The organism is Paraburkholderia solisilvae, from assembly GCF_902859875.1.
GTDB classification, from domain to species: Bacteria; Pseudomonadota; Gammaproteobacteria; order Burkholderiales; family Burkholderiaceae; genus Paraburkholderia; species Paraburkholderia solisilvae.
Genome location: NZ_CADIKF010000013.1, coordinates 1 through 57,671, shown reverse-complemented (window position 1 = coordinate 57,671; position 57,671 = coordinate 1). Strand labels below are relative to the sequence as shown.

The window sequence follows — 57,671 nt, the reverse complement described above, 5'->3', positions numbered from 1 at the left end:
CGGGTTGCACGGCAACCGGCTGAATGTCGCGCTGAGTCTGGCCGACAAGGTGATCGTGCCGCTCCAGCCGTCCATCTTCGATATTCTCGCGACGCAGGAATTTCTCGAGCGCCTCGCGAAGGAGAAGGCCGTCAGGAAGGGTTCGATCGAAGTCGGCGTGGTGGGGATGCGCGTCGACGCACGGACCAAATCCGCGGACCAGCTGCACCGTTTTGTCGAAGGTTTGAATTTGCCGGTGCTCGGCTATCTGCGCGATACGCAGAACTATGTGCAGCTTGCCGCCCATGGGCTGACGCTATGGGATGTCGCGAAAAGCCGGGTCGAGAAAGATCTCGACCAGTGGGCGCCGATTCTCAAATGGACTAACGGCAACGCGTGAATGGGGCGGGCGGCCGCGGCGCGGAGCGACATGAGGCCAGATGAGGCCACATAAGCGCCGCCGTGCGGGTCGTGGGTCTGGGCGCGCGGTGCGAGGCCGCGTCTGGGCCGCTTATGCGGCCGTATATGCGGCCGCTTGTGCGGCCGTATAAGCGGCGGGCTCCCGGTGACGCTTCAAGTCCAGCTTTGCGTCGGCACGTGATGCCGGCTGCCCTTAATTCTGTTCTGCTCGTCGACGAACACCAGATCGGGCGTCCAGCCCGCCTGCAATTCGGCCTCGTCGACCATCGCGAATGCCGCGATGATCACGAGGTCGCCGAGCTGCGCGCGACGCGCGGCCGATCCGTTCAGCGAAATCATTCCGCTGCCGCGCTCGCCCTTGATCGCATAGGTCGAAAAGCGCTCGCCATTGTTGATGTTCCAGATGTCGATCCGCTCGTTCTCGACGATATTCGCCGCTTCGAGCAAATTCTCGTCGATCGCGCACGATCCTTCGTAGTGCAATTCGCAGTGCGTGACCACCGCACGGTGAATTTTCGATTTCAGCATATGGCGTTGCATGGCACTTCCCTTGCGCGCGCCGCGGCAAACGGCGCGCGTCAGATTTCCAGGTTGTCGATCAGGCGCGTGGCGCCGAGCTTCGCGGCCGCGAGCGCGACGAGCGGCACATCGGTTTCGTGCGCGGCGGGCGGCAGCAGGTTCGCGCGCTTGCGGATCGCGACGTAGTCCGGTTGCCAGCCGCGCGCGGCGAGCGCCGCCATGGCGTCGCGCTCGAGTGCCGCGAAATCGTGCCGGCCCGCGCGCACCGCGTCGCGGATGCCGTTCAGCGCCGCGGCGAGCTGGGGCGCCTCGGCGCGCTCGGCCGGCTGCAGGTAACGGTTGCGCGAACTGAGCGCGAGCCCGTCGCTGTCGCGCACGGTTTCCGCGGCGATGATATCGGTCGGCAGCGCGAACTGTTCGCACATGGCGCGCACGATCATCAACTGCTGGTAGTCCTTCTTGCCGAACACCGCGACGCGCGGCTGCACGCATGACATCAGCTTCATCACGACCGTGCATACGCCGGTGAAAAAGCCGGGCCGGAACTCGCCTTCGAGGATGTCGCCGAGGTCGTGCGGCGGATGCACGCGATATTCCTGCGGCTGCGGATACATGTCCCGCTCGGTCGGCGCGAACAGCACGTAGACGTTTTCCTTCTGCAGCTTCTCGACGTCGGCTTCGAGCGTGCGCGGGTATTTGTCGAAGTCTTCGTTCGGACCGAACTGCAGGCGGTTCACAAAGATGCTCGCGACCACCGGATCGCCGTGCTGGCGCGCAAGCCGCATCAGCGAGAGATGGCCTTCGTGCAGGTTGCCCATGGTCGGCACGAACGCGGTGCGGTTCTGGCCGCGCAACTGGTCGCGCAATTCCTGGATCGAGCTGATGACTTTCATGATCGGATGGTTGTCCTCACGCTGGGCGGTGCCGCGGGGCGGCCGATGATGGCGCTCATGGGCTGCGGGTACGGCGCATCTGATGCGCGGTGCGAGTGCGTGGCTGATGCCGTGGTGGATGCCTGTGCCCCGCCGCGCATGGTGCGGCCGCTACGCGTGATGGGTGCGGGACAGCGGCCAAAACAGCGTGCAAAGCGGGGTCCAAAGCGCCGGATTGTAGAGGATTTGCGGGCGCTGCGCACCATCGGGAGGCGCAGTGCGGCCGCCCGATTACGCGGGCAGGTACGCAAGCCGTACGTAAATCGGCGCGAACGGTTCGGGTTGCGTGATTTCGATCAGCGACTCGCGCGACAGTTCGAGCATCGCGATGAAATTCACCACGACCACCGGCACGCCGCGCGACACGTCGAACAGTTCCGAGAACTCCATGAAGCGCGCGTTCTGCAGCTTGCGCAGGATCACGCTCATATGTTCGCGCACCGACAGTTCCTCGCGCGAAATCCTGTGATGCTGCACCAGCTTCGCGCGCTTGATCACGTCGGCCCATGCGGCGCGCAGGTCGTCGGTGTTGACGTCCGGAAAGCGCGGCGTAATGCTCTGCTCGATGTACACCTCGGCGCGCAGGAAGTCGCGGCCCAGTTGCGGCAGATGATCGAGCCGCTGCGCGGCGAGCTTCATCTGCTCGTACTCGAGCAGGCGGCGTACCAGTTCCGCGCGCGGGTCTTCCGCTTCTTCGCCGGTGTCGGCCTTCTTCACCGGCAGCAGCATGCGCGATTTGATCTCGATCAGCATCGCCGCCATCAGCAGATATTCCGACGCGAGCTCGAGGTTCGTCTGGCGTAACTGCTCGACGTAGCCGAGATACTGCGCGGTCACGTCGGCCATCGGAATGTCGAGCACATTGAAGTTCTGCTTGCGGATCAGATACAGCAGCAGATCCAGCGGACCTTCGAAGGTCTCGAGAAAGACTTCGAGCGCGTCCGGCGGGATGTACAGATCCTGCGGCAGCTTGAAGAGCGGTTCGCCGTACAGGCGCGCGAAAGCGATGCCGTCGACGGTGTCGGGCGTCGAATCGGTTGCGGGCGCGGTGAGCGCGGCGCTCGCGGGTGGCACATCGGGGGCATGCGCAGGTCCGTGCGCAGATGCATGCGCGGCCTGAGCCTGCGCGGCGCGGGCCTCGTCGGCGGAAGACACGTTCAGAAGTTCTGGTAGTAGACGTACGGCGTCTGCTCGACGCGCGACGATTGCTGGTCCGCGCGTTCTTCGAGATTGATAGGCTGCTTGTCCCACAGCAGTGAGCGGCCGCGGCGCTGTTCTTCTTCGAGTTGGGGCTTCTGGGCTTTCAGCTGATTCAGGAACTGCGTGATATCCGACTGATACATGGCTCGAGGTCCGTGATGGGAGGGGGCGCCGCCTGGGCGGCCATTCGAATCGCACGTAATTTTAGCGCAAGCGGGCGGGCCGCAAGCGATTCTGCGAAGAAAGGCGCGTACAGCGCCCGTGGCGGTGCGCAGTGCGGGCGTCAAGCGGGTTTGAGCGGGGTTTCAAGGGAGTGTTCAAAGCGGGGGCGATCTGCGGCAAGCGGGGGCAGGTGGGCGGCAATCAAGCGGCAAGCGGGCGGCAATCGGGCGGCAAGCGGGGCCGCAGGCGAGCGGCAAGTGAGCAGCAAGCGGACGGCAAGCGTAGCCGCACGTGAGCCGCACCTGAGTGGCAGGTAAGCGACAGGTGAGCGACAGGTCAACGGAACATCGGTGCACTGGCGCCGTCCAAGGCGGGCGCCGGCTCCGCTCGCGCGCGCGGGTTCCGCATCTCGCGCCGCGCACCGCAATTCGGGATGCGCGGCTGCGCCGATGTGGTCAAATAACGAGCTTCAGTCCCGCCGTGGACTGGCCAACCGTAAGAAACTGTCAACAAATGCCGGAGGTCGTGTTTGGCGGGGTGGTCAATCGAACCGTCGCAAGCGCGGCGCGGGCGGCGCAACGCCGTCTCGAAGCCGCTTCGCGTCGCGTGGCCGCCGTCCGCCGCGCGGCGTGCGCGCGCATGGCTCGCCTGGGCGATCTTCGCCGCGCTGTTGTTCGCGGTGGCCGGCGCACCGCCTGCGCACGCGGCGAAGAAGCGCGCCGCGTATGAGGTCAACATCGACGCGACGCCGCGTTCGCTGCGCAAGCTGCTCGAGGAGCATCTCGATCTCGCCCGCTTCGCGAAGCGCGACGACATCAGCAGCGAGCAATTCGATTTTCTCGTCACCGCGACGCCGCAACAGGTGCGCGACCTTGTCGCGACGCAAGGCTACTTCTCGCCGGTCGTGCGCACCGATGTGCGCACCGTGGACGGCAAGCGTCAGGTCGCGGTGCACGTCGACCCCGGTGCGCTGACGAAAATCACATCCATCAGGCTGTCGTTTCAAGGTCCGGTCGAAACCGAGGACCCCGCGCAGGAAAACGCGACGCGCTTTGCCTTCTCGCTGCATGAGGGCGATCCGTTCACGCAGTCGGGCTGGGACGGCGCCAAGAACGCGTCGCTCAAGGCGCTGCAGGCGCGCCGCTACGTGGGCGCGAAAATCGCTCAGTCCGAGGCGCGCATCGATCCTCAGACGCACGAAGCAAAGCTGTCGGTGACTTTCGACAGCGGCCCGACCTTCACGCTCGGCAAGCTCGACGTATCGGGCACGCGGCGTTACCCGGAAAGCATCATCGACCACGTGAACCCGATCAAGCCGGGCGAAATCTACAGCGTGCAGCGCGTGACCGAACTGCAGCGTCAGTTGCAGAACACGCCGTACTACGCGAGCGTTGCGATCGACGTCGACAACGATCCCGCCAAACCGCTCGATACGCCAATGCATGTGAAGGTCAGCGAGTATCCGTACAACAGCGTGCGCGGCGGCGTCGGCTATGCGACCGATACCGGCGCGCACGTGCAGGGCTCGTACACGTATCTCGATACGTTCGGCGCCGCATGGCCGTTCACGGTGTCCGGCCGGCTCGACCAGATCCAGCAATACGGGCAGATCCAGCTGTCGATGCAACCCGGCGAGCGCGGCTGGACCAACAGCGCGCTGGCGTCGTACACCACCACCGACGTGTCCGACACGCGCATCTACAGCTTGCGCGCGGGCGTGCAGCGCACCCGCACGTCGCAGTACATCGATTACTCGTACTCGCTGCTGTACTACTACGACCGGCTGGACCAGAACACCGCGCCGCCATCCAGCGCCCGCGCGCTCGTGCCCGGCTGGTCGTGGACCCGCCGCAATACCGACGACCCCCTGTTCCCGCGCTCCGGCAACGTGATTCACGCGGAGGCGGGCTTCGCGGTGAAAGGCGCGGCCGACCAGACGTTTATCCGCGGCTACGCGCGCGGCCAGCAATACTTCCCGGTCGGCCAGCGCGATCTCGTGCTGTTTCGCGCGGAGTTCGGCGGCGTGTTTACGAGCGGGCCGTCGAGCGGCGTGCCGGCTTCGCTGCTGTTCCGCGCGGGCGGCTCGAACTCGGTGCGCGGCTATGCGTTCCAGAGCATCGGCAACAACGTCGGCGGCTCGGTGCTGCCGACCAAATACCTGGTGACAGGCAGCTCCGAATACCAGCACTGGTTCACGCACGACTGGGGCGCCGCGGCATTCTTCGATATCGGCACCGCGACCGACAACTGGCACGAGAAGGTGTTTTTCCCCGGCGTCGGTTTCGGCGCGCGCTGGCGCAGCCCCGTCGGGCCGGTGAATATCGACCTCGCGTATGGCATTCGCGAGCGCAGCGTGCGTCCGTATCTGACGCTCGGCATTGCGTTCTGATCAACCTTGACATCGACTGCACCCGACGCATGACCCACGACCGTCTCGCCAACCTGTCATCGGATCGCCCGGGCGATGGATTGCCGCCCGGCGATTCCGGTGATGCCGCTGGCTTCGGCGGCGCGGGTCGCGGTGCGGGCGGTGCGGGCGGTGCAGGTGGTGCCGGCGGCGGGGCGGGTGGCGGCGATACGCCGCCGTCACCGCGCAGGCGCGGGCGGCTATGGCACGCGCTCGTGTGGGCGACCGTCGTGCCGGCGCTGCTCGTTGCTCTGCTTGCGGGCGCGCTGTACGGCGTTGTCGTCACCGAGCGGGGCACTGCGTACGCGTGGCAGGCGGCGGTCAGGCTGCTCGGCGGGCGGTTGTCGGGCACGCTCGAAGGCGGCACGCTCGCGAGCGGGGTGCGTCTTGCGAATGTGCAGTGGCGCAGCCTCGACGGCAGCGGCACCGAGATTCGCGTCGATCGCGCGTCGGGCAAATGGAGGCTGTCCGGCCGGCCGTGGAAGTTCGTGCTCGATTATCTGCATGTCGGCACGATCGACGCGCGGATCGCGCCGTCCACCGAGCCGTCGAGTCCGCTGACCTTGCCGCAGGACTTGCAGTTGCCGATGCAGGTGGACTTGCGCGACGTGCGTGTCGACAAGCTACTGCTGCATGAGGGGGCCTCGACCAGCGAATACGCGCGGCTGCTGTTTCATGGCCGCAGCGACGGGCGGCATCACGAAGCGTCGGTCGAGCGGCTCGATACGCCGTTCGGTGCGCTCACCGCGTCCGCGCGGCTCGACGGCGTGCGGCCGTTTGCGCTGACCGGCGAGGCCGGCTACTCGGGCAAGGTCAACGACGAGGCGGTGCAGGTGAGCGGGCATGTGTCCGGCACGCTCGAGACGCTCGTCGCGGAGCTCGACGCGAGCGGGATGAAGCTCGACGGTCACGCGCGCGTCGAGGCGACGCCGTTCGCCGATGTGCCGCTGCAGCGCGCGACGCTGACGTTCGATCATGTGAATCCACAGGCGTTTGCGCCTGGCGCGCCGGCGGCGGATCTCGCGGTGCGCGCGGATTTGCGGCCGGCGGGAGAGGCCGCGCAGGACGCTCGCGCGGCGGAGGCGGGACAGGTTGCGCAAGGCGCGAGCGGGGCGGCGGCGAGCGGTGTCGGTACTTCGCGTGCGACCGGCGGATCGAAGGCTGTGCGTGCGGGCGGTGCGGTGCGGGCGGCGAGTGCCGCAAGCGCCTCAAGTGCCTCAAGTGTCGCAAGCGCCGCAGGCACAACAGGCACCGCAAGCACCACAGGCTCTACAAGAGCCGCAAGCACCGCAGGCGCAGCAGGCACCGCCAAGCCAGCGAGCGCGAAGCGTATGGCAGGCGCATCGACCGCCGGTGGCGCGGTCACCGCAGCAAGCGCGGTCAGCGCCGCGAGCACACAAGGTGCGGCCAGCGCTGCCCCCTCTCCCGCCAACCCCGCCGCGCGCCCGCGCGGCTTCGCAGTGACCGGCTCGGTCTCGATCGTCAACGCGAAGCCCGGCGCGATCGACCAGCACCTGCTGCCGCTCATCGACGCGCGCGCCGATGTGCGTCTCGATGCGCAAGCGCAACGCATCTCGAATCTGAATGTGCGCCTCGTGAAGAATGCGACGCTGACCGGCGACGGTGAACTTGCCGGCAAGCGCGGCCGCTTCGACCTGAAAGTGGCGAAGCTGGATCTGAACGCGCTCCAGGCGACCGTGCGGCCGACGCAGTTCGCGGGTCCGATCGCGATCCGCCTGAACGACGACATCCGCACCGTGACGCTCGATCTCGCCGATCCGCAAGCGGCGTTGCGTGTGCAGGGCAAGGTCACGCTCGACCCGGCGCGCACCAGCTTCAACGACGTGCGGCTTACGTCGGGCAAGGGCCGCATCGATCTGTCCGGCGCGATCAAGAACGACGCGAGCTCGACGTACAATCTGAAGGCGACGTTGACCGACTTCGATCCGCTGTCGCTGACGTCGATGGTGGTCGCGCCGCCCGCGAAATCCACCGCGGCTGCCGGCGGCGGCAGTAACAACCGCAGCAGCAAACGCAAACCCGGCAACACCGGCAACACCGGCAACACCAGCAACACCAGCAACACCAGCAACACCAGCAACACCAGCAACACCAGCAACACCAGCAACACCAGCAACACCAGCAACACCAGCAACACCAGCAACACCAGCACATCCGCCGCGCCTAACAAGACCGCCGCGCCTACCAGGCCCACCACGGCCACCGCGCCTGCGAAATCCGCGCAACCCGCGCGCAAGATCGAGGCGCGCGTCAACGGCACCCTCACCGCATCCGGCCTGCTCGCGCCGACCTTCACGACCAAGGCGGAATTCAAGCTCGGCGACAGCGTCTACGACAACCTGCCGATGACCGGCAGCGGCACCATCCAGCTCGCCGGCTCGCGTCTCCTGCCGAGCCACGCGACGCTATCGGTGGCGGGCAACCAGATCGATCTGCAAGGCAGTTTCGGCGGGCGCGGCGATCGCCTGCGCTTTCAGGTCGACGCGCCGCAGCTCGATCGGCTCGGCTTCGGCGTCGCGGGCCTCGTCGACGCGAGCGGCGACGTCACCGGCACGTTCGTGCATCCGAACGTCACGCTCGACTACAAGGCCGACAGCGTCGTGTTCGGCGAGAACCGGCTGGGCCATGCGCAAGGCCATGCGGAATTGCGCGACGGCGCGAACGGCGCGATGGTGTTCACCACCGATGCACGCAATCTGAGCGCCGCGGGCGTCGAACTGAAGACGCTCACCGCGCATCTCTCCGGCACGCGCGCGAACCATACGCTCGAAGCGTCCGCGTCCGGCTCGGTGCGCGACCGGCCGCTCGATCTCGCGCTGGCGGCCAACGGCCGTCTCACCGACGCCCGCGACGGCACGCACTGGGACGGCACCGTCACGCGTCTGCAAAACCGCGGCACGCCCGCACTGAACATGGAATCGCCGCTGACGGTGAGCGCCGGCCCGCAGCGTCTCACGCTCGGCGCGACGCGCATCACGCTCGAAGGCGCACTGCTCGACCTGAAGTCGCTGTCGTACGACCACGGGCGCGTGCATTCGGCCGGCATGCTGACCAATATTTCGGTGACGCGCCTGCAGCAGTTGCGGCAGGAATTCACCGGCACGGCGCCGCTCACGAAGACCGATCTGGTGTTCGACGGCGATTGGGACTTCACGCTCGGCGACACATCGAGCGGCCATATCCAGCTGAAACGCCGCAGCGGCGATGTGACCGTCGAAGTCGGCCGCGGCTTCGCGTCGCTTGGTGTCACCGATATCTCGGCGCGCGTCGACTTCGCGGCCGGCAACCACGTGAACGCGACCGTGCATGCGCAGGCGAGCCGCGTCGGCGTGATCGACGCCGACGCGCACACCGCGCTCGCGGTGCGCGACGGCACGCTGACGCTCGATGAAGAGGCGCCGCTCACCGGCAGGATCGACGCGAATGTGCCGTCGCTGAAAACCACCGGCGGTCTGCTGGGCCCGAGCTACGTGCTCGACGGCCACCTCGCGCTGCGCCTCGCGCTCGGCGGCACGGTCGCGAAGCCGAACCTGTCGGGCTCGCTGGTCGGTGACGGCTTGTCGGCGACCGCCGTCGACCTCGGCGTGCAACTGAAGGACGGCGTCGTGCGCATCGCGCTGTCGGAGAACCTCGTCGACTTCCAGCAGGTCGAGTTCCATGGCGGCGCCGGCACGCTGCGCGCGACCGGCCGCGTGCGCCTCGACAATGCCGAGCCGGATCTGACCGCGAGCATCGTCGCCGATCAGCTCGAGCTGTTCGCATCGCCAGAGCGGCAGTTGACGGTATCGGGCAGTGCGAGCGTCGCGAACGCGGGCCAGCAGGGCGGCTTGGCGATCAACGGCAAGTTCGATATCGAACACGCGCTGTTCGATATGCCGGAGCAGGCGGCGCCGAGCCTCGGCGACGACGTCGTGATCGTGCGGCCGGACGGGACGCTGTCCGGCGGCAAGCCGCCTCAAGTCGGCAACTCGAACAAACCGGTGAGCGCGTTTGCGCCGCGCGCGAATATCGCCATCAACCTGGGCAACGATTTCCGCTTCCGCGGCCAGGGCGCCGACGTCGGGCTGCGCGGCACGATCACCGCGCTGTCCGCGCCGAACCAGCCGCTGCGCGCGGTCGGCGACGTGCGCGTGAGCGAAGGTTCGAGCTACACCGCGTTCGGCCGCAAGCTGGCGATCGAGAACGGCTACTTCACGTTCAACGGGCCGGTCGCGAACCCAGGCATCAATATTCTGGCGATGCGCCGCAATCAGGAAGTGGAGGCGGGCGTGCAGGTGACCGGCACGATCCAGTCGCCGGTCGCGAAGCTCGTGTCGGAGCCCAGTGTGCCGGACAACGAAAAGCTGTCGTGGCTGCTGTTCGGCCACGGCACCGACCAGGGCAACAACCTCGGCCAGCAGAGCACGATGACGACCGCGCTCGCGTTGCTCGGCAGCGCGAGCGGCAAGCGGATTGCGCAGACCTTCGGGCTCGACGAGTTTTCGATCGGACGCAGCGAAGTCGGGCTGACCGACCCGCAGGTCGTGATGGTGTCGAAGGCGATCAACGAGCGTTTCGTGGTCGGCTATGAGCAGGGCTTGCAGTCGGCGAGCAACGCGATCAAGGCGACGCTGAACCTCACGCGTTACTGGTCGGTCGCCGCGTACGGCGGCACGTTCCAGGGGATGGATCTGCTTTATACGCGGCGGTTTGATCGCTGGCCGTGGTGATCGCGCGAACCGCGGTCGCGCGGTTCGGCGATTACGGTTCTCGATCCGGCAAAGAAAAAGCACGCTCGCAAGCGTGCTTTTTCGATTTTGCGCTGCTTCGTATGCGCTGCTTCGTATGCGCTGCTTCGCGAGCGCTGCGTAGACCTGGGCGGGGCGGCGGCTCTACGCCCCGAGTCGCATCACTTCACCCGCATGCCCGGCTTCGCACCGCTATCCGGTTCGAGCACGTAAATGCCCGGTTCGGCCTTTTCATCGGCCGCCGATGCCGCGAGCACCATGCCTTCGGACAGCCCGAACTTCATCTTGCGCGGCGCGAGGTTCGCGACCATCACGGTCAGCTTGCCGACCAGCTGTTCCGGCCGGTACGCGGACTTGATGCCCGAAAACACATTGCGCGTCTTTTCCTCGCCGACGTCGAGCGTCAATTGCAGCAGCTTGTCCGAGCCCTCGACGGCCTTGCAGTCGACGATCTTCGCGATGCGCAGGTCGATTTTCGCGAAGTCGTCGATCGAGATGATCGGCGCTTCCTCGTCCTTGCCGTCCTTGCCGTTCGCAACGGCTTTGGCGGCCTCGCCCGCTTTGCCTGCGGCGCCCTGCGCGGTCGCCGTTGCGCCGTCAGCCGAGGCCGACGGCTGCAGCGACGCGCGGTTCGCTTCGAGCAGCGCATCGATCTGCTTCGGGTCGACACGCGTCATCAGATGTTTATACGCATTGATCGGACGATCCGACGCGAGCGGCCGCTGCGCATCCGCCCACACGAGCGGCTCGATGCCGAGGAACGCTTCCGCCGCCTCGACGACCTTCGGCAGCACCGGCTTCAACGCAAGCGACAGCAGCCGGAACGCCTCGAGGCTGACGCTGCACGTCTCGTGCAGCGCGACACTGTTGGCCGGGTCTTTCGCCTGATCCCACGGCTTCGCGGTATCGACGTAGCCGTTCACCGCATCGGCGAGTTCCATGGTCTGGCGCAACGCGCGGCCGTAGTCGCGTGACTCGTAGTGCGCGGCGATCTGCGGCAGCGCCGTGCGCAATGCGCCGAGCAGCGGATGATGCATTGCGCTGTCCTGCACGCGGCCGTCGAAGCGCTTGAGCAGGAAGCCCGCCGCGCGGCTCGCGATATTCACGTACTTGCCGACCAGATCGCTGTTCACGCGCGCCTGGAAGTCGTCGAGATTCAGGTCGATGTCTTCCATCGTGCCGTTCAGCTTCGCCGCGAAGTAGTAGCGCAGCCACTCGGGGTTCATGCCCGCTTCGATGTAGCTGTTCGCGGTGATGAACGTGCCGCGCGACTTCGACATCTTCGCGCCGTCGACCGTCAGGAAGCCGTGCGCAAACACATTGGTCGGCGTGCGGTGGCCCGAGAACTCGAGCATCGCGGGCCAGAAGAGCGTATGAAAGTACAGGATGTCCTTGCCGATAAAGTGGTACTGCTCGGCGCTCGAGCCCTTGCGAATCCACGCATCGAAGTCGATGCCGCGCTTCTCGCACAGGTTCTTGAAGCTCGCGTAGTAACCGACCGGCGCATCGAGCCACACGTAGAAGTACTTGCCCGGCGCGTCCGGAATTTCGAAGCCGAAGTACGGCGCGTCGCGCGAGATATCCCAGTCGGCGAGTTTCGCTTCGCCGCTCGCGCCGAGCCACTCGCGCATCTTGTTGGTCGCTTCCGGCTGCGCGAGCCCGCCGACCCAGCCGCGCAGGAAGGTCTCGCAGCGCGGATCGGACAGGCGGAAGAAGTAGTGCGTCGATTTTCTGCGCACCGGCGTCGCACCCGACACGACCGAGTACGGGTTGATCAGGTCGGTCGGCGAGTAGGTCGAGCCGCACACTTCGCAACTGTCGCCGTACTGGTCTTTCGCGCCGCACTTCGGGCATTCGCCCTTGATGAAGCGGTCCGGCAGAAACATTTCCTTGACCGGGTCGTACGCCTGTTCGATCTCGCGCGCGTCGATCAGCCCGGCGTCGCGCAGCGCGACATAGATCTTCTCCGACAGCACGCGGTTCTCTTCGGAATCGGTCGTGTAGTAGTGGTCGAACGAAATGCCGAAGTGGTTGAAGTCGCGCGTGTGCTCCTGCCAGACGCGCGCGATCAGCTGCTGCGGCGTGATGCCTTCCTGTTCCGCCTTCAGCATGATCGGCGTGCCGTGCGTGTCGTCGGCGCCGACGTAGTAGATCTCATGCCCATGCATGCGCAGCGTGCGGACCCAGATGTCCGTCTGAATGTATTCGACCAGGTGGCCGATATGGATCTGGCCGTTCGCGTACGGCAGCGCGGACGTAACGAAAATCTGGCGGCGGCCCGGCGGCGTGCCGGCTGCGTGGAGGTCGGGGGCGGATGCTGACATACGGATTTTTTTGGCCTGCGGAGAGGTGGGGGTGCGGTCGAGGACAGCACCAGCTTGATTCGACCGATTTTACCAGCCTGTCCCTGAACGGAGGATCGCGCGTCTGTCGCAATCGGACAGGCGCTGGCTGCAACGTGCGCAAGGCCGCTTTATTCCGCCCGCCATGCGGCTCTTCCCGCCACTTGGTTGGCAAGCGCACAGAGTGGCCTCGATACGCCACCTTACTGTTCTTACGCAGCCCGCATCAGTCCGTCGTCGTCCACCGCAGCATAACGCAACGTATCGCAACCCACGGCAACCCACGGCGAGCCACGGCAAGCCAGTGGCTAGCGGCGGCCATGTGCCGTTGCTGGCCGCCGCGCGCCACGGTCAGCCGGTCACCGCGTGTGACAGCCGCTGCGCGAGCGTCGCGTTGTCCGAGAATGAAGGAGTGAAGAATGATGGCCAATCAGCCGCTCGACCACGAGTTGCTGGCATCCGTCGATATGACGGACGTCGAGAATCTGTACGTGTCGATCAACCAGAAGGGGTTCGGCGTCCTGCATAACGTGGTGCCGGATTCGGTGCTCATGCCGACGCGCGAGTACATCACGCATGAACTCGACAAGCGCGGCGGCCAGTATTTTGGCCTCGGCGGCCAGGACTGGATCGGGCACAGCCCGCTGAACGCGATTTTCAGCGCGCGCGGCTTTCATATGGTGCTCGACGGCCTTTATCAGCGCGCGATGCACGGCGAGCCGCCGAGCCAGCGCATTCTGCCGGTGCTGCGCGTGCTGGCCGGCACGCACGGACTGCGCCACGCGAACCGCTTCCATTACGACTCGTATATCGTCACCGCGCTCGTTCCGATCCTGATTCCGAACCGGCCGGACGAGCCGCGCGGGCATCTGGTGATGTACCCGAATATGCGCAACGTGCGCGGGCCGGCGGCGGTCAATATTCTCGAGAAAGCCGTGGTCGAGAGCGGGGCCGCGTGCCGGCTGTGGCGCTCGCCGACCGTGCAGCGCTGGCTCGGTGCGAAACCGGTGCCGCTCGAGCCCGGCAACATCTATTTCTTCTGGGGGATGCGCTCGCTGCACGCGAACGAGGCGTGCCTGCCGACCAGCATCCGCAGCACGGCGCTCTTTCACTACGGCGATCCGCACGAGAACAGCGTGTTCAAGCAGTTGAGCCAGGCGCGGGCGCGCGCGAGCCTCAGACGGTTGGCGAAGTAGGGCGCGAAGCGGGATGTGAAGTGGAATGTGAAGCGGGATGTGAGATTGGACGCAAAGCGGGACGTGCGCTGGCGGTCGTGGCGCGCGCCGGCTGAACACAGGACGTCCGCCGTGACGCGCTGTGACGTAATGTCGCCGGCTTGCGGAGCAGACAGCGTGACTGTGTCGGGGTCCGGCACGACCGGGGGAGGCGTGCGGAAATGGGCCAGGCTGCGGATCCGGCTGCGGCGGAGGCACCAAAAAAAACCGGGGCTAATGGGCCCCGGAGCAACAACGACAAGAGGAGAATGGTGACGCGGCGGACGAACCGCACACGTACCGTAAATAGAGACAACGCATCGCCGGAAGAGTTCGAAATTTTTTCGTTCGCCTTAGACGAACCCTTCAGTCGGGCTTGCCAGGCGGGGTGGACGGCCGGCGGCGGCCGGCCTCCCGGGCTGCTTTCGCGGCGCCGGTGGGCCGCGCAAATGAGCGTAGCGCGTGTCGCCACCCGATGCACAGTTCGGCCAGCCCCTCACATCGAGCCCCATTGAACCGCTCGACGCGTCGAACTGCCTGGTAACCCGCCTTAACGCGCTCGCCTTAGCGCGCCCGCCCTGATCCTCCTTAACCCGCGCCTCTACCCCCGCCGGCGCCCCGCTTACTGCGTGCGCTGCTGGCCCGGCTGCGCGGTCGCCCGCAGATAGATCTCGACGCGGCGATTCTCCGCGCGGCCCGCTTCCGTGTTGTTATCCGCGATCGGCTGGCTCGCGCCCATGCCGGTCGCCGACAGGCGCTGCGGCGCCACGCCTTGCGTGGCGAGGTAGCTGGTCACGCTCTGCGCGCGGTTCACCGACAGCGTCTGGTTGTAAGCCGCCTGACCGGTGCTATCCGTATGGCCGACCACCTGCGCGATGACTTCCGGGTTCTGGTTCAGCGTTTGCGCAACCTGGGCGAGCACCGGCTGGAACGACGGCTTGATCGCGTAGCTGTTCGTATCGAACGTGACCGAGCTCGGGATGTTCAGCTTGAGCGAGCCGTCCGGCTGCTCGGTGATCTGCGTGCCCGTGCCCTTCGTCGCGCCGGACAGCTTGTTGTGAATCTTTTCCCAGTTGTAGCCGGTGATGCCGCCGACCGCCGCGCCGACGCCCGCGCCGATCGCCGCGCCCTTGCCGCCGCCGAAGATCGCGCCGAGCGCGGCGCCCGTGCCCGCACCGACGCCGGTGCCGACTGCCGTGTTAGTGCCTTGCTGCGTGGCGCAGCCGGTGACGAGCGCGCCCGCGATGGCGATTACCGAGAGGCGAGTCATGATTTTTGCGTTCATTTTCAGATCCTATGGATGAGTCAAACAAGCCGGCAACGACGGATGGCTGGCGGGCGGCAGCGGGATGCGCATTCCGCCACGGACCCACCGGACTGACACCCGAAAAGGGTCTTCCGGCATGCCCGGGTACCAGCCACTACAATGACGATTGAAGCACCAGCGATTCGGCCCTATTGCTGGTTGCGCGGCAAGCGTGCCTGCGGGGCCGGTTTTACGCAATCCTGGATAACAATTTCTTTCAATTCCGGCCGCGGGCGAAATTTCGATTTCGCCGCGCGCCCAGCGTTCCCACGGAGTTTCAATGAGTATCGATCGGGCCCAGGTGGATGCCGCCCTCGCGGCCATCGCCGACCCCAATACCGGCCGCCCATTCGCCGCCGCGAAGAACTTCAGGAACATCAAGGTCGATGGTGCCACGGTCAGCGTCGATGTGGTGCTTGGCTATCCGGCCACGCGTCAGTTCGACGCGCTCCGCGCGCTCGTCGCCGGCGCGCTTGCCGCGGTGCCGGGCGTGGCCGCCGCGAACGTGCAGGTGTCGCAGGACATCGCCGCGCACACTGTGCAGCGCGGCGTGAAATTGCTGCCGAACGTGAAGAACATCGTCGCGGTCGCGTCGGGCAAGGGCGGCGTCGGCAAGAGCACGACCGCGGTGAATCTCGCGCTCGCGCTGGCGAGCGAAGGCGCGTCGGTCGGCATCCTCGACGCGGATATCTACGGCCCGTCGTTGCCGATGATGCTCGGCATCACCGGCCGCCCCGAATCGCCCGACGGCCAGTCGATGCATCCGATGACCGGCTACGGCATGCAGGCGAACTCGATCGGCTTTCTGATCGAGCAGGACAATCCGATGGTCTGGCGCGGCCCGATGGCCACCTCCGCGCTCGAACAGCTGCTGCGCCAGACCACCTGGCACGAACTCGACTACCTGATCGTCGATATGCCGCCGGGCACCGGCGATATTCAGCTGACGCTGTCGCAGCGCGTGCCGGTGACGGGCGCGGTAATCGTCACGACGCCGCAGGACATTGCGCTGCTCGACGCGAAGAAGGGCCTCAAGATGTTCGAGAAGGTGGGTATTCCGATTCTCGGCATCGTCGAAAATATGGCCACCCACATCTGCTCGCAGTGCGGCCATGAAGAACATATTTTCGGTTCCGGCGGCGGCGAGCGGATGGCGAAGGAGTATGGCGTCGACGTGCTCGGCAGCCTGCCGCTCGACATCGCGATCCGCGAGCAGACCGATTCCGGCAAGCCGACGGTGGTCGCCGAACCGGACGGACGCGTCGCGGAGATCTACCGCACCATCGCGCGCAAGGTCGCGATTCATATCGCCGACCGCGCGCGCGATATGTCGTCGAAGTTTCCGACCATCGTCGTGCAAAACACCTGAGCGGTGCGCGTTGCGCCCGGCACGCGCTGCGCCGCCTGGGATAGAGCCGCGGCACGGCGTGGTACGGGTCGGCTCGCGGTATCATGTCGGCTTCGCCAGGTCCGGCACGACGGCTGCAGGGGTGGCCGGCGCCCGACAAGAGGATCGCATGAGAAAACGAAACGACGGCCGTGCGATGCAAGCCTTCATCACGCTTATCGTCATGGCTGCCAGCGGCGTGCTGCTTGCGGGCTGCACGTCTTTCCTGAGACCGCAGGAAAAGCGCGCGGTCGCGCAGTTGCAGCCGACGCTCGGCAACCAGGCGCGCGGCACCGTCACGTTCATCGAGCGCTCGGACGGAGTCCAGGTCACATACAACCTGACCGGCCTGCCGCCGAGCAGCGACCACGCATTGCAGGTGCACGAGCGCGGCGACTGCAACGCGGCGGACGGTTCGAGCGCCGGCGCGGTGTTTTCGCCGGGCGCGGACCGGCTCAGGAGCGGTGCGCGCGTCGAGGGCGACCTCGGCAACATCCACGCGGACAGCACCGGGGTGGCGGCCGGCTTTGTCGTCGCGCCGGACGTGTCGCTCGACGGCGTGCGCTCGGTGCTGCAGCGCTCGGTGCTGCTGCATCACGACGCGACCGACCCTTACGCGTACCCGCAGCACGGCGCCGGCCCGGCCATCGCGTGCGGGCTGATCCGGACGCAATAACTGCGCGGCCGACCGCGCAACGGTCCGCGCGGTCGATTTCCGTGGTTGACCTCACCGCGGTTGGTTCACCGCCGTCGCTTTACCGCCGTTGGTTCACACGCAGGCACGGTTTCGAAGCCCGCTGTGTCTGTCCCTCACACTCCGCCGGACCCCGCGAAACGCCGCTCGCCCACTCCCCGCCGAGCGCGCTTGACGCGCTGCTGGAGCACCCCGACGCCCTTCGCGTAAAATAAGCGCCTTTCGCCCGCGACCGGCCGTCCGCGACCGGTCGTCTTCAGCGCCGCCGGGGTCTGAAGCGCGGCGTTCATCCGATTCCACCGTCACGTCAGCGTCCACCTATGAGCATCAAATCCGACAAATGGATCCGGCGCATGGCCGCCGCGCACAAGATGATCGAGCCGTTCGAGCCGTCGCAAGTCCGCGCGTCCGAGGACGGCCGCAAGATCGTCAGCTACGGCACGTCGAGCTACGGCTACGATATTCGCTGCGCGGACGAATTCAAGATTTTCACCAACATCAACTCGACGATCGTCGATCCGAAGAACTTCGACGAGAAGTCGTTTGTCGATTTCAAGGGCGACGTCTGCATCATCCCGCCGAATTCGTTTGCGCTCGCGCGCACCGTCGAGTACTTCCGGATTCCGCGCAGCGTGCTGACGGTGTGTCTGGGCAAGTCCACGTATGCGCGCTGCGGGATCATCGTCAACGTGACGCCGTTCGAGCCGGAGTGGGAAGGGCATGTGACGCTGGAATTCTCAAATACGACACCTTTGCCTGCCAAAATCTACGCGAACGAAGGCGTCGCCCAGGTGCTGTTCTTCGAAAGCGACGAAATTTGTGACGTGTCGTACGCGGATCGCGGCGGCAAATACCAGGGTCAGCACGGCGTGACGTTGCCGAAAACGTGACGCCGAAAGCCTGCCAAGGCGCGTTGACTCAACCGCATACGGGGACCGCTGCTAACACATTGACCGGCAGCGGTCGTTCTTTTTGGAGAATCGCCCCATGAAGTTTCGTTTTCCCGTCGTCATCATCGACGAAGATTTCCGCTCCGAGAATATCTCGGGTTCCGGCATCCGGGCGCTTGCCGAAGCGATCGAGAAAGAAGGCGCGGAAGTGCTCGGGTTGACGAGCTATGGCGATCTGACTTCGTTCGCACAGCAGTCGAGCCGCGCGTCGTGCTTCATCCTGTCGATCGACGACGACGAGCTGCTGCCGTACGTCGAGAAAAAAGCGGCCGACAGCGACGCGCCGGAACTCGCCCCCGCGATCATCGATCTGCGCGCATTCGTCGCCGCGGTGAGAAAGCGCAATGCGGATATCCCGATCTTCCTGTACGGCGAGACGCGCACGTCGCGTCACCTGCCCAACGATATCCTGCGTGAGCTGCACGGCTTCATTCACATGTTCGAGGACACGCCGGAGTTCGTCGCGCGGCATATCATCCGCGAAGCGAAGGTGTATCTCGATTCGCTCGCGCCGCCGTTCTTCAAGGAGCTCGTGCAGTACGCCGAAGAAGGTTCGTATTCGTGGCACTGCCCGGGCCACTCGGGCGGCGTCGCGTTCCTGAAGAACCCGCTCGGCCAGATGTTCCACCAGTTCTTCGGCGAGAACATGCTGCGTGCGGACGTCTGCAACGCGGTCGACGAACTCGGCCAGCTGCTCGATCACACCGGCCCGGTCGCCGCATCGGAGCGCAACGCGGCGCGCATCTTCAGCGCCGACCATCTGTTTTTCGTGACCAACGGCACGTCGACGTCGAACAAGATTGTCTGGCACGCGACGGTCGCGCCGGGCGATATCGTGCTGGTCGATCGCAACTGCCATAAATCGATTCTGCACGCCATCACGATGACCGGCGCGATACCGGTGTTTCTCACGCCGACGCGCAATCACTTCGGCATCATCGGCCCGATTCCGCGCGACGAATTCAAGCCGGAGAATATCCGCAAGAAGATCGAAGCGAATCCGTTCGCACGCGAGGCGCTCGCGAAAAATCCGAAGCTGAAGCCGCGCATTTTAACCATCACGCAAAGCACGTACGACGGCGTGATCTACAACGTTGAAATGATCAAGGACCTGCTCGGCGATCTGCTCGACACGCTGCATTTCGACGAAGCGTGGCTGCCGCACGCGGAGTTCCATTCGTTCTACCAGGACATGCACGCGATCGGCGCGGGCCGGCCGCGCACCGGCGCGCTGGTGTTCGCGACGCACTCCACGCACAAGCTGCTCGCCGGCATCTCGCAGGCCTCGCAGATTCTCGTGCAGGACTCGGAGAACAGCACGTTCGACCGCCATCGCTTCAACGAGGCGTATCTGATGCACACGTCGACGAGCCCGCAGTACGCGATCATCGCGTCGTGCGACGTCGCGGCCGCGATGATGGAGCCGCCGGGCGGCACCGCGCTCGTCGAGGAATCGATTGCCGAAGCGCTCGACTTCCGCCGCGCGATGCGCAAGGTCGACGATGAATTCGGCGCCGACTGGTTCTTCAAGGTGTGGGGCCCCGAGGAACTCGCCGAAGAGGGCATCGGCTCGCGCGACGACTGGATGCTGCGGCCGAACGATCACTGGCATGGCTTCGGCGCGCTCGCCGAAGGCTTCAACATGCTCGATCCGATCAAGGCGACCATCATCACGCCGGGGCTCGACGTCGACGGCGAGTTCGGCGAAACCGGCATTCCGGCTGCGATCGTCACGAAGTATCTGGCCGAGCACGGCATCATCGTCGAAAAGACCGGGCTGTACTCGTTCTTCATCATGTTCACGATCGGCATCACGAAGGGCCGCTGGAACTCGATGGTCACCGAACTGCAGCAGTTCAAGGACGACTACGACAACAACCAGCCGCTGTGGCGCGTGCTGCCGGAGTTCGTCGCGCAGCATCCGGCGTACGAGCGGATCGGCCTGCGCGATCTGTGCGAGCAGATTCATAGCGTGTATCGCGCGAACGATATCGCGCGTCTGACCACCGAGATGTACCTGTCGAGCATGGAGCCGGCGATGAAGCCGTCCGACGCGTTCGCGAAGCTCGCGCACCGCGAGATCGACCGCGTGCCGATCGACGAGCTCGAAGGCCGCGTCACGTCGATCCTGCTGACGCCGTATCCGCCGGGCATCCCGCTGCTGATTCCGGGCGAGCGGTTCAACCGGACCATCGTCCGCTATCTGCAGTTCGCGCGTGAGTTCAACGAGCGCTTCCCGGGCTTCCATACCGATATCCATGGGCTTGTCGGCGAAGTGATCAACGGCCGCATCGAATATTTCGTCGATTGCGTGCGCGACTGAGGGTGGTGAACGGATGGTGAAAGGTTTGACAGCGGCGGCCGTCCTGCGCGTGCTGACGGGAGTGACGGCGGCAGCGGCGGTGCTGATGCTGGCGGGGGCGCCGGCGACGGTGCGCGCGGAAGTGGCCGCGGCCGATCCGATCGATGCGGCGATGCGCACGTGCCTTGCGCGTGCGGATATGTCGTCGACGGCAGGGCAATTGCAATGCATGGACACCGCGCGGCTTGCGTGGCAGGTGTCGAGCGATCAATCGTTCCAGAAGCTGCTCGCGAAGGCGCCGCCCGCGCAGCGCAAGCGCTGGCAGGCGAGCGAGCAGGCGTGGAAAGCCTGGCGTGACGCGGAAACGCAGGCGCTGGCGGCGGTCACCGCGACCACGCACGGCACGCGTTATCAGCTGTCCGAAGGCGATTTGCGCTTGCAGCCGGTGCGCGATCGCGCACTGGCGCTGCGCAGCGCCGTCGCGAAGACGGGTGGCCCTGATGCGCCGCCGCCGCTGCGCGCGTGTTCAGCCGATCCGCAATGCGTGCACGCGAGTGCGGACGTCACCCAGTACTATCGGCGGCTCGTGAACAAGATGCCGCAGCGCGCGTGGCCCGTGCTGTGGCGCGCGCAACAGACGTGGCTCGCGTATCGCGATGCGACCGCGCCGCTCGGCGACGCGCGGGCACGCATCGATCTGATCGGCGCGCGCGTGGCGACGCTGAAGAAGTTGGCGGAGACGGCGGGGAACGATTAACCGTCTGTCGTGTGCGGCGGTTCGCATGCTAGAGAAACCGAGACCCGTGGTTGCACGTGCGCGGCGATGCGAGATTGCGTCTGGTTCGAATCCGCGTGTAATGGCTGCCGTGCGTCGGAAACCGCCGCGCTGCCTGCGCGGCCCAATGTTTCGCAATGGAACCGGTATCCGCGGGACGGCACGTAGGTCAACCGTCGATCGAGGCCCAGCGGCTGCAGCGAGCGGCGCAGGCGTGACACGAGTTTGATCAGCCGGCTCGCATCGACAGGCGAGCCTTTGCCCCAGATTCGCGCGATGAGCGCTTCCCGATCGAGCGTGGCGCCGGGAAATTCGATGAGCGCGGCAAGCAACACCTGTTCGAGAGCGGTCAGGCAGACCGTCACGCCGTCACAGCTCACGCGATCGGATTCGACTTCGACAACGGGCAGCCGCTCCGATTCCGCGTTGGCGTCTTCGCGCGTTCGTCTGAGTGCGCGCCACGCAACACGGATTCGCGCGACCCACCCGAGCGCGACGCGGCGAGGCAACTGAGGCTGCGGCTGCGAATCGGTCGCGCATTCAACGTATTCGCATTGCAGGCCATCCGCGACGAAGCGGTAGCCGGCGCGCGGCACCGTCACGATGGCGCCGGCCAGACCGAGCGGTCGCAAGCTCTTGCGCAGCCTGTATATCAACTGCGTCAGATAAAGTTCGTCCACGTAAGCTACGCGGCCGGCCCAGATCGTATTCATGAGCTGTTCCCGCGCACATAGCGCGCCGGCGCGCTCCACGATCACGCGCAGCAGCGCCTTTTCCTGTCCCGATATGCGCGCAGCGAGCTTGCCGCGCATCACGCGATCGCGATTCCAGTCGAAGCGAACGATGTGGGTGTCGTCGGTCATGAACGGCTCCGGTCGCGCCTGGCAAGCGCATGAATGCAGCGATGAAGGGAGGGCGCATCGATTCGACATCCGAATTATCTCGAATATGTCGACGACATAGACGATCAGACCTGGCTTTTCCTATCGTTGTTCCATTTCCCGCGAACTCGCGTCACTCGACGATGACGTGTCGCATCGGCCATGCAGCGCCGGCCGCCGCGACATCCCATTCACGAATGGAGTCATATGATGAGGCACGCAATCCATCGCGGCAGTCGAGCCGCGTCAAACAACGTAAAGCGTCAAGATAGCGAACTGGTATATGACGGCGATCCGGGCGACAAATACGGAGCAAGGGGCGCCACGGAAAAGAAGTATCAGATGAACGGCTTCAGGCCGGACAGCGAAGTCGAAGCATTCAGCTATACGTCAGGCCGTGTTGCGAAACGTGTCTATAACGGCTACGAGTCGAACGCTTATCAGGTGCTCGGCTATTACACCGACTGGTCGCAGTACGACGGCCGTTATGACGGCAGCTACGGCGATAGCGATTGCGGACGGGGGATCGACCTGATGCGGCTCGATGCGAGCGCATACGACAAGCTCGTGCTCGGTTTTGCCGGCATCGTCGGCGACAAAGGTGAAAAAAAGCAAACCATCGATCAGGCCGCGCGGGATTTCGGCCGCAAAACCGATGAGGCGAGTTTTATCGACGCATGGGGCGACGTCTCGTCACATCGCAATTGCGGCTTCGATACGGCCGCCACCGCGGACTACAAGGCGCTGTTCAACCAGCAGACGGCGCAAGGCGTGCTCGGCGGCTTGCGTCAGCTGCAGCAGAAGAACCCTGACCTGATCCTGTCGTTCAGCATCGGCGGATGGACGATGAGCGAGGCGTTTCACTGGGTTGTCGCGTCGGCGGCCCGTCGCAAGACGCTGATTGCGAGCATCGTTGACATTTTCAGGCGTTTCCCGATGTTCCGCTCCGTCGATCTGGACTGGGAGTATCCGGGCGCACCGGGCAATACCGGCAACACGTATTCCGACAGCGACGCGCCGAATTTTCAGGCGCTCGTGCGGGAACTGAAGCAGGCGTTGGCCGCCGCGGGGCGCGCGGACGTGACGATCGATATTGCCGCATCGGCGGCCGTGGAGAAAATGAAAAAGGCGGATCTGAAGGGGATGCTCGATGCCGGCGTATCGATGCTGCACCTGATGACTTACGACTTTTTCGGCACGCCGTGGGCGCCGGCGCTCGCTCATCACACCAACCTGCACCCGAGCCATCCGGACAATCCCGACGAGTTCAGCGTCGACGCGGCGATCGATTATCTGGTCGAAATCGGCGTGCCGCTCGGGCGCGTGATGCTCGGCTATGCGGCCTACAGCCGCAGCGCGCGCAACGCCGCGATTTCGAACGCGTCGCCGCTGACCGGCACCTACGATCCTGGGTCGGGCACGACCACCGGCAGCTTCGAATCCGGCGCGACCGAGTGGTACGACCTGATCTACAACTACGTCGATCTCGAACACCAGTGCGGTCTGAACGGCTTTGACGTCTATACCGACGAGGTGGCCGACGCCGACTACCTGTACAACACTGGCTCGCGGCTGTTCGTTTCGATCGACACGCCGCGCACCGTCAGGGCGAAAGGCGAGTATGTCAGGCAGCGCGGCCTCGCGGGGCTGTTCACCTGGACCATCGACATGGACAACGGCGTGCTCGCGAACGCCGCGCGCGAAGGCCTCGGCAATGCGATCGCGCATCAGGTCGTCGATATGGCGCCGTTCTATTTCAAAGGCATCAACGTGGCGGGCGCGAACCGGCCGCCGATTGCCGCGATCGACGGCCCGGTGGAAGCATTCGAGGGCGACGCGCTGCAGTACGACGGCTCGCGCTCGAGCGATCCGGATGGCGATTCGCTCAGCTATGTGTGGTCGGCGCCGGGTTTGCCGTTCGACGGTGCGACGACGGTCAGCGTGACGGGCGTCGCGCCGTCGAACGGCGCGGTCACGCAGTACGCGGTGCAACTGACCGTCGAAGACGACCGCGGCGCAAGCGATAGCGAATCGGCCACGCTGACAGTCAAACCAAAAAGCAGCGACGGACCGGTCGCGCGAGTGACCGTGCAACTCGCATCCGGTACGCCATTCGAGCTATCCGGCACGGCGTCGTACGATCCGGACGGCGACCCGCTGACGTACGCGTGGTCCGCGCCGCAATTGCCGTTCGATGGATCGACGCAGCCGGTTGTGTCAGCGGTCGTTCCGACTGTCGACGTGACTACCGATTACTGGGTCCAGCTCTGTGTGAGCGATGGCGAAGCGAACTCGAGTACCGCGTTCTACCTCGAAGCGACGCCCGCACCGGAAGGGCCGGTCAAGGCGGTGATCACGGGCGACACCCTCGTTGAAAGCGGCGCGCCGCTTACGCTGTCGGGCGCCGCGTCGACTGGTCCCGCACCGCTGATGTACAAGTGGTCCGCACCCGGACTGTCGTTTGACGGCGCGACGCAGCCGGTCGTTAGCGTGACCGCGCCGACCGTCGGGCAGGCCACGAACTACGCGGTGCAACTGACCGTCACCGGACATGGCGGAGACGGCGCGCAATCGGTGGCAGCGGTCACGGTCAGCGTGCAGCCGAGCGGCGATAGCGGAACATGGAAGCCGCAGGCGTACCCTGGCGGTTCGGAGGTGACGCATAACTACCAGGGGCAGGGTCTGCACCGCTATCGCGCGAAGTGGTGGGCCAACGCGACGGACGAACCGGGCGATCCGGCCTGCACGTCGACGCAGTCCGACGGCGATAGCAAGGTATGGCTCGATCTCGGCGCCGTCTCTTTCGTGAGCTGAAGCAGGTGACGCGCCGTTAGCCGGATGGACGCGCCGGCCGCAACCCGTAACGGTTCGGCCGGCGCGCCTGGTCTACGGTCGGGGAGGGCGACTTACTCGAGTGCCGCGCGTGCCGCCTGCGCGGCCGCGCGCACCTGTTCCGGCGCGGTGCCGCCCGGATGATTGCGGCTCGCAACCGAGCCTTCGAGCGTCAGATAGCCGAACACGTCGTCGCCGATCAGATGCGCGACGTTGGGCAGCTCGCCGCGCATTTCGTCGAGCGTGAGGTCCGCGAGATCGCAGTGGCGATCGACGCACACGCGCACCGCGTGCGCGACCGCTTCGTGCGCATCGCGGAACGGCAGCCCGCGCTTCACCAGGTAGTCGGCGAGGTCGGTCGCGGTCGAAAAGCCCTGCAGCGCCGCCGCGCGCATCGCCTGCGGCTTCACTGCGATGCCCGCGACCATCTCCGCGAAAATCCGCAGCGTGTCGGCGACCGTGTCGACGGTATCGAACAGCGGCTCCTTGTCTTCCTGATTGTCCTTGTTGTACGCGAGCGGCTGGCCTTTCATCAGCGTGAGCAGCGCCATCAGATGGCCGTTGACGCGGCCGGTCTTGCCGCGCGCGAGCTCGGGCACATCGGGGTTCTTCTTCTGCGGCATGATCGACGAGCCGGTGCAGAAGCGGTCCGCCAGATCGATAAAGCCGACGCGCGGGCTCATCCAGAGCACGAGCTCTTCGGAGAAGCGCGACACGTGCGTCATCACGAGCGCCGCGGCCGCGGTGAATTCGATTGCGAAGTCGCGATCGGACACCGCATCGAGCGAGTTCGCGCAGATGCCGTCGAAGCCGAGCGTCTGCGCGACCGCGTGGCGATCGATCGGATAGCTGGTGCCCGCGAGCGCGGCCGCGCCGAGCGGCAGGCGGTTCACCCGCGTGCGGCAGTCGCGCATGCGCTCGGCGTCGCGCGAGAACATCTCCACGTACGCGAGCAGGTGATGCCCGAACGTGACCGGCTGCGCGACCTGCAAATGCGTGAAGCCGGGCATGATGGTTTCGGCGTTCTGTTCGGCGAGGTCGATCAGCGCGCCGCGCAAGTCCTTCAGCAGGCCGCCGATGCGGTCGATTTCACCGCGCAGCCACAGGCGGATATCAGTCGCGACCTGGTCGTTGCGCGAGCGGCCCGTATGCAGACGCTTGCCCGCATCGCCGATCAGCGCGGTGAGGCGCGCTTCGATATTCAGGTGCACGTCTTCGAGGTCGAGCTGCCATTCGAATTCGCCGCGCTCGATTTCGCCCTTGATCTGCGCCATGCCGCGCTGGATCGCGGCGAGGTCGTCGGCGCCGATGATGTTCTGCGCGGCGAGCATCGACGCGTGGGCGAGCGACCCTTCGATGTCGACGAACGCAAGACGCTTGTCGAAGAATACCGACGACGTATAGCGTTTGACGAGCTCCGACATCGGCTCCGAGAAGCGAGCCGACCAGGCTTCGCCTTTTTTGTGCAGTTGGGACGTCATGATCTAAGGGCGCGAATGGTGAACGAGGCGGGTGAAGGAACGCGGACGGCATGTGCGCCGGGCGCTCGCGAGCGCCGACTTTTTCTGCGTGACAGGCAGAAATTCTGCTTTCCGGGCAGAAAGGAAGCAGATTTTAGCATCCGGCGCGCAGAAATTTTGCGCGGCAATCACAGCGCGGGCGGCGTAGCGCATCGCGGCGCCTTGGGGGGCGTTGCAGCGCGGGGTGGCGGCCCGATCACCGTCAACCCTCGCGCACCAGCACGACGAGCTTCAGGTCTTCTCGATGCGCGGGCTTGAACGTGATCTGATCGTACGCAACGCGTCCGTCGCGCGGATGCTCGAACTCGCGCCGGCCGCCTTCGCGTTCGCCGACGTCCTGCGAGGCCCAGAACTGCGCGAACGCATCGCTTTGCGCAGTCAGCGCGTCGATTAGCGCGCGCGTCGGCGCATCGTTCAGATGCCGGATCGAATCGGCGCGGAATTCGGCGGCAAGGCGCCGCGCGCGCGATTCCCAGTCGACGATCAGCGCGTGCCCGACCGGCGACAGGAACGTATAGCGCAGCAGATTGCGGTCGTTGTCGCCATCGAGCCAGCCGACGAACAGGTCGGCGGCCGGCGCGTTCCATGCGATCGCGTTCCATTGCCGGTCGAGCAGATACGCGGGCGATTGCACGACCTGCACCGTTTTCAGCAGCATCGCGGGCGTGTCGGCGCCGCCGGTGTCCGGCTCGGCGGGATCGCGCTGCGCGGCGAGCTCGAACAGATACGCACGCTCGGCGCGCGACAGTTGCAACGCGACCGCAATTCGCGCGAGCGCGTCAGCCGATGCGGACACCGGGCGGCCCTGCTCGATCCACGTGTACCAGGTCGGACTCACGCCGCACAGTTGCGCGACTTCCTCGCGGCGCAGCCCGGGCGTTCGGCGGCGCGGGCCGGGCGGCAAGCCGACCGCGAGCGGCGACAGCCGTTCGCGATGCGCGCGGATAAATTCGCCGAGCGCGTGCGCGGGCGTGGCATCGAGCGGCGGGGGAGCGTCGGGCGTGGCGGGATGGGACGGCGCGGTCATGGGTAGACGGGTGTTGGCGATACCAGAATAGTTGCTTGCCTTGTACTGGTACAGGCGGCGCTCTATTGTAGCGATTCAGGCCGCGCATGCGAACGACGACGCGGGCGTCCACGTACGGCGCCGCATCGATAACCCCTCAGACCACCTTACCAGGACCTCGCGCGGACAAGGAGCGAACAATGAAACATCGGGACCAGGTCAGCGACGCATTCGGCTCGACCGCCGCGAACTATCTGACGAGCCGCGTGCATGCAACCGGCAAGGACCTGCAGACGCTCGCGACGCGGGTCGCGAAGACGCCGGGGGCGACGGTGCTCGATATGGGCTGCGGCGCGGGCCACGCGAGCTTCGCGGTCGCGCCGCATGCGGCGAAAGTGGTCGCGTACGATCTCGCGCGCCCGATGCTGGCGACGGTCGCGACCGCGGCGATCGATCGCGGTCTCGGCAATATCGTGACGAAGCAGGGCGCCGCGGAAAGTTTGCCGTTCGACGACGGTTCGTTCGACTGGGTGATCAGCCGCTTCAGCGCGCATCACTGGCACGACGTGCCGCGCGCGCTGGTCGAAGCGCGTCGAGTGCTGAAGCCGGGCGGCCGGGCGCTGTTCATCGATATCGCGGGTGTCGACCATCCATTGCTCGATACGCATGTGCAGGCGGCGGAGCTGCTGCGCGACGGCTCGCATATTCGCGATTACCGGGCTGACGAATGGCTCGCGTTTTTCGGGCGCGCGGGTTTCGACGCGAAGGTGAGCGAGCGCTGGCGGCTGCCGCTTGAATTCGACGCGTGGGTCACGCGGATGCGCACGCCGCCGCTGCGCGTGAGCGCGATCCGCTCGCTGTGGGAGAGCGCGCCGGATGAAGTCAGGCAGTATTTCGCGGTGCGGGAAGATGGGTCGTTCGAACTCGATGTGCTGATGATCGAAGCGCATTGACCTGTACGCACGGGGACTGCGCACGGACCGTGCGTGGACCGCGCACACGCACGCACACACGGACCACACGGGGGACCATCCACACGCGCTGACCGGGCGCACGGACTGCGCACTGACACGTGCGACCCATCCCACGCCATCAAACCAGAAAGGGCACGCGGCGCACCCCCCCGCACCGCGTGCCCCTGCAAGCCATCATCGGTTCAACGAAGCGGCCGTCAACCGCGTGCCGCTCAACCGGTATTGCGCAATCCCGCCGCGATCCCGTTGATCGTCAAATGAATCCCGCGCCGCAAGCGCGTATTCTTGTCGCCCGCGCGGTGCCGCTTCAGCAATTCGACCTGCAGATGGTTCAGCGGGTCGAGATACGGAAAGCGGTTCTTGATCGAACGCGCGAGCAGCGGGTTATCGGCAAGCCGCTCCTTCCTGCCGGTGATCTCCGACAGCGCCTTCGAGGTGCGCTCCCATTCCGCGACGATCCGCTCGAACACGTGCTTGCGCAGCTTCTTGTCTTCGACGAGCTGAGCGTAGCGCGACGCGACCGCGAGGTCGGTCTTCGCGAGCACCATGTCCATGTTCGACAGCAGGTTCGAGAAGAACGGCCAGGTCTTGTACATCTGGCGCAGCTGCTGCAGGCGGCGCGTGCGTTCGGCGTCGTTGGCCGACGCGTCGAGCCAGCCGCCGATCGCGCTGCCGAACCCATACCAGCCGGTCAGCAGCAAGCGGCATTGACCCCACGAAAAGCCCCATGGAATCGCGCGCAGGTCTTCGATCTTGCGGTTTTTCGGGTCCTGCAGCTTGCGCGACGCGGGGCGGCTGCCGATGTTGAGCTCGGCGATTTCGGTAATCGGCGTCGACGCGAAGAAGTAGCTGACGAAGCCGGGCGTCTCGTAGACGAGCGCACGATACGCTTGCATCGCCGCGTCCGACAGGTTTTGCATGGTCTCCTCGAACACCGGCAGTTGCGCGGGCAACGGGCCTGGCAACTGCGCGGGCGTATGGCCGTGCGGCGCGAGCGACGCTTCGAGCGTCGCCGCGACCACCGTCTCGAGGTTGCGCCGGCCGATTTCCGGATTGCCGAACTTGCTCGCGATCACTTCGCCCTGCTCGGTGAGCCGGATCTGCCCGTCGACGGTGCCAGGCGGCTGCGACAGGATCGCCTGATAGGTCGGGCCGCCGCCGCGGCCGACCGTGCCGCCGCGGCCGTGAAAGAGCCGCAGCGTGACGCCGCGTTCGTTGAAGAGCGACACCAGCGCGAGCTCCGCGCGGTACAGCTCCCAGTTCGATGTGAGGAAGCCGCCGTCCTTGTTGCTGTCCGAGTAGCCGAGCATCACTTCCTGCTCGTTGCCCTGATGCTCGATGATCGCCTCGATGCCCGGCAGCGCCATCAGGTCGCGCATGATGTGCGACGCGTTGCGCAGGTCGGGGATCGTCTCGAATAGCGGAATCACCATCAGGCCCGCACGCGCCGGATAGTGCGCGGCGCCGAGCAGTCCTTGCAGCAGCCCGGTTTCCTTCTGCAGCAGCATCACCTCGACGAGGTCGCTGACCGTCTCGGTGTGCGAGATGATGTAGTTGCGCACCGCGCGCATGCCGAACTTCTCGCGCGTGACGCGCGCCGCTTCGAGTACGCCGAGCTCGCTTTTCACGAGATCCGAATACTCGACGTACGGCGAGCGCAACAGGCGCGGCTGTGCGAGTTCCGCGAGCAGCACCTGCAGCTTGTCGGCTTCGGGCAGCGCCGCGTAGTCGTCGACGACGCCCGCGCGACGCAGCAGTTCGGCGATCACCGCTTCGTGCACGTCGGAGCTCTGGCGCAGGTCGATCGACGCCAGATGGAAGCCGAACACTTCGGCCGCGCGCACGAGCGGCGACAGGCGTGGCGTCGCCAGCGATTCGCCATGGTGCTGCGCCAGCGATTCGATCAGCACGTCCAGATCGCGCACGAATTCGTCGGCATCCGCGTACGGCTGCGCGTCGCGGTTCGCGGCGGGTCGCGTTGCGATCACGCCGTCGCCGAGACGCTCGCGCGCGGTCGCGGCCATCCGCGCGTAGACGCCGATCAGCGCGCGCCGGTACGGCTCGTCGACGCGGTGCGGCGAGCGGTCCGGCGACGCGTCGGCGAGCGCCTTGAGCGCCTCGCTGCTGCCGGCAAGCAGGTACGACACCGCGAGCTCGGCGCCGAGCTGGTGGATCTCGTCGAGGTAGTGCTCGAAGATCACCGCGGCCTGCTGCGCGATCGCGAGTTCGAGCGTCTCGGCGGTCACGTTCGGATTGCCGTCGCGGTCGCCGCCGATCCAGCTGCCCATCTGGAAAAACGGCGGCAGGCGCGATGCGAGGCCATGCTCGGCGAGCGCCGCTTCGATGTCCGCATAGAGCGCGGGAATTTCGGCGAGAAACGTCGCGCGGTAATACGACAGCGCGTTTTCGATTTCGTCGGCCACCGTGAGCCGCGAGTCGCGCAGCATCCGCGTTTGCCACAGCGACGTGACGCGCGCGCGCAGCAGCGCGTCGTTTTGCGCGCGCTCGCGCGCGGTCAGCGGCTGGTCGCGCTCGGCGAGCAGCCGCGCGATATCGTGCTGCGCATCGAGAATGCTCTTGCGCTGCACTTCGGTCGGGTGCGCGGTGAGCACCGGCACGATCAGCGCGTCGTCGAAAAACTGCTGCAGCACCGGCGTCGGCGCGGCGCCCACCTTGTCGAGGCGCTCGAGCGCATGCGCGACCGTGCCCGGCTGCGGCGACGAGCCGGCCAGCTCATGGATGCGCCGCCGCCGGTTGTGGTGGCGGTCTTCCGCGATGTTCGCGAGATGCGAGAAGAAGCTGAATGCGCGCACCACGCTCACCGTCTGCGCGGGGTTCAGCGCGCGCAGCTTCTTGTCGAGCGTCTGCGCGGCTGCGCTGTCATCCTCGCGGCGAAAGCGCACCGCGGTCTGGCGGATCGTTTCGACGACGTCGAATACCGCATCGCCTTCCTGCTCGCGCACCACGTCGCCGAGCAGGCGGCCGAGATAGCGGATGTCTTCGAACAGCGGCTGGTCCTTGTCTTCGCGCGTGCGGCCGTCTTTGGCTGCAGCGCTCGCGGAGGCGGTGGCCGTGGCGAGCGCACCGGAGGCCGCGACGTCGAGCGTGCCGACGCGTGCGGCGCGCCCCGTTTTCGCGCGGCGGCTATCGGCAAGCGGTGCCGCGCCGGCGCTGCCGTTGACGGCTGCCTTGCCGTGCTTGCCTTTGTGCGTGCTGCCGGCGTGCGCGTTGCTCGACGGGGTCTTGCCCGTTTTGCGCGCTTCCTTGCCTGACTGACCCGCCTGGACCGACGTGCCGGCTTTGGCGGTCGTGGCGGTCCTGGCGTTTTTCGGGGCCTTGACGGGCCTCGCGGCCAGATCGGCCTTCTCGATGCGGGCGGCCTGGGTGGTCCGCGTGGTGCGGCCGGCGCTGGGCTCGCCGCTGCTCGCTGCAGTCTGAGCGGCCGGCGCCGCGGTGACGGCGGTGGGTGCGTTAGCGCTGACGGCGCTATCCACGCCGCGTTCGAACGATGCAGTGTTGCGGCGCGCGGTGCGCGCCGATCCGGAAGACGTCACGATGGGTTTCCTTGGAAAGCCAGGGTCTAAGAGAGAGGGATTGCAACTGCGTGTCCTGCAGGGCCTCGCGCGCGATCGGGGCCGCTCCCGCGCGGTGGCGCGCACCCGTTGCCGCGCGCCGCATCGCACCGCATCATCGCGCAGGCTGCGGATGGGCGCGCGAACGACCGTGCACGGGTATCGCGTGTGCTGCGTGGTTCATGTTGTTCGATGCGTCGCCAGTGGGGCGCCGGCGCGCCGTCTCCTCCGTGTTGTGATGCGCTTTGCCGCGCTGCGCGGCCCGGACGGCGGACCGTGAAGCGCGTGCTAACATTGTTTGTTATCGATGCCCGTCATTCATCGCATGTCACCCGCATTCTACTTTTCGACGCTTCAGCAATGAATTCCGAGACGCTCTCAGCGACACCTCCTCGCACGCTCGTGATCGCCTCGCGTGAAAGCCGCCTCGCGATGTGGCAGGCCGAGCATGTGCGGTGTGCGTTGCACAAATTATATCCATCCTGCGACGTCAAAATTCTCGGCATGACGACGCGCGGCGATCAGATTCTCGACCGCACGCTGTCGAAGGTCGGCGGCAAGGGCCTGTTCGTGAAGGAACTCGAGAACGCGCTCGCCGACGGCCGCGCGGACCTCGCCGTGCATTCGCTGAAAGACGTGCCGATGGAATTGCCGCCGGGCTTCGCGTTGAGCGCGATCCTCGAGCGCGAGGACGCGCGCGATGCGTTCGTGTCGAACCACTTCGACACCCTGTCGGCGCTGCCGCCGGGCAGCGTGGTCGGCACCTCGAGCCTGCGGCGCGAGGCCAGTTTGCGCGCGCGTTATCCGGAACTCGTCGTGAAGCCGTTGCGCGGCAATCTCGATACGCGGCTCGCGAAGCTCGACCGCGGCGACTACGCGGCGATCATTCTCGCGGCCGCGGGGTTGAAGCGGCTGGGTCTGGGCGAGCGCATCCGCGCGCTGCTCGATCCGGCCGACAGTCTGCCGGCCGCGGGGCAGGGCGCGCTCGGCATCGAGATTCGCGCGGATCGCACCGAGCTCGCGCAATGGCTTGCGCCGCTGCATCACGCGCATACGGCGGCGGCGGTCGAAGCGGAGCGGGCGGTGTCGCGCGCCCTGGGCGGCAGCTGCCAGGTGCCGCTCGCCGCATATGCGACCTGGCACGACGGCGCGCTGCATATGCGCGCGCTCGTCGCGACGCCGGATGGCCGGCGCGTGCTGCATGCGCAAGGCTCATCGCCGGCGCCGACAGTCGAGCGCGCGATCGAACTGGGCCGCGAGGTGGCGAGCCAGCTCGAAAGCCAGGGCGCACTCGAGATCGTCCAGGCGCTGATTGCCGCGGACGGTTCCGCGAGCGGCGCATAGTGGAACGCGCAATGGGACGCCCAACCGGACGCCCAACCGGACGGTCGATGGGCTGCGCAATCGAACCTGCGATGGGACGCTCAAGCAGGCGTTCATGCGGATGTGTAAGTAGGCCTGCAAGAGGACGCACAGGCGGACCTGCGAACGGACGCGCAAGGTGCGGTCCGGGCACGGAGGACGCGTAATGGCGGCGGGCGCGCACGACCATCGTCCCGACGCGTCGTTCACCGGCGGCGCAAGCGGCGGCGCAAGCGGCGCGCAACGCGCGGCGCCTGAACGCGACGACCGCCGCGCGGCTCGAGATACCAGGACCGCGCGCCATCCGACCGTGGTGCTGACGCGGCCGGCCGGCCAGTCGGCGGCCTTGGCCGCGCAACTTGAGGCAGCCGGCGTGGCCACCGTCGACTTCCCGTTGATCGACATCGCGCCCGTGGCCGACGATGGCCCGCTCACCGCCGCGTTGGCCGCGCTCGCGAACTATGCATGGGTCGTGTTCGTGTCGCCGAACGCGATCGACTACGCGTTTGCGCGCTTCAAGTCGATCTGGCCGCATGCGCTGCCGGTCGGCGTAGTCGGTCCGGGCAGTGTCGCGGCGCTGGCGCGGCACGGCGTCGCGGCGCCCGCGTACCAGGTGATCAGCCCGGCGACGCAGAGCGGCGACGCCAGCGACGGCAACGGCGACGGCAGCGCGCGCTTCGATTCCGAAGGGCTCTATGCGGCGCTCGAAGCCACGCTCGGCGTGAATGCGCTCGACGGCAAGCGCGTGCTGATCGTGCGCGGCGACGGCGGCCGCGAATGGCTCGCGGAGCGCCTGCGCGAAGCGGGCGCCGAAGTCGATGCGGTCGCCGCGTACCGGCGCATCGTGCCGGAGCCGTCGGTCGACACATGGGAACGCATTCATACGCTGCTCGCGGGCGGAGCGCACGCCAACCCGCACGTATGGCTCGTCACGAGCTCCGAGGGCGTGCGCAATCTGAGCGAACTTGCGCGCGATCATCTGACCGCCGGCGAGCTCGCGCAATTGAAGCGCACGCCGTTCGTCGCGCCGCATCCTCGTATCGCGGAAACCGCGCGGGGATTGGGTTTTGATAGCATTACGGTGTCCGGCGCGGGCGATGAGCGAATCGCCCGCGCGTTGCTGTCCGCCGTCGCGCCCACCGATCAACCGGTTCAGACCAACCCGGCTCAACAACGAATGACTGATTCGAACGCATCCACGAACTCTTCCTCGCCGCCGGCGGCCGCTCCGACGCTGCCGCCGAACCAGCCGTTCACGCCCTATGAGGCGCAGCAGCCGCGTCGCCGCGGCGGGACCGGATTGCTGTGGTTCGTTATCGTCGTGGTGCTGTGCGCCGCGGTGGCCGGCGGGCTTGCGCTGAACCGCAAGCTGATCCGCCTCGATCAGGAATTGACGAAGCGCCAGCAGATCAACGACGCGCAAACCGCCGAACTGCGCGTGAAGAGCGACCAGGCGCTCGCCACCGTGCGCGCGGTCGATACGCAGATGTCGCAGCTCGAAGGCAAGCTGGCGGACGCGCAGAACGCGCAGCAGGCGCTGCAACAGCAATACGCGGATCTCGCGCGCAATCGCGACGACTGGACGATGGCCGAAGTCGGCCAGATGCTGTCGAGCGCGAGCGAGCAGCTGCAGCTCACCGGCAACACGCAACTGGCCCTCTTCGCGCTGCAGAGCGCCGATACGCGCCTTGCCGCATCGGATAGCCCGCAGGCGCTCGCGGTGCGCAAGGCGATCGGTCAGGACATCGACAAGCTGAAGGCCGCGCCGTCCACCGATCTGAGCGGCCTGGCGATCAAGCTCGACAACGCGATCGAAATGGTCGACAGCCTGCCGCTTGCCGGCGAGGCGCCGATCGCGCATGCGACGCCGCACGCGTCCACGCCGGCCGACGCCGAAAAGGTTGCGGCCGCAACCGGCGAGCCGCGCTGGAGGGTGTGGTGGCAGGGCTTCGTATCCGGCATCGGTCAGCAGCTCGCGAGCCTCGTGCAGGTGCGCCGCGTCGACAATGCGGACGCGATGATGGTCGCGCCCGACCAGGGCTACTTCCTGCGCGAGAACCTGAAGCTGCGCCTCCTGTCTGCGCGCCTCGCGCTGCTCGCGCGCAACCAGACGACGCTGCGCTCGGATCTGCGCGCCGCCGATGCGGCGCTCGCGCATTACTTCGACGCGTCGTCGAAGAACACGCAGACCGTGCGCGACCTCGTGAAGGACGTCGACAACGCATCGGGCGCGGTCGAGGTGCCGAACCTCGACACGAGCCTGCAAGCCGTGCATCAATACCGTAGCCGGAGTTGACGATGGCGATTCGAGGACTGCTGTGGCTCGCCTTGCTGTTCGTGATCGCGGTCGTGTTCGCGCTTGCCGGGCGCTTCGACACCGGGCAGGTGCTGCTCGTCTATCCGCCGTATCGCGTCGATATCTCGCTGAATCTGTTTATCGTCGCGCTGGTGGTCGTGTTTATCGTGCTCTATGCGGCAACGCGCATCATCCGCAATATCTGGCGCATGCCGCAGCGCGTCGCCGCGTATCGCGCGCGCTCGCGCGTCGTGAAGGCGCAAGCGGCGCTGCGCGATGCGATCGGCAACCTGTACGCGGGGCGTTTTTCGCGTGCCGAGAAAGCGGCGCGCGATTCGCTCGCGCATGACGCGAACCGCGGCGCGGCCGGGCTGATCGCGGCCAACGCCGCGCATCGGATGCACGAATATGCGCGCCGCGACGAATGGCTCGCGAAGATCGATGCGCCCGACTGGCAGGACGCGCGCCTGATGGCGACCGCCGATATGCGCGCGGACGGCCGCGACGCGGACGGCGCGCTTGCGGCGCTGCTCGAGATTCAATCGCAGGGCGGCCGGCGCATTCACGCGCAGCAGATCGCGCTGCGCGCGCAGCAGCAGTTGAAGAACTGGGGCGAAGTGCTGAAGCTCGTGAAGACGCTGGAAAAGCGCGAGGCGATTCATCCGGCGGTCGCGGTGCGGCTGCGCCAGCTGGCCGCGGAGAATCTGCTGCGCGACCGGCGCCACAATGCCGACGCGCTGCTCGAGCTATGGAATTCGCTGTCGCCCGCCGAGCGGCATTCGCCGCGTCTTGCGGATCTCGCCGCGGAACTGCTAGTCACGCTGAACCGGCCGCAGGATGCGCGCAAGATCGTCGAGGAGGGGCTCGCGCAGAACTGGGACGCGCGCCTGTTGCGCCGTTATCCGGATACCGCGGGCGGCGGCGATGCACTGCCGCTGATCCAGAAGGCCGAAGGATGGCAGAAGGAGCGTCCGGACGACGCCGATCTGATGTTCACGCTCGGCCGGTTGTGTCTGCATCAGCAACTGTGGGGCAAGGCGCAGGCGTTCCTCGAAGCCGCGCTGAAGCTGGCCGACAACGAGCCGCTGAAAATCCGTTCGCATCGCGCGCTCGCGCGCCTGCACGAACAGTTGGGCGATGCGGCGAAGGCGAGCGAGCATTATCGCGAGAGCGCGCTCGCGATGAATGTGGTGTGAGCGGCGCCGTTTCAGGCACGATCCGCATTCGCACAGCCCGGTGTTCCTCGATGAGGCCGCCGGGCTTTTTTGCGCGATCGGCTCACTAGCCACGTCGGCACGCTGACGGCCAACAACCCGCCTGGGTGGGTGCAGCGGATTGGCCGGACTGGCCATGATGTCTCGTCGTTCTTGTATGGAAAACGGCGCAACGAAAAACGCGGCCGATGCCGCGCGCCGCAACGCACCGCGCCTTAAACGCAGCGTCCGCCGTCCACTTCGAGACACACGCCGGTGATGAACGCCGCCTCGTCGGACGCGAGATACAGGCACGCGTTTGCGACATCCTGCGGGGTCGAGAACCGGCCAAGCGGAATGGTCGCGAGAAATCGGGCGCGGTTTTCCGGCGTATCGTCCACGCCCATGAATTCGGGCAGCAGCGCGGTCTCGCCGATCACCGGGTTCACGCAATTCACGCGGATGCGGTCCGCGCCGAGTTCGACCGCGAGCGATTTGCTCGCGACGATCACCGCGCCCTTGCTGCCGTTGTACCAGACGAGTCCGGGCCGCGGCCGGATACCGGCGGTCGACGCGATATTGATAAACACGCCGCCGCCGCGCTCGCGGAAATACGGAACGAACTCGCGCACGCTCCAGTAGAGGCCTTTGACGTTCACCGCATACACGCGGTCGAATTCGCTCTCGCTGACTTCGAGCACCGGTTTGTTGCGATGCGTGGTGCCCGCGTTGTTGACGACGATCTGCACGCTGCCGAAGTCTTCGAGCGCCGCTTCGCGCAGCGTTCGCCAGTCGTCGCCGCGTGTGATGTCGCCGGTCACCGCAATCGCCTTGCCGCCCGCGAGCGCGATTTCGCTGGCGACACGTTCGGCGGCGGCGCCGTTCAGATCGTTGACGACGATATTCGCGCCTTCGCGCGCGTACGTTTTTGCAATGCCTTCGCCGAAGCCCGAGCCCGCGCCCGTGACGACGGCGGTTTTGCCTGTCAGCCGCATGATGTCTCCGATATTGTTTGTGGTGCTGCGGTGTTGCCTGTTCGGTGTTGCTTATGTTTGTCGCACTCAGGTTGCCCGCACTCAACCGTGCCGGATCGCGACCGTCTTCAGGACAGTGAACCCATATAGCGCTTCGAAGCCCTTCTCGCGCCCGTGCCCCGAATGCTTGACGCCGCCGAACGGCAACTCGACGCCGCCCCCCGCGCCATAGTTGTTGATAAACACCTGACCCGATCGCAGCCGCCGCGCGACGCGCAATTGCCGTGCGCCATCGCGCGTCCAGACACCCGCGACGAGCCCATATGGCGTGCCGTTCGCCAGCGTCAGCGCGTCGTCCTCGTCGGCGAACGGCAGCGCGGCGAGCACCGGGCCGAACACTTCCTCGCGCGCGAGCCGATGCCCCGGCGGCACGTCTCGCAGCAGCGTCGGCGCCTGATAGAAGCCGGATTCCGGTGCTTCGGGCATCACCTGGCCTTGCGCCGCCATCGCGATGTTGTCGTGTTGCGCGTCGGACAGAAAGTCCCACACGCGCTGCTGCTGCTTCGCGCTGATCAGCGGCCCGCAATCGGGATCCGCATGCGACGGTCCGACGCGCAGCGCACTGAACGCGCTCGCGAGCCGGTCGAGCAGCGGTTCGTACGCGGCGCGCTCGATCAGCACGCGGCTGCCGGCCGAGCATGTTTGCCCTGCGTTCTGCACGATCGCGGACACGAGCGCCGGCAGCGCGGCGTCGAAGTCCGCATCGGCGAACACGATTTGCGGCGACTTGCCGCCGAGTTCGAGCGTGACCGGCACATGGTTTTCAGCGGCCATCTGCGTGACGAGCTTGCCGGTTTCGGGCGAACCGGTAAACGAGATGTGGTCGATGCCCGGATGCCGCGCGAGTGCCGCTCCTGCCTCGTGTCCATAGCCGGTCACGATATTCAGCGCGCCCGCGGGCAGACCCGCCTCGGCCGCCAGTCCGGCGACGCGCAGCACTGACAGGCACGCGTCCTCGGCCGGCTTGACGACGCACGCGTTGCCGGCGGCGAGCGCCGCGCCCGCGCTGCGGCCGAAAATCTGCATTGGGTAGTTCCACGGCACGATGTGGCCGGTCACGCCATGCGGCTCGCGGATCGTGAACACCGTGTAGCCGGACTGGTACGGCAGCGTTTCGCCGTGCAGCTTGTCGGCGGCGCCCGCGTAGAACTCGAAGTAGCGGGCGAGGGCCGCGGCGTCTGCGCGCGCCTGGCGCAGCGGTTTGCCGGTGTCGCGCGCTTCGAGCTGCGCGAGCTCTTCGTGGCAGGCGCCGACCCGCAACGCGAGGCGATAGAGCAGACGGCCGCGTTCGGCGGCGCTCAAGGCGCCCCACGCGCCGTCGAATGCGCGGCGCGCGGCGGCGACCGCCTGGTCGATATCGGCGGCGTTGCCGCGCGCGAGACGCGCGAACGGCTGACCGTCCGACGGATCGATCACCGCGAACGTGTCGCCGCCCGCCGGCGCGGACCATTCATTGCCGATGAAGTGTTTCGCTTCTTCCATACATGCTCCTTGTGCAAAGAGATGATTGGCGGCACGACGATGGTGCCCGAAACGGGTAGAGCGGAACGGCTTTTGTGCGGGCGTTTGAAGCGGCTGGCCGGGCGTGAGCTCCGGCAACGGCGATCGCAGCGGTAAGAAGCGCAGTAACGACCGCAGTAACAACGGCGAATGGGACCCGATTGCGAACGCCGACTGCGTGATGATGCATCGCAACGCAGCCCGATGCGCAACGAGCGGCGCAAAAACGAAACCGCGGCGAAACCGCAACGAAACTGCGGCGCAATCACAACGCAATCGCCACGCAATCGCCACGCAACCCCGACGCACCGGCCAGCCGATACGGCGATTATCGCGCCGAACGCACGCAGGCGGCAGCGGCCGATTGGCTATAATGGCGCAGTCCCGCGGCGCCCGGCCTGATGCGAGCGGCTCGCGATGCGCGTCGAAGGCGGTCGATGCGTGCCGGCGCAGGTGCAGGCCGGTGCATGTCGATGTGCCGGGCGCCATGTCCCGTTTTTCATTTCACCAGAGAGCAGCCATGAGCTTCAACAATGTTCCTCCCGGCAAGGATCTGCCGCAAGACTTCAACGTCATCATCGAAATCCCCGCGCAAAGCGATCCGGTGAAGTACGAAGCCGACAAGGATCTGGGCTTGCTCGTGGTCGACCGTTTCATCGGCACCGGCATGCGTTATCCGGCGAACTACGGCTTCATTCCGCAGACGCTCTCCGGCGATGGCGACCCGGTCGACGTGCTGGTGATCACGCCGTTTCCGCTGCTCGCGGGCTCAGTCGTGCGCGCCCGCGCGCTCGGCATGCTGCAGATGACCGACGAATCCGGCGTCGATGCAAAGCTGATCGCCGTGCCGCACGACAAGATCTGCCCGATGACCGCGCATATGAAATCGATCGACGACGTGCCCGGCTATCTGAAAGATCAGATCAAGCATTTCTTTGAACAGTACAAGGCGCTCGAAAAGGGCAAGTGGGTGAAGGTCGAAGGGTGGGCGGGCGTCGATGCCGCGCACAAGGAAATTACCGACGGCGCCGCGAACTACAAGAAGTAAAGGCGACTGCGACTGCTGCCATGCTGGCGGCAGCGCGTTCAAGCTTCAAAGCATTTCGCCGTAGGGGTAGCAAAACCGCGCACGCTCGCAAGGGCCGCGCGGTTTTTTCATGCGGCGTCGGCTTCGCCGTCGGGCGCCGGAGCCGGCACGGGCAGCACCGATTCGAGCGAGCGCGCGCCGGCTGCGAGCGCGCGTTTGCCGGCGGGCGGCAGACGCTTCACCCAATACTCGGCACGCGATGCGCTCGCGCGGTCCGCGAGTTCGAACGATGCGAGCACGCGCAGCGGCTTGCGCGAGCGTGTGTAGCGCGCGCCCGTGCCGCTCAGATGCTTGTCGAAGCGTGCGGCGACATCGACGGCAATGCCGGTGTAGACACTGCCGTCATCGCATTCGATCAGATAAAGGAACCACGGCGTCGTGCGCGTCACGGTGTCGTCCCCGCCTTGGGTGTCAGTCCTTGAACGGATTGTGCTCGCGCAGTTCGTCGACATACGCGTGAATATGGTTCTTCTCGTTGTCGAGAAAGTTCGCGACCGCATCGGAGAAGGCCGGATGCGCGAGCCAGTGCGCGGAGCGCGTGACGGTCGGCATAAAGCCGCGCGCCATCTTGTGCTCGCCCTGCGCGCCGCCTTCGAATACCGCGAGCCCGGCTTCGATGCAGAACTCGAGCGGCTGATAGTACGCGGTCTCGAAGTGCAGACACGGCACATGTTCGAGCGCGCCCCAGTAGCGGCCGTATAGCGTGCCGCCGGTCAGGCGGTCGCGCTGGTACACCACGAGCGAGCTCGCGATCGGCTTGCCGTCCGCTTCGGCGATCACCATCATCAGGTTCTCCGGCATCGATTCGCCGATCATGCGGAAGAAGTCCAGGTTCAGGTAAGGGCTCGAGAAGTGTTCGCGATACGTTTGCCGATAGCACTTGCTGAAGAAGCGCCAGTCCGCGTCGGAGATATCCTCGCCCACCATGCGGCGGAACGTGACGCCCGCCTCGCGCACCTTGCGGCGCTCCGCGCGGATGTTCTTGCGCTTTTTCTGCTCGAGCGTCGAGAGAAATTCGTCGAAGTCGCGATAGCCGTCGTTGAGCCAGTGAAACTGCACGCCTTCGCGCTGCATCATGCCGAGTTCGGTCAGCGCGTTCGCTTCGGCATCGGTTGGAAACAGCACGTGCAGCGACGAGACATCCGCCTGTTCGGCGAACGCAACGAGCGTGGCCGCCAGATGACGCAGCGCGCGCTCGTCGTGCGCCATCAGCCGGGTGCCCTGCACCGGCGTGAACGGCACCGCGCACAGCAGCTTCGGGTAGTACGCGAGGCCGTTGCGCTTGTACGCATCGGCCCATGCCCAGTCGAACACATACTCGCCGTACGAGTGTCCCTTCAGATACACCGGCGCGGCCGCGGCGAGCCGTCCGCTCGCCGGGTCGGTCAGCGTGACGAATTGCGGCGCCCAACCGCTGTCGGGCACCGCGCAACGCGCCGTGTGCAGCGCGCTCAGGAACTCGTGCCGCAAGAACGGCGTCGGCTGAGCCTGGCGCGCGAGCAGCGCGTTCCATTCGGCGGCATCCACTTCGAGCGGCGACGCCAGAATGCCCGTGAGATAATCAAAACGTTCCTGATTCAATCTGCTTGACCGTTCCCGATCCGATCGGGCGCGCCGCGCGAGCGGCGTGCCGTGTGTTTAACCTGTGTCGCGCGTGTTGCCGCGACTGCGTTGCCGGGCGTGTGCGGCCCCAGCTTGTGCTGCCGCCGCCGTTGCCGGGCCGCCGTCGGGCCACGCGCAACGCCCTGTTCCAGCGTATCAGGCCGCTCGCCGTGCCGCGACCCGCAACCCCCATTCGCGGCAAGCGGCAGGCTTGTCCCGATCCTGTCACGAAGACCTCATGAAGACCCGCATTGCTCTTGCCCAACTCAATGTGACCGTCGGCGATTTCGCCGGCAACGTCGCGAAGATCGTCGCCGCGGCGCGCGCCGCGCACAGCGATGGTGCGACGCTGCTCGTCGCGCCGGAGCTTGCGCTGTCCGGTTATCCGCCGGAAGACCTGCTGCTGCGGCCCGCGTTCTATGCCGCGAGCGCCGCGGCGCTGGCCGACCTCGCCGCGCAACTGAAACCTTTCGCGGGGCTGCACGTGGTGGTCGGCCATCCGCATCGCGACGTGGCGCACGGCCATGGTAATGCAAACGCGCCGATCGAGCGCGGCCTGCCGCCGGTGGACACCTACAATGCGGCATCGCTGATCGTCGACGGCGCGGTGGCGGGCACCTATCTGAAGCAGGATCTGCCGAACACCGAGGTATTCGACGAAAAACGCTATTTCGCGTCCGATCCGCAGCCGTTCGTGTTCGAGCTCGACGGCGTGAGGTACGGCGTGGTGATCTGCGAGGACGTGTGGCACGCGTCCGCCGCGCAACTCGCGAAGGCGGCCGGCGCGCAGGTGCTGCTGGTGCCGAACGGCTCGCCGTACCACATGAACAAGGAAGCGGTGCGCATCGATATCCTGCGTGCGCGGATTCGTGAGACCGGGTTGCCGATGGTCTATGTGAACATGGTCGGCGCGCAGGACGAGCTGGTGTTCGACGGCGGCTCGTTCGTGCTCGACGCGGCAGGCGAGATCGTCGCGAAGATGCCGCAGTTCGAGGAAGGTCATGCGATCGTCGAATTCGACGGCGCGCGGCCGCTCGCAACGGCGCGCGCACCGGAGCTATCGGTCGAAGCGCAGGTCTATGCGGCGCTCGTGCTCGGCGTGCGCGATTACATCAACAAGAACGGTTTTCCGGGCGCGATCATCGGCCTGTCGGGCGGCGTGGACTCGGCGCTGGTGCTCGCCGTCGCGTGCGATGCGCTCGGGCCCGAGCGCGTGCGCGCAGTGATGATGCCGTCGCGCTACACGGCCGATATTTCGACCACCGATGCGGCCGATATGGCGCGGCGCGTCGGCGTGCGTTACGACGAGATCGCGATCGCGCCGATGTTCGATGCATTTCGCACGTCGCTCGCGGACGAGTTCGCGGGCCGCGCCGAAGACGCGACCGAGGAAAACATCCAGGCGCGCATTCGCGGCACGCTGCTGATGGCGCTGTCGAACAAGTTCGGCTCGCTCGTGCTGACCACCGGCAACAAGAGCGAGATGGCGGTCGGCTACTGCACGCTGTACGGCGATATGGCCGGCGGCTTCGCGGTGATCAAGGACATCGCGAAGACTCTGGTCTACCGGTTATGCCACTATCGCAACGCGGCCACCGCGTTTGCGAAGCAGGACGTCATCCCGGAACGCATCCTGACGCGCGCGCCTTCCGCGGAGTTGCGCGAGAACCAGACCGACCAGGACAGCCTGCCGCCGTACGACACGCTCGATGCGATCATGCGGATGTATATGGAGGAAGACCGGTCGCTCGCGGAAATCGTGGCCGCCGGATTCGCGCCGGACGACGTGAAGCGCGTGACACGCTTGATCAAGATCAACGAATACAAACGCCGTCAGGCGCCGATCGGCATTCGCGTCACGCATCGCGCGTTTGGCCGCGACTGGCGTTATCCGATCACGTCCCGCTACACGGAACCGCTCGAATAAATGCCGGAAACGGCGCGCATTGAGCGCCGCGAGTGTGCGCCACCGTGCTGGTAATGTGTCCGGCGCGGCGTAGAATCAAAACACGATCCTGGATTTTGTCATTTTCGAACCACAACGAGGCTCGCCATGAAACGCATCACCGCAGTCATCAAACCATTCAAGCTCGACGAAGTGCGCGAGGCGCTCGCGGAAGTGGGCCTGACGGGACTGACCGTCACTGAAGTAAAAGGATTCGGACGCCAGAAAGGGCATACCGAGCTGTATCGCGGCGCCGAATATGTGGTGGATTTTCTGCCGAAGGTGAAGATCGAAGTCGTGGTCGCGAACGATCAGACCGACCAGGTGATCGATGCGATCATCGGCGCCGCGCGCACCGGCAAGATCGGCGACGGCAAGATCTTTGTCGCGGATGTCGAGCGTGTGATCCGCATTCGCACCGGCGAAGAGAACGAAGCGGCGGTGTAACGGGAACAGCCGCGGGTTGCGCGTCGCATCGCGCGGTGCGGACTTGCGGCGCCCCCATGAAAAAACGGTGCGATACCCTTGCGGACATCGCACCGATACGCGCCTCTCGCAGCAGCGTGAAAACTGTTCTCTAGCTAAATCTGTTGTATTCGCAACGTTCGATTAGAACGAGTGCTGGATACCGGCGTACACGCCCGACTGGCTGTGGCCGACGAGCGGGTTGTCCGTCGCGGTCGCATCGCCGAAGTTGTTCGCGTTCAGGCCGTAGTTCGCCGTCTTGCTGTTCTGCACCGTGGCGACCTGGATGTCCAGCAGCGTGCGCTTGGACAGGTTGTACGAACCGCCAACCGTGTAGATCGTCGCATTGCCCGCGCCGTTGTTGCCGTTCACGTGGTAGACCGCCGCGATAAGCGCGGCCGCCGGCGTGGCTTGCCACGTCACACCGCCCCATTCGTGATCAAGCGTGGTCGGCTGGCCCGGCAGCTGGCCCGTCATGCCCGACGAACGGATTGCCTGGTAAGCGCCCTGGATCTTGAACTGGCCCAGGAACACGTTGACCATCGCCGAATACTCGCGCGAGTAAGCGTAGACACCGTTACCGTTGCTGTTGTCCGGGTTGGCCGTACCGCCGTTGAGCGCGTTGTACGCGCCGCCGAGCATACCGTTGCCCGGGTTGCGGATTTCGTCATAGATACCGCGCACCTGGAACAGCGACGACGTGTAGGTGATCTGCGCACCACCTTCACGGCCTTGCGGCGTCGTGCCGTTACCGTTCCAGTTCGTGGCGTTCGACAGCGCATATTGACCGTAGAAGTCAAAGCCCGCGATCTTCGGCGACTGGTACGAAATGTTGTTGCTCGATTGCGGCCAGTTGCGGCCACGCACCAGCGACGCCGACGACCAGTTCGACTGACCGAACGGATCGAAGTCCCACACGCCGTTGGCGATGTAGAGTTCGCGGCCGAGGAGCAGGGTACCGTACTGGTCGCTTGCGACACCGACGGTTGCCCAGCGATTGAAGAGACCGTTGTTGCCCGGGCCTTGACCGGTCATCGTGTTGAAGGAGCCTTCCAACTGGAACACCGCCTTGTAGCCGGCGCCGAGGTCTTCAGCACCCTTCAAGCCCCAGAGGCTGGTACCCCAGTCGCCGCTTTCCGCGCGGAAACGGTGCGAGCTGTCGGTTGCCTGGCCATTGGCGCCGGTGCCGGTCGGCACGCCCCACATGGCTTCGAGACCAGCGTCGAGACGCCCGTACAGCGTCACGCTGCTCTGTGCGTGCGCAGCAACGCCGATAGTCAGCAGCGATGCGGCGAGCAAAGCTTTCTTCATCTTCTCCTCCATACCCTGTCAAAAGTAAAACCAGTACTGCGAGTGGTATCCGGACGCGAGTGGCGCCGGACAGGAAACCTTTATGCAGTGAGATACGGGGGTGATTCGGGAATGATCGATGTCTCCTGGCGCGCGCAGCCTTGTTGCGGCCGTCCGGGCGTCTTGCCGATCCTCGCCGACCGGTATCTCCTGTGTGTTATGTCCTGTTCGCTTTGAAGTGAAACTACTTTTAATGAACTTCGTTTTGCTACTTTCGTTACTAATTTAGCAAAAATACCCGAACGTGGCGAACAAATTCGAGGCTTGCAGTAGAGATGTCTCCAAATTGCAATACGCTTGTGACAGGAGGACACCGAATTGATTGCCAAACCCCTCGTCAATCCTTGCTCAGCAAGGGATTCATGGTTTAACGCAGGGTGGGTCAAGGATTGCCACTATTGACGCTGGAAATCGTCGGGAGTAAGCGGCGGCATGCGCTTATAGCGTGCATATGTTGGGATGCCGAATCTTTTCGAGGCCCGCCTGGCGGGGCTTTCCGGCAATAAAAAAGGCGCGTAAGCGCCTTGTAATGCTACACGAACGACATGCAATTCGAATTTATTTGAGGCTGCCCGCGAGAAACTGCTTCAGCCGTTCGCTTTTGGTATTCCCGAATACGTCGGAAGGGTGGCCTTCTTCTTCGACGCGCCCTTGATGCAGGAACATCACGTGATTCGACACGTTGCGCGCAAATGCCATTTCATGCGTGACGACGATCATCGTGCGGCCTTCCTCGGCGAGCGTCTGCATCACCTTCAGCACTTCGCCGACGAGTTCCGGGTCGAGCGCGGAGGTCGGCTCGTCGAACAGCATCACGTCCGGGTTCATCGTCAGCGCGCGGGCGATCGCGACGCGCTGCTGCTGGCCGCCGGACAGGTGCGACGGATATTGTTTCTCGAGCCGCGGCGCGAGTCCGACTTTCTCCAGATACGTACGCGCGCGTTGTTCCGCTTCCTTGCGCGACAGTCCAAGCACATGCAGCGGCGCTTCGATGATGTTCTCGAGCACTGTCATGTGCGTCCACAGGTTGAAATGCTGGAACACCATCGACAGGCGCGTGCGCATCCGTTGCAACTGCTTGGGGTCGGCCACGCGCAGCGCACCGGCCTTGTCCTGTGCGGTGCGCATCTCTTCGCCGTCGACGAAAATGCGGCCCTGATTCGGCTGTTCGAGAAAATTGATGCAACGGAGCATCGTGCTCTTGCCTGAACCGGACGAGCCGATCACGCTGATCACGTCGCCGCGTTTCGCCTTCAGCGAGACGCCTTTGAGGACTTCGTTGTCGCCGTACTTCTTATGCAGGTTGTCGACGAAAAGCATCGGGGAAAGGGTGTTCATCAGAATCCTTGGCGGCCGGCATGCACGGCCCGATTGGCACGTCTTGCGTGGCCTTGTTGCTCTTATTTGCCTTGTGGGCGCAGGTAGGCGAGCCAGCGGCGCTCGGCGCGGCGAAACAGCCACACGAGCCCGAACGAAATGGTCAGATAGAGCAGCGCGGCAATACCGAACGCATCGAACGAGCGGTAGGTTGCCGAGTTCACGTCGCGCGCGATCTTCAGGATGTCGGGCACGGTCGCGGTGAATGCGACGGTGGTCGCGTGCAGCATCAGGATCACTTCGTTGCTGTAGTACGGCAGCGCGCGGCGCAGCGCCGACGGCAGTATCACGCGGCGATACAGCGTGAACGGCGACATCCCGTAGGCGCGCGCCGCTTCGATTTCGCCGTACGGCGTCGCCTTGATCGCGCCGGCGAAGATTTCGGTGGTGTACGCGCAGGTGTTCAGCGTGAACGCGAGCAGCGTGCAGTGCATGCCGTCGCGGAAAAACGCATTGGTCAACTCATGCGAGCGGACCACTTCGAGGCTGTAGAGCCCGGTATAGCAGAGCAGTAGTTGCACATACAACGGTGTGCCGCGAAACACATACGTATACAGCCACACCGAGGTGGAGAGCCATTTTTTCTTCGATACGCGCGCGACCGCGAGCGGCACCGACAGACAGAAGCCCAATCCGATCGACACGACCAGCAGCCACAGCGTGATGGCGACACCGGTAAAACGATAGCCGTCGGTATACAGATAGTTGCGCCAGTATTCCTGGATCAGCTCGATCATAGTTCTGCCTTTCGCACGCCGCTCGAGTAGCGCCTTTCGAGGTACATCAGCACGAAGTTCGACACGGTGGTGATCGCGAGATAGATCGCGCCTGCGAGCAACGTGAAGAAGAAGAAACGCAGCGTGCCTTTGCCGGCGTCCTGCGACGCTTTCACGACGTCGGCGAGACCGATGATCGAGACGAGCGCGGTCGCCTTGACCATCACCTGCCAGTTGTTGCCGATGCCGGGCAATGCGAAGCGCATCATCTGCGGAAACATGATGCGCGAGAACACCTGCCAGCCGGTCATGCCGTACGCGGCGCCCGCTTCGAGCTGGCCGCGCGGCACCGAGAGGAACGCGCCGCGGAATGTCTCGGTGAAGTACGCGCCGTAGATAAAGCCGAGCACGGCGACGCCGGCGACGAACGGATCGATGTCGATCTGATCCCAGCCGAGCAGGTCGGTCAGGTTGTTCAGCCAGATCTGGATGCTGTAGAAGAGCAGCAGCATCAGCACGAGGTCGGGCACGCCGCGCACGAGCGTCGTGTAGAGCGTGCCGATACCGTGCGACAGCCGATTCCTCGACAGTTTCGCCGCCGCGCCGAGCAGGCCGAGCAGGAATGCGAGCGCGAGCGACAGAATCGCGAGCTTGATCGTCTGGAACGTGCCCGACAGAATCAGCGGGCCGTAGCCTTGCAGAAGCATAGTGGGTCCTTGACGGCGCGCCGTGCGCGCCGCAAAAGACGCGGTGGGCTCAGGCGATGCGGCGGCCGGAGCGGACCCCGTGCGCGCCGCGCCGCGTGGGGCGCATCGCTGTGCAAATGACTGCCTGACCGTCGCCGGCCCGCAGCGCTTTTTCCGACTGTATAACGTGGCCCGATGCACAGCCCATTCGGGCCTGCCCCGAGCCAATGTGCGCTAGCCGACACGCGCTTGCTGTTTCACTTACCGTGCCGGTTGTCCGTCGATATCGAAGTCGTGTCTGCCGGAACGGGGCGATGGGTCGTCCTTGCGGGACGACGACAGCGCGTGGTCGACCATCGCTTTCAGCGCGGCGCCGTTCTCGTGCAAGCCGGTCGCGGGGTCGTCTCCAAGCGTGCTGCGCTCGTTCGCTATCGCGCTCATGCCGATGGCGGCAAGCGCTACGCACAGTGCGAGCTTCTTCATGTTTCTCCTGTCATCGATCGTCGCGGATCGGCCGTGGTTGACTGCCGTCGTTCGTTGCGGCGTGCGTCGGGCGCGAACGGCCGCCGTTGTCCTCGCGCGCGGACGAAGGCCCGGGGCACGAACGCCCGGGGCAAGCCATGCCCAAGGTCCGGCCGACGCTATTCTAGGCGGCCAAAAATGAGCGGCTTCGCGTGAATTCCCCGAACTTCGCCTGCGCCGGTCGCGCAAAAGGGCGGTATTTTACCCGAAGCGGCGTTGCGCGCTAGCCGGTCAAACGCGTAGAGACGCGGCGGTGGTTTGCCCGCTGCGATATCGGAGGCGTGTAGGGAAGGGCGAAAGAGGCCGCGAGTCGGGCAACGTGCGTGTTGACGAGGCGGCGTCGGAAAATCGCACCGGTGCGTGAAGTCAGGCGCGGCGGTGAAGATGGGAAGAGGCGAAGAGGGGAAGCGTCCGGACGTGACGCGAGAGCGGGGAAGACGGTGAGCGCGCAACGGCCATGGCAGCGCAACAGCGTTGAAAGCGATAACGGCACACGCGCCATTGGCAAAGCAAAGGCAACAGAAGCAAATAGAGCGGCGGCAAAGAAGAGCGGCGGCAAAGAAGAGCGATAGCAAACGCCACGGCACCGCAACGCCGTGGCGTGCATCGAAGCGAGGCCGGCTGCGGCCGGCGCATGAGCGCGTTGGCGACTCATCGCCCGCCGCGCGCGACGCCGCGACCGCTATCCGTCAATCGATCACGACGTGCGCCGCTCGCACAACGCGACAGCCTTACGGCTTCGCGGCCGACGCCGCGGCATCGCCGTGCTGATGCTGCCAGTGCTCACGCATCTTCTCGTGGCGCTTTTCCATTTGCGCGAAATGCTGCTTGAGCGCGGTGCTGACCGTGGTCTTCTGCTGGTCGTTCAGGCTGTTATAGAAGTTGAGCCATGCAGCCGAGGTCTGCTCGCGCAATTGCGCGTTCTGCTGCTCGATTTTCTGATGCGCATCGTGCATCGCGTTCAGGTCGAGGATCGGTTGCTGCTGCATCGACTTGAACTGCTCGTGCATCTGCTTGCGGCTCGCGCGCATCGCCTCGCGGTTCTGCTTCATCGTATCGAGCGCGGTTTGCCACAGCTTTTCCTGATCCGCGTTCAGATGCAGTTGACCGTGCAGCTTGTTGAGTTCCTCCTTGAAGTGGTGGTGCCATCCGCCCGGACCGCCGTGGCCCATGCCGTCCGGCCCCGAAGGTTGAGCGGCATAGGCGGCGCCGACGCCGATCGCAAGCGACGCGGCGGCGATGGCGAGAAAGCGAGAAGTCTTTTTAGCGACGTTGGACATTTGCAGTGCTCCCAGGTGACATCCGACGAGCGGCCGTCACGACGTGTGCGGGTCCGCATTCGGTAACGCACAGCGTAAAGGGGCGCAGTTCCGGCCGTGTTACGCGGATAATGCGTGCTGTTACGCGACATTACTCACGCCTTTCGCCGTAACACCCCGTAACCCTTTTCGGGGCCAGTTGCACAAGACAGGCTCCGGCTGCGCGTTAAACTGCAAGCCATGGCTACTCAAATTCTTGTCGTCGACGACGACGTCGAACTCCGCGATCTGCTGCGCGATTATCTGGCGCGCCAGGGCATCGAGGTTTCCGTGCTGCACGATGCCGGCTCGCTCGAGCGCCGCCTCGAACGCGAGCGTCCTGATCTGATCGTGCTCGACCTGATGATGCCGGGCGTCGACGGGTTGACCGCGCTGCGCAAGCTGCGCGCATCCGGCGACGATATCCCGGTGATCATGCTCACGGCCCGCGCGGACGATGTCGATCGCATCGTCGGTCTCGAACTCGGCGCGGATGACTATCTCGGCAAGCCGTTCAATCCGCGCGAACTGCTCGCGCGCGTGCAGGCGGTGTTGCGGCGGCGCCGCACGATGCCGTCGGCGGCCGCGCCCGAGCAGCGCGAGCCGTTTTCGTTCGGCCGCTTCACGCTCGACTTCCAGTCGCGCACGCTGAGCCTCGAAGGCAGGCCGCTCACGCTGTCGGGCAGCGAGTTCGCGCTGCTCAAGATCTTCGTCAATCATCCGATGCGCACGCTGACGCGCGAACGCCTGCTCGAACTGCTGCATGGTCCGGAGTACGACGGCACCGACCGCGGGATCGACGTGCAGGTCTGGCGTCTGCGGCGGATTCTCGAGACCGATCCGTCCGTGCCGCGTTTTATCCAGACTGTGCGCGGGCGCGGTTACGTCTTCGTACCGGATGGCGAGCAACATGCGGCGTCCCATTGATTCGCTGTTCGGCAGGCTGGCGCTGCTCGTCGTCGGCGTGTTGTTCGTGTCGCATTTCGCGTGGTACGCGTTGATCCGCCTCGAGCGCAGCAATCTGCAAACGCGCTACGCGGTCGAAGAAGCCGCGTTCCTCGTCGACGCGGTGCGTCAGCACGTGCAGCGCACGCCCGATCAGCCGTTGCCGTCGCGCGTGCGCCTCGTCGATCCGACGAGCGCGGATGTACCGCCGGTCAACGCCGATCTGCCGGTGCCGTTGGACCGCTTCGTCGACGACGTGCGCGACCGCATGCCGGACTCGACGCAGGTGCGCGTCGGTTTGCCGGGCAAGCCGCCGACGCTATGGGTGAAGTCCGTGAACGATCCCAACTGGATCGTCGTACCGGTGCAGCCGTTGCGGCCGCCGCGCTCGCTCGACCGGATGGTGCTGTGGCTCACCATCATCTTTTCCGCGGGCGTGATGGCGGCGCTCTTTGCCGCATGGCAGTTGCAGCAGCCGCTGCGTTCGCTCGCGCAGGCGGTCGCGCGTTTCGGCCGCGGCTTGCCGGTGCCGCCGGTGCGCGAGCGCGGGCCGCGCGAGTTGCGGCAGCTCACGCACGGTTTCAATCAGATGGTGCAGGAGGTCGCGCGGACCGAGAACGATCGCGCGGTGATGCTCGCGGGTGTCGCGCACGATCTGAAGACGCCGCTTGCGCGGCTGCGGCTGCGCGCCGAGATGATGGAAGAGCCGAAGATGCGCGACGGCGTCGTGCGCGACGTCGACTCGATGACGCATATCGTCGACCAGTTTCTCGTGTTCGCGCATGACGGCGCGGACCGCAGCGAGCCGGTCGAAGTGGACGCGCAATGCGAACGCGTGGTGCGCAGCTACCGCGCGGTCGCGCCGGGCTCGCACGGCGTGCAGACCGATCTGACCGCCGGTCCCGGTTTCAGGTTGCCGGCGGCGACACTCGATCGCATTCTGTCGAACCTGCTCGATAACGCGCACGCGTACGGCGCGCCGCCGGTCGTCGTGGCGACCGCGCGCAGCGGGGAAGGCTATGTGCTGTCGATCAGCGACCACGGCAGCGGCATTGCCGCGCAGGATCTGATCAATGCGGCGCGGCCTTTCGTGCGGCTCGACCCGGCGCGCGGCGGCAACGGCCACAGCGGCCTCGGCCTTGCGATTGTCGAGCGGCTCGTGCGGCGCGCCGGCGGCACATGGGAAATCGGCAATCACGACGGGCACGGTCTGCGCGTGCTGATGACGTTTCCGCTGGAAGTGGTATCGCGCGCGGCGTCCGCGTCGGAAAGCGTGTGGTGAAGCCGGCTATTCGGTAAACAGCGTATTGAGCGCGGCCGCCGCTTCGCTATCGACGGTGTTCCACGTCACAGTCTCCGCTTCGAAAATATAGTGCGTCGTGTATTTGCCGAGGCGCGCGAGTATTTCTTCCTGCACGGTCTCCGGTGAAGCGTCGAGCTTCAGATACCAGGCGGTCGACGACAGCCGCGTCTGAAATGCGCCATATTCGGCGAGCAGATGGTCGAACGCGTCAGCATCCTGATCGCGGCAGACGATCACCAGATTTCCCTTCATGCGAGCCTCCCGGCAAAACGGCGGTCAATATCTTCGGATGTAAGCCTCCGGTTCATCATACCCTGTCGTTCCGGGCTCGACAGCGGTTAGCGTACATTGACGCGTGAAAGGGGCGGACGGCGGGCGGGGTCTAGAGCGCGGTAGCCGGTGTGCGGGCGGGTGGCGCCGTATCGTCGGGCGGAACCGCCTTGCTGCGATCGCGCCCGCCCGACTTCGCCGCATAGAGCGCCTGGTCCGCGCGGCTGACGATGCGTTCCGGCTGGTCTTCCGGCGACAGTTCGGTAATGCCGATGCTCACGCTCAAACCCGCGGTGGCCGGCAGCTTCGCGCACGGCATCGCCTTCAGGCCGACGCGCAGCCGCTCGACCACTTCGAGTCCGGCGCCGAGCGACGTTGCCGGCAGCAGGATGCCGAACTCTTCGCCGCCGAGGCGCCCGATCGCATCGCTGCCGCGCAGCTCGGCGCGGCAGGTGTCGACGAAATGCTCGAGCGCGCGATCGCCCGCCGCGTGGCCGAAGCGGTCGTTGATCTGCTTGAAGTGATCGAGGTCGGCGATCGCCATGCAAAGCGGTTCGCCGGTCGCGTGCGCGCGATCGATCTCGTGTCGCAGCAGATCGAGGAAGTAGCGGCGCGACAGCGCGCCCGTCAGCGCATCATGGCGCGCTTCGGCGGACAGCAGCGTATTGGCGGCCTGCAGCTGTTCGGCGAGATCGCGCGTCGCGCGATGGTGACGGCGCTCGCGCAGATACGACACGGTGATCACCCACGCGAGCGAGACCGTGCCCGCGAGCGTCAGAAACACCAGCATATGGTCGCGCTTATGGTTGCGCAGCAGCTCGTTCCATGCGGCCAACGGATCGACGAGATGCGCGGAAAGCCCCGAGTTCAGGCCGCTTCTCGACTGATACAGCGTCGGAATCGCCTGGCCCGGCATGTCGAACAACTGCGTGGCGATGGCGTCGGGCACCCACGGCGCATCGCGCCGCACGACGCGCGCGACCGGTTCGATCTGCACGGCCGGAAACACTTCGCGGTGATAGGTGGTCATGCGTTCGGCGGCGCTCATCTGCGTGACGCGCGAATTCGGCATCGCTTCGCCTTCGAGCGTTGCGTTATGCGCCATGATGATCACGCCGTTGTCGTCGGTGACGAACGTGCCCGCGTGCGCGACCCAATGGCGCAAGCGCGCGATGCCGACCTTCGCGACGATCGCGCCGACCAGCAGCCCGTCGTCGTAGACCGGCGCGGAAATGAAGATGCCCGGCTCGCCGCTCATGCGCCCGACGCCGTACGCTTCGCCGAACGCGCCGAGCAGCGCGTTGGTCAGATAGCTGCGCCCGCGCATGTCGAGGCCGATGAACGTTTGCGGACTTTGCGCATTGCTCGCGGCCACGCACAGTCCATTGGCATTGACGAGCCAGATGATGTCGAGCCCGGAAAACCCTTGCGCGTCATGCAGGAAATTGTTGACGGCGGCAAGCTCCGGCATGCCCAGCAGTTCGCCGCGATGCGACGGCACCGTGTCCGGACCGAGCACGGCGTAATTGCCCGCGTGCGACAGCGCCTGCTGGATCACGCCCAGTTCGGCCATCGTGGCGGGAATGGCGCGCGACATCGCGAGGTCGCTCGCGATGACCTCGGCCATGTTGTAGACGATCGACGACGACATCTGACGCTGCTGGCGCAGCGCCGCGTCCAGCTCCTGCTGGACCATCCGGTCCGCGACGAGACCGGACGCGAACCAGCAAACCAGCGCGACCAGTACGAAACTGGCCGGCCCGACCGCCTGGCGCAAGGTTGTCCGTTTCATCGACCCTCTGATCCGTCCATGTGTTACATGCGGCAAGGTCATTCGTTGCAACACGCCGGCACCGGGCCGCTTTGCTCGTGATGTGCCGTGCGGCTCGCCGGATGAGGCCAGCTCCACGGGGCAATGCGCCGCCGGGCCGCTTTCAGATTTTAACCGTCGCGCGGCACACTGCCAGTCCGGAATTTGCACGCTTGGGCCTTGCCCGGTCTTGCAAATTTCTTATCGGCTTGCGGGCGGCGTTTCTGAATAGGGTGCGCCGCCAGGCGCTGTGGCTTGCGCGCGACGGTTTGGCGCCGCGCGATACGCCGTGTCCCCGATATCCGCGTGTCGACGGTTGTGCCTGTCATGCTGGTTGTAGTACTGTCGTGCCGTCCAAAATAGGGAAAGCTCGCCAACCCTCGCCAGCAGGCGATGGGCGGCGCCAGCGGCGGAGCATGCGCCGGGCATCCGATGCACCCGGCGCGACGCGCCGCGGTCCATCAGGTCTGCCATCGGTCCGCCCCGCCTCCAAACGCCAACGATTACCGCGCCCATGCGTTTTGTCATGCTTGATTTCAGCTTTCCGGACCGATTGCCGCGTTGCCGCACGCGCTTCGGCGCGACCCGGATCGTCACACACGGCGAGGGAGCCTGATGGATCTCTTCAGCTTCAATCTGAATCGCACTGCCAACGCGTCGGCGTGGCGGGTGCTGCCCAATCGCTGGGACTTTGTCGCGTTCCCGCTGATCATCTGCGCGATCGCGATGGCCGCGATCGGCTTTCACGAAACGATGGCGCCGATTTCGACGCTGCAGACCCAGGCGATCTCGCTCGACCCGGCGAACCTGCCCGAGTACGCGATGCGCACGACGCTGCGCATGCTCGCGGCGATGGTCGCGTCGCTCGCGTTCACGCTGATTTACGGCACGCTCGCCGCCAAGAGCCGGCGCGCGGGGCAGGTGCTGGTGCCGATTCTCGACATCCTGCAGTCGGTGCCGGTGCTCGGCTACATTTCGTTTACGGTCACGTTCTTCCTCGCGCTGGTGCCGTCGCGCGTGCTGGGCGCGGAGCTCGCGGCGATCTTCGCGATCTTCACGAGCCAGGCCTGGAACATGACGTTCAGCTTCTATCAGTCGCTGCGCACGGTGCCGCGCGATCTGGATGAGGTCTCGCGCGGCTTTCACCTGACGTGGTGGCAGCGCTTCTGGAAGCTCGAGGTGCCGTTCTCGATGCCGGGCCTCGTGTGGAACATGATGATGTCGATGTCCGGCGGCTGGTTTTTCGTCGTCGCGTCGGAGGCGATTACGGTCGGCAACCATACGATCACCTTGCCCGGCATCGGCGCCTATCTCGCGCAGGCGATCGCCGAGCAGAATCTGCACGCGATCGGCTGGGTGATCCTGACGATGACCATCGTGATCCTGCTTTACGATCAGTTGCTGTTCCGCCCGCTCGTCGCATGGGCCGACAAGTTCCGCATGGAAACCACCAGCTCGGGCGACGCCCCCGAGTCGTGGCTGCTCGATCTGATTCGCCGCACGCGCCTGATTCACCGGTTGCTGGTGCCGCTCGGCTGGTGCTTCGCGCGCGCGGCGCGCGTGCCGATGCGGCTGTCGCCGATGGGGCCGATGCGCTTTCCGTCCGCGCCGAGCGGCACGTCGCGGCGCATCAGCGACGCGCTCTGGGCGCTCGTCGTGCTGCTCGTCACCGTGTACGTGCTGTATCGCGTCGTCGCTTATGTTCGCACCGGCGTGTCGCTCGACGAAATCGGGCATGTGCTGGTGATGGGGCTCATCACACTGCTGCGCGTGGTCGTGCTGATCGCGATCGCATCGGTGATCTGGGTGCCGCTCGGCGTGCTGATCGGGCTGCGGCCTGCGCTCGCGGAAAAGATCCAGCCGCTCGCGCAGTTTCTTGCCGCATTCCCGGCGAATCTGCTGTTCCCGGTGTTCGTGATCGGCATCGTGCGCTTCCACCTGAACCCGGATATCTGGCTGTCGCCGCTGATCGTGCTCGGCACGCAGTGGTATATCCTGTTCAACGTGATCGCGGGTGCGAGTTCGTACCCGAACGACTATCGGGAAGCGGCGAAGAACTTCCGCATTCGCGGCTGGCAGTGGTGGCGCCAGGCGATGCTGCCGGGCGTGTTCCCGTACTACATCACGGGCGCGATCACCGCATCGGGCGGCGCGTGGAACGCGAGCATCGTCGCCGAGTTCGTGCAGTGGGGCCATACGCGGCTCGCCGCACATGGCCTGGGCGCCTATATCGCGCAGAACACGGAAGCCGGCGACTACCCGAAAATCATCCTGGGCATCGCGGTGATGTCCCTGTTCGTGACCCTGTTCAACCGGTTGCTGTGGCGTCCGCTGTACGCGTATGCCGAATCGCGACTGCGGCTCGATTGATTGCAACTGAAGGCAAAACGCGATGCAAAACCCCAAAGCCGCTACTGCGGCGCCGATCCAGACGCCGCCGATGCCGCCGCGCCTCGGCGACGAGATCCTGCGCGTCAAGGACGTCTGCCGCGGGTTCAACAAGACGCAGGGCGAACTGCTCGTGCTCGACGACGCGAACCTGTCGCTGCGCGAAGGCGAGATCGTCGGCCTGCTGGGCCGCTCGGGCTCGGGCAAGTCGACGCTGTTGCGCATCATCGCCGGGCTAATCGAGCCGACCGACGGCGAAGTCACGTATATGGGCAAGCCGCTTGCGGGCCCGGCCGAAGGCGTCGCGATGGTGTTCCAGACGTTCGCGCTGTTTCCGTGGCTCACGGTGCTGCAGAACGTCGAAGCCGGACTCGAGGCGCAGGGCGTGCCGGCCCGCGAG

The 57,671-nt window shown here is 65.7% G+C and carries 43 protein-coding genes (1 of these 43 running past the window's edge); 21 read left to right on the top strand and 22 right to left on the bottom strand.

From position 1 onward, the window contains the following. Positions 1 to 379, top strand: partial view of a ParA family protein gene (locus HV675_RS10490; RefSeq protein WP_175110836.1) — the 3' portion only. It extends 251 nt beyond the left edge of the window; 379 of the gene's 630 nt are visible here — the last part of the coding sequence; the start codon falls outside the window, past its left edge; the stop codon is at positions 377 to 379. Positions 380 to 552: 173 nt separating this feature from the next. On the opposite strand, the gene panD is transcribed toward HV675_RS10490, so the two are convergent. The 4 genes from panD to HV675_RS10470 form a co-directional block, all read right to left on the bottom strand. Continuing rightward, positions 553 to 939 (bottom strand): aspartate 1-decarboxylase, encoded by a 387-nt coding sequence (gene panD / locus HV675_RS10485; RefSeq protein ID WP_175110835.1) that lies wholly within the window; start codon positions 937 to 939, stop codon positions 553 to 555. Between the two features lie 38 nt (positions 940 to 977). Continuing rightward, positions 978 to 1,811: a pantoate--beta-alanine ligase gene (panC, locus tag HV675_RS10480; RefSeq protein WP_175110834.1), complete on the bottom strand. Its 834-nt coding sequence runs from the start codon at positions 1,809 to 1,811 to the stop codon at positions 978 to 980. Between the two features lie 270 nt (positions 1,812 to 2,081). After that, positions 2,082 to 3,005, bottom strand: coding sequence for a segregation and condensation protein A (locus HV675_RS10475; RefSeq protein WP_377700569.1), 924 nt, complete (start codon positions 3,003 to 3,005; stop codon positions 2,082 to 2,084). Between the two features lie 2 nt (positions 3,006 to 3,007). After that, on the bottom strand, positions 3,008 to 3,193 hold the full coding sequence (locus tag HV675_RS10470) for a DUF3460 family protein (protein ID WP_175110833.1): 186 nt from the start codon (positions 3,191 to 3,193) through the stop codon (positions 3,008 to 3,010). A 686-nt stretch (positions 3,194 to 3,879) separates the two neighbouring features. On the opposite strand from HV675_RS10470, the gene HV675_RS10465 reads away from it, so the two are divergent. After that, a complete protein-coding gene (locus HV675_RS10465) occupies positions 3,880 to 5,601 on the top strand; it encodes an autotransporter assembly complex protein TamA (protein ID WP_377700572.1) in 1,722 nt (573 codons plus the stop codon). A gap of 29 nt (positions 5,602 to 5,630) precedes the next feature. Then, a complete protein-coding gene (locus HV675_RS10460; RefSeq protein ID WP_175110831.1) occupies positions 5,631 to 10,349 on the top strand; it encodes a translocation/assembly module TamB domain-containing protein in 4,719 nt (1,572 codons plus the stop codon). A gap of 179 nt (positions 10,350 to 10,528) precedes the next feature. Here HV675_RS10460 and metG read toward each other — a convergent pair whose 3' ends face one another. Further along, on the bottom strand, positions 10,529 to 12,691 hold the full coding sequence (gene metG, locus HV675_RS10455) for a methionine--tRNA ligase (RefSeq protein WP_175110830.1): 2,163 nt from the start codon (positions 12,689 to 12,691) through the stop codon (positions 10,529 to 10,531). A gap of 437 nt (positions 12,692 to 13,128) precedes the next feature. Here metG and HV675_RS10450 point away from each other — a divergent pair, with 437 nt between their 5' ends. After that, positions 13,129 to 13,905 (top strand): hypothetical protein, encoded by a 777-nt coding sequence (locus HV675_RS10450; protein ID WP_175110829.1) that lies wholly within the window; start codon positions 13,129 to 13,131, stop codon positions 13,903 to 13,905. 640 nt (positions 13,906 to 14,545) lie between these two features. On the opposite strand, the gene HV675_RS10445 is transcribed toward HV675_RS10450, so the two are convergent. Continuing rightward, entirely contained in the window at positions 14,546 to 15,208 is a 663-nt protein-coding gene (locus HV675_RS10445) for a YiaD family glycine zipper/OmpA-like lipoprotein (RefSeq protein ID WP_175110828.1), read from the bottom strand. A 301-nt stretch (positions 15,209 to 15,509) separates the two neighbouring features. Here HV675_RS10445 and apbC point away from each other — a divergent pair, with 301 nt between their 5' ends. The 5 genes from apbC to HV675_RS10420 all read left to right on the top strand — a co-directional run bounded on the left by apbC (position 15,510) and on the right by HV675_RS10420 (position 21,319). Then, positions 15,510 to 16,598, top strand: a complete 1,089-nt coding sequence (gene apbC, locus HV675_RS10440) for an iron-sulfur cluster carrier protein ApbC (RefSeq protein WP_175110827.1) — start codon at positions 15,510 to 15,512, stop codon at positions 16,596 to 16,598. 148 nt (positions 16,599 to 16,746) lie between these two features. Further along, positions 16,747 to 17,292, top strand: coding sequence for a superoxide dismutase family protein (locus tag HV675_RS10435; RefSeq protein WP_175110826.1), 546 nt, complete (start codon positions 16,747 to 16,749; stop codon positions 17,290 to 17,292). A 338-nt stretch (positions 17,293 to 17,630) separates the two neighbouring features. Then, positions 17,631 to 18,200, top strand: a complete 570-nt coding sequence (dcd, locus tag HV675_RS10430; RefSeq protein ID WP_175110825.1) for a dCTP deaminase — start codon at positions 17,631 to 17,633, stop codon at positions 18,198 to 18,200. A 97-nt stretch (positions 18,201 to 18,297) separates the two neighbouring features. Then, a complete protein-coding gene (locus HV675_RS10425; RefSeq protein WP_175110824.1) occupies positions 18,298 to 20,583 on the top strand; it encodes an arginine/lysine/ornithine decarboxylase in 2,286 nt (761 codons plus the stop codon). 13 nt (positions 20,584 to 20,596) lie between these two features. After that, complete coding sequence (locus HV675_RS10420; protein ID WP_175110823.1) at positions 20,597 to 21,319, top strand: lysozyme inhibitor LprI family protein; 723 nt, start codon at positions 20,597 to 20,599, stop codon at positions 21,317 to 21,319. Here HV675_RS10420 and HV675_RS10415 read toward each other — a convergent pair. Beyond that, positions 21,316 to 22,200 (bottom strand): winged helix-turn-helix domain-containing protein, encoded by an 885-nt coding sequence (locus tag HV675_RS10415; protein ID WP_175110822.1) that lies wholly within the window; start codon positions 22,198 to 22,200, stop codon positions 21,316 to 21,318. The genes HV675_RS10420 and HV675_RS10415 overlap by 4 nt on opposite strands. Positions 22,201 to 22,560: 360 nt before the next feature. On the opposite strand from HV675_RS10415, the gene HV675_RS10410 reads away from it, so the two are divergent. Beyond that, on the top strand, positions 22,561 to 25,032 hold the full coding sequence (locus HV675_RS10410) for a glycoside hydrolase family 18 protein (protein WP_246270174.1): 2,472 nt from the start codon (positions 22,561 to 22,563) through the stop codon (positions 25,030 to 25,032). 92 nt (positions 25,033 to 25,124) lie between these two features. Here the strand turns inward: HV675_RS10410 and argH are convergent, their stop codons facing one another. Then, positions 25,125 to 26,531: an argininosuccinate lyase gene (gene argH / locus HV675_RS10405; RefSeq protein ID WP_175110820.1), complete on the bottom strand. Its 1,407-nt coding sequence runs from the start codon at positions 26,529 to 26,531 to the stop codon at positions 25,125 to 25,127. 241 nt (positions 26,532 to 26,772) lie between these two features. Next, entirely contained in the window at positions 26,773 to 27,597 is an 825-nt protein-coding gene (locus HV675_RS10400) for a helix-turn-helix transcriptional regulator (RefSeq protein ID WP_175110819.1), read from the bottom strand. Between the two features lie 179 nt (positions 27,598 to 27,776). Here HV675_RS10400 and HV675_RS10395 point away from each other — a divergent pair, with 179 nt between their 5' ends. Continuing rightward, positions 27,777 to 28,529 carry a class I SAM-dependent methyltransferase gene (locus HV675_RS10395; protein WP_175110818.1) on the top strand — a complete coding sequence of 251 codons (753 nt, stop codon included), beginning with the start codon at positions 27,777 to 27,779 and terminating at the stop codon, positions 28,527 to 28,529. Between the two features lie 233 nt (positions 28,530 to 28,762). Here the strand turns inward: HV675_RS10395 and ppc are convergent, their stop codons facing one another. Then, on the bottom strand, positions 28,763 to 32,104 hold the full coding sequence (gene ppc / locus HV675_RS10390) for a phosphoenolpyruvate carboxylase (RefSeq protein ID WP_175110817.1): 3,342 nt from the start codon (positions 32,102 to 32,104) through the stop codon (positions 28,763 to 28,765). Positions 32,105 to 32,482: 378 nt separating this feature from the next. On the opposite strand from ppc, the gene hemC reads away from it, so the two are divergent. The 3 genes from hemC to HV675_RS10375 all read left to right on the top strand — a co-directional run bounded on the left by hemC (position 32,483) and on the right by HV675_RS10375 (position 36,976). Continuing rightward, positions 32,483 to 33,466 (top strand): hydroxymethylbilane synthase, encoded by a 984-nt coding sequence (hemC, locus tag HV675_RS10385; RefSeq protein ID WP_175110816.1) that lies wholly within the window; start codon positions 32,483 to 32,485, stop codon positions 33,464 to 33,466. Positions 33,467 to 33,650: 184 nt separating this feature from the next. After that, entirely contained in the window at positions 33,651 to 35,780 is a 2,130-nt protein-coding gene (gene hemDX / locus HV675_RS10380; protein ID WP_175110815.1) for a fused uroporphyrinogen-III synthase HemD/membrane protein HemX, read from the top strand. 2 nt (positions 35,781 to 35,782) lie between these two features. Beyond that, positions 35,783 to 36,976, top strand: coding sequence for a heme biosynthesis protein HemY (locus tag HV675_RS10375; protein ID WP_175110814.1), 1,194 nt, complete (start codon positions 35,783 to 35,785; stop codon positions 36,974 to 36,976). Between the two features lie 233 nt (positions 36,977 to 37,209). Here the strand turns inward: HV675_RS10375 and HV675_RS10370 are convergent, their stop codons facing one another. Both HV675_RS10370 and HV675_RS10365 read right to left on the bottom strand, forming a co-directional pair. Then, complete coding sequence (locus HV675_RS10370; protein WP_175110813.1) at positions 37,210 to 37,968, bottom strand: SDR family oxidoreductase; 759 nt, start codon at positions 37,966 to 37,968, stop codon at positions 37,210 to 37,212. Between the two features lie 81 nt (positions 37,969 to 38,049). After that, a complete protein-coding gene (locus HV675_RS10365; RefSeq protein ID WP_175110812.1) occupies positions 38,050 to 39,489 on the bottom strand; it encodes an aldehyde dehydrogenase family protein in 1,440 nt (479 codons plus the stop codon). A 538-nt stretch (positions 39,490 to 40,027) separates the two neighbouring features. Between HV675_RS10365 and ppa the strand changes: the two genes are divergently transcribed. Further along, the gene (gene ppa, locus HV675_RS10360; RefSeq protein WP_175110811.1) at positions 40,028 to 40,555 is read left to right on the top strand and encodes an inorganic diphosphatase; all 528 of its coding nucleotides are present in this window, start codon (positions 40,028 to 40,030) and stop codon (positions 40,553 to 40,555) included. 107 nt (positions 40,556 to 40,662) lie between these two features. Here the strand turns inward: ppa and HV675_RS10355 are convergent, their stop codons facing one another. Together HV675_RS10355 and HV675_RS10350 are read right to left on the bottom strand one after the other, a co-directional pair. Further along, a complete protein-coding gene (locus HV675_RS10355; protein ID WP_246270173.1) occupies positions 40,663 to 40,983 on the bottom strand; it encodes a GIY-YIG nuclease family protein in 321 nt (106 codons plus the stop codon). Between the two features lie 22 nt (positions 40,984 to 41,005). Further along, positions 41,006 to 42,175 (bottom strand): GNAT family N-acetyltransferase, encoded by a 1,170-nt coding sequence (locus HV675_RS10350; protein WP_175110809.1) that lies wholly within the window; start codon positions 42,173 to 42,175, stop codon positions 41,006 to 41,008. 259 nt (positions 42,176 to 42,434) lie between these two features. Between HV675_RS10350 and HV675_RS10345 the strand changes: the two genes are divergently transcribed. Beyond that, positions 42,435 to 44,123 (top strand): NAD+ synthase, encoded by a 1,689-nt coding sequence (locus tag HV675_RS10345; protein ID WP_175110808.1) that lies wholly within the window; start codon positions 42,435 to 42,437, stop codon positions 44,121 to 44,123. Between the two features lie 126 nt (positions 44,124 to 44,249). Then, on the top strand, positions 44,250 to 44,588 hold the full coding sequence (glnK, locus tag HV675_RS10340) for a P-II family nitrogen regulator (protein WP_061179489.1): 339 nt from the start codon (positions 44,250 to 44,252) through the stop codon (positions 44,586 to 44,588). Positions 44,589 to 44,750: 162 nt separating this feature from the next. Here the strand turns inward: glnK and HV675_RS10335 are convergent, their stop codons facing one another. The 6 genes from HV675_RS10335 to HV675_RS10310 form a co-directional block, all read right to left on the bottom strand. Then, positions 44,751 to 45,917 carry a porin gene (locus HV675_RS10335; protein ID WP_175110807.1) on the bottom strand — a complete coding sequence of 389 codons (1,167 nt, stop codon included), beginning with the start codon at positions 45,915 to 45,917 and terminating at the stop codon, positions 44,751 to 44,753. 597 nt (positions 45,918 to 46,514) lie between these two features. Continuing rightward, entirely contained in the window at positions 46,515 to 47,294 is a 780-nt protein-coding gene (locus HV675_RS10330) for an ABC transporter ATP-binding protein (RefSeq protein WP_281364014.1), read from the bottom strand. Between the two features lie 62 nt (positions 47,295 to 47,356). After that, the gene (locus HV675_RS10325) at positions 47,357 to 48,070 is read right to left on the bottom strand and encodes an ABC transporter permease (protein WP_175110806.1); all 714 of its coding nucleotides are present in this window, start codon (positions 48,068 to 48,070) and stop codon (positions 47,357 to 47,359) included. Beyond that, a complete protein-coding gene (locus HV675_RS10320; protein ID WP_175110805.1) occupies positions 48,067 to 48,756 on the bottom strand; it encodes an ABC transporter permease in 690 nt (229 codons plus the stop codon). The genes HV675_RS10325 and HV675_RS10320 overlap by 4 nt, the downstream gene beginning before the upstream one ends. A gap of 240 nt (positions 48,757 to 48,996) precedes the next feature. Beyond that, positions 48,997 to 49,218 (bottom strand): hypothetical protein, encoded by a 222-nt coding sequence (locus HV675_RS10315; protein WP_175110804.1) that lies wholly within the window; start codon positions 49,216 to 49,218, stop codon positions 48,997 to 48,999. A gap of 770 nt (positions 49,219 to 49,988) precedes the next feature. After that, positions 49,989 to 50,537 carry a Spy/CpxP family protein refolding chaperone gene (locus HV675_RS10310; protein ID WP_175110803.1) on the bottom strand — a complete coding sequence of 183 codons (549 nt, stop codon included), beginning with the start codon at positions 50,535 to 50,537 and terminating at the stop codon, positions 49,989 to 49,991. A 219-nt stretch (positions 50,538 to 50,756) separates the two neighbouring features. Here HV675_RS10310 and HV675_RS10305 point away from each other — a divergent pair, with 219 nt between their 5' ends. Together HV675_RS10305 and HV675_RS10300 are read left to right on the top strand one after the other, a co-directional pair. Further along, the gene (locus tag HV675_RS10305; RefSeq protein WP_175110802.1) at positions 50,757 to 51,482 is read left to right on the top strand and encodes a response regulator; all 726 of its coding nucleotides are present in this window, start codon (positions 50,757 to 50,759) and stop codon (positions 51,480 to 51,482) included. Next, positions 51,466 to 52,782, top strand: a complete 1,317-nt coding sequence (locus HV675_RS10300; RefSeq protein WP_175110801.1) for an ATP-binding protein — start codon at positions 51,466 to 51,468, stop codon at positions 52,780 to 52,782. Before HV675_RS10305 ends, HV675_RS10300 begins: the two co-directional genes overlap by 17 nt. Positions 52,783 to 52,788: 6 nt before the next feature. On the opposite strand, the gene HV675_RS10295 is transcribed toward HV675_RS10300, so the two are convergent. Both HV675_RS10295 and HV675_RS10290 read right to left on the bottom strand, forming a co-directional pair. Next, positions 52,789 to 53,055, bottom strand: coding sequence for a double-stranded DNA-specific endonuclease (locus HV675_RS10295; RefSeq protein ID WP_175110800.1), 267 nt, complete (start codon positions 53,053 to 53,055; stop codon positions 52,789 to 52,791). A 130-nt stretch (positions 53,056 to 53,185) separates the two neighbouring features. Next, on the bottom strand, positions 53,186 to 54,865 hold the full coding sequence (locus tag HV675_RS10290; protein WP_175110799.1) for a sensor domain-containing diguanylate cyclase: 1,680 nt from the start codon (positions 54,863 to 54,865) through the stop codon (positions 53,186 to 53,188). A 633-nt stretch (positions 54,866 to 55,498) separates the two neighbouring features. Between HV675_RS10290 and HV675_RS10285 the strand changes: the two genes are divergently transcribed. Both HV675_RS10285 and HV675_RS10280 read left to right on the top strand, forming a co-directional pair. Beyond that, positions 55,499 to 57,253, top strand: a complete 1,755-nt coding sequence (locus HV675_RS10285; RefSeq protein WP_175110798.1) for an ABC transporter permease — start codon at positions 55,499 to 55,501, stop codon at positions 57,251 to 57,253. Positions 57,254 to 57,275: 22 nt separating this feature from the next. Then, on the top strand, positions 57,276 to 57,671 hold a 396-nt coding region (locus HV675_RS10280; RefSeq protein WP_175110797.1), incomplete at its 3' end, for an ATP-binding cassette domain-containing protein.

Coding starts and splice junctions, on each gene's coding strand:
- HV675_RS10375 (WP_175110814.1), top strand. CDS start 35,783: ATGGCGATTCGAGGACTGCTGTGGCTCGCCTTGCTGTTCGTGATCGCG.
- HV675_RS10290 (WP_175110799.1), bottom strand. CDS start 54,865: ATGAAACGGACAACCTTGCGCCAGGCGGTCGGGCCGGCCAGTTTCGTA.
- panD (WP_175110835.1), bottom strand. CDS start 939: ATGCAACGCCATATGCTGAAATCGAAAATTCACCGTGCGGTGGTCACG.
- HV675_RS10320 (WP_175110805.1), bottom strand. CDS start 48,756: ATGCTTCTGCAAGGCTACGGCCCGCTGATTCTGTCGGGCACGTTCCAG.
- HV675_RS10445 (WP_175110828.1), bottom strand. CDS start 15,208: ATGAACGCAAAAATCATGACTCGCCTCTCGGTAATCGCCATCGCGGGC.
- dcd (WP_175110825.1), top strand. CDS start 17,631: ATGAGCATCAAATCCGACAAATGGATCCGGCGCATGGCCGCCGCGCAC.
- HV675_RS10425 (WP_175110824.1), top strand. CDS start 18,298: ATGAAGTTTCGTTTTCCCGTCGTCATCATCGACGAAGATTTCCGCTCC.
- ppa (WP_175110811.1), top strand. CDS start 40,028: ATGAGCTTCAACAATGTTCCTCCCGGCAAGGATCTGCCGCAAGACTTC.
- HV675_RS10330 (WP_281364014.1), bottom strand. CDS start 47,294: ATGAACACCCTTTCCCCGATGCTTTTCGTCGACAACCTGCATAAGAAG.
- HV675_RS10345 (WP_175110808.1), top strand. CDS start 42,435: ATGAAGACCCGCATTGCTCTTGCCCAACTCAATGTGACCGTCGGCGAT.
- HV675_RS10450 (WP_175110829.1), top strand. CDS start 13,129: ATGATGGCCAATCAGCCGCTCGACCACGAGTTGCTGGCATCCGTCGAT.
- HV675_RS10420 (WP_175110823.1), top strand. CDS start 20,597: ATGGTGAAAGGTTTGACAGCGGCGGCCGTCCTGCGCGTGCTGACGGGA.
- HV675_RS10310 (WP_175110803.1), bottom strand. CDS start 50,537: ATGTCCAACGTCGCTAAAAAGACTTCTCGCTTTCTCGCCATCGCCGCC.
- metG (WP_175110830.1), bottom strand. CDS start 12,691: ATGTCAGCATCCGCCCCCGACCTCCACGCAGCCGGCACGCCGCCGGGC.
- glnK (WP_061179489.1), top strand. CDS start 44,250: ATGAAACGCATCACCGCAGTCATCAAACCATTCAAGCTCGACGAAGTG.
- HV675_RS10415 (WP_175110822.1), bottom strand. CDS start 22,200: ATGACCGACGACACCCACATCGTTCGCTTCGACTGGAATCGCGATCGC.
- HV675_RS10285 (WP_175110798.1), top strand. CDS start 55,499: ATGGATCTCTTCAGCTTCAATCTGAATCGCACTGCCAACGCGTCGGCG.
- HV675_RS10370 (WP_175110813.1), bottom strand. CDS start 37,968: ATGCGGCTGACAGGCAAAACCGCCGTCGTCACGGGCGCGGGCTCGGGC.
- panC (WP_175110834.1), bottom strand. CDS start 1,811: ATGAAAGTCATCAGCTCGATCCAGGAATTGCGCGACCAGTTGCGCGGC.
- apbC (WP_175110827.1), top strand. CDS start 15,510: ATGAGTATCGATCGGGCCCAGGTGGATGCCGCCCTCGCGGCCATCGCC.
- HV675_RS10315 (WP_175110804.1), bottom strand. CDS start 49,218: ATGAAGAAGCTCGCACTGTGCGTAGCGCTTGCCGCCATCGGCATGAGC.
- argH (WP_175110820.1), bottom strand. CDS start 26,531: ATGACGTCCCAACTGCACAAAAAAGGCGAAGCCTGGTCGGCTCGCTTC.
- HV675_RS10325 (WP_175110806.1), bottom strand. CDS start 48,070: ATGATCGAGCTGATCCAGGAATACTGGCGCAACTATCTGTATACCGAC.
- HV675_RS10395 (WP_175110818.1), top strand. CDS start 27,777: ATGAAACATCGGGACCAGGTCAGCGACGCATTCGGCTCGACCGCCGCG.
- HV675_RS10335 (WP_175110807.1), bottom strand. CDS start 45,917: ATGAAGAAAGCTTTGCTCGCCGCATCGCTGCTGACTATCGGCGTTGCT.
- HV675_RS10305 (WP_175110802.1), top strand. CDS start 50,757: ATGGCTACTCAAATTCTTGTCGTCGACGACGACGTCGAACTCCGCGAT.
- hemC (WP_175110816.1), top strand. CDS start 32,483: ATGAATTCCGAGACGCTCTCAGCGACACCTCCTCGCACGCTCGTGATC.
- HV675_RS10410 (WP_246270174.1), top strand. CDS start 22,561: ATGAACGGCTTCAGGCCGGACAGCGAAGTCGAAGCATTCAGCTATACG.
- HV675_RS10300 (WP_175110801.1), top strand. CDS start 51,466: ATGCGGCGTCCCATTGATTCGCTGTTCGGCAGGCTGGCGCTGCTCGTC.
- HV675_RS10400 (WP_175110819.1), bottom strand. CDS start 27,597: ATGACCGCGCCGTCCCATCCCGCCACGCCCGACGCTCCCCCGCCGCTC.
- HV675_RS10460 (WP_175110831.1), top strand. CDS start 5,631: ATGACCCACGACCGTCTCGCCAACCTGTCATCGGATCGCCCGGGCGAT.
- HV675_RS10470 (WP_175110833.1), bottom strand. CDS start 3,193: ATGTATCAGTCGGATATCACGCAGTTCCTGAATCAGCTGAAAGCCCAG.
- HV675_RS10435 (WP_175110826.1), top strand. CDS start 16,747: ATGAGAAAACGAAACGACGGCCGTGCGATGCAAGCCTTCATCACGCTT.
- HV675_RS10295 (WP_175110800.1), bottom strand. CDS start 53,055: ATGAAGGGAAATCTGGTGATCGTCTGCCGCGATCAGGATGCTGACGCG.
- hemDX (WP_175110815.1), top strand. CDS start 33,651: ATGGCGGCGGGCGCGCACGACCATCGTCCCGACGCGTCGTTCACCGGC.
- HV675_RS10365 (WP_175110812.1), bottom strand. CDS start 39,489: ATGGAAGAAGCGAAACACTTCATCGGCAATGAATGGTCCGCGCCGGCG.